Below are 57671 nucleotides of genomic sequence, written 5' to 3' on the forward strand. Positions count from 1 at the left end.
TGGTCAACAGCCGCACCGGCTCGGTGTACATCGTGAAGCCGAAGATGCACGGACCCGCTGAGGTGGCCTACACCTGCGAGCTGTTCAGCCGGGTCGAGGACGTGCTCGGGCTGCCGCAGAACACGCTCAAGGTCGGCATCATGGACGAGGAGCGCCGCACCACCGTCAACCTGAAGGCCTGCATCAAGGCCGCCGCCGACCGCGTGGTGTTCATCAACACCGGCTTCCTGGACCGCACCGGCGACGAGATCCACACCTCGATGGAGGCCGGTCCGATGATCCGCAAGGGTGCGATGAAGAGCACTCAGTGGATCGCGGCCTACGAGGACCAGAACGTCGACATCGGCCTTGCCGCCGGGTTCTCCGGTAAGGCGCAGATCGGCAAGGGCATGTGGGCCATGACAGACCTGATGGCCGACATGGTCGAGCAGAAGATCGGTCAGCCGAAGGCGGGCGCCACCACCGCGTGGGTGCCGTCGCCGACGGCGGCCACCCTGCACGCCATGCACTACCACGAGGTGGACGTGTACGCGGTGCACAAGGAGCTGGCAGGCAAGCGGCGCACCACCATCGACCAACTGCTCACCGTTCCGCTGGCAAAGGAGCTGGCGTGGGCGCCAGAGGAGATCCGCGAAGAGGTCGACAACAACTGCCAGTCGATCCTCGGCTACGTGGTGCGCTGGATCGACGCAGGCGTCGGCTGCTCGAAGGTGCCCGATATCCATGACGTCGCACTCATGGAAGACCGTGCGACGCTGCGTATTTCGAGCCAGCTGCTGGCGAACTGGTTGCGCCACGGGGTGATCACCGAGGACGACGTCAAGGCCAGCCTGCGCAGGATGGCCGCGGTGGTCGACGAGCAGAACGCGAAGGACCCTGAATTCCGGCCGATGGCACCGGATCCCGACGGCAGCATCGCGTTCCAGGCGGCGCAGGAGCTGATCCTGTCCGGCGGCACGCAACCCAACGGCTACACCGAGCCGATCCTGCACCGGCGTCGACGCGAGTACAAGGCAGCGAATCAGTGAGCACAAGGGATTAAGTGGGCAGGCACAGCGCTCCCGATCCCGAGGACTCGCCCGACACCGGCGTGCCCGACGAACCGCCGACGCAGCGGTTCAGTCGTCAGGAGCCCGGCGAACCTGACTATGGGTTCGACCGGCCGCATTACCGCGAACCGTCCTATCCGTCGACGCCGTATCCCGATCACGATTACGACTCCCGATACGACTCGGATTACGAGCAGGCGGAGTACGAATCCGATTTCGAATCCGATTTCGATGACCGCGATTACGACGAAGCCGATTACGGCGAAGCCGGCGGGGACTATTCGGAAACGGAGACTTCGCGGCTGACCGCCTCCGATCCGCGGACCGGCCCGGCGCACAGCGGTGAATGGGAAGGCGGCGAGTGGACCGGTAGCCACCGTGCGGTGACCACCAAGAGGCGCGGCGTCAGCGTCGGCGTGATCGTCGCACTGGTCGCGGTGGTGGTGCTCGTCGGCGCGTTCATCCTATGGCGATTCTTCGGCGATGCGTTGTCGCATCGCACGGACGCGCTCGCGGCACGGTGCGTCAACGGTGAACTCGACGTTGCCGTCGTCGCCGATCCGTCGATCGCGGATCAGGTGCACAAACTCGCCGACACTTTCAACCAGACCGCCGCGCCCGTCGCCGACAAATGCGTGAAGGTCGGTGTCCGGCCCGCCGATCCTGACCAGGTCGTCGACGGCTTCATCGGCAAGTGGCCCGCCGAACTCGGCGCGCAGCCCGCGTTGTGGATTCCCGCGAGTTCGGTGTCGGAGGCCAGGCTGGAGGCCGCGGCCGGTCAACAGACCGTCAGCGACAGCCGGTCTCTGGTCACGACGCCCGTCGTGCTCGCGGTCCGCCCGCAACTCAAAGACGCGTTGGGTCAACAGAACTGGAGTGACCTGCCGGGCCTGCAGACCAACCAGACGGCGCTGGACGCGCTCAATCTGCCCGGTTGGGGTCCGCTGCGGCTGGCGCTGCCGCTGCGCGGTGACAGTGATGCCTCCTATCTGGCCGCCGAGGCGGTGGCCACGGCGGCGGCCCCCGCAGGCCAGCCGGCCACCGCGGGCACCGGCGCGGTGAACACTTTGGTGGGCGGTCAGCCCAAGCTCGCGGACAACAAGCTGTCCACTGCGATGGACGCGCTGTTGAACGCCACGGATCCGGCCAGCGCCCCGGTGCACGCCGTGGTGACCACCGAACAGCAGCTCTTCCAGCTGGCCGCATCGACACCTGACGTCAAAGGCAAGGTGACCTCGTGGCTCCCCGCTGGACCTGCCGCCGTCGCGGATTACCCGACGGTGCTGCTCAGCGGCCAATGGCTGTCGCAGGAGCAGGCCAGTGCGGCAAGCGAATTCGCTCGGTTCATGCGCAAGTCTGAGCAGCTGGCCGAGCTTGCCAAGGCAGGGTTCCGCAGCGAGGGCCACACGCCGCCGAAGAGCGACGTGACGAATTTCGCGCCGCTGTCCGCGCCGGTGTCGGTGGGCGACACGTCGACGCGGGCGACGCTGGCCAACGCGCTGACCGCGCCCGCCGCGAGCCCGGCCGTGACGATCATGCTCGACCAGTCCATGCCGACCGAAGAAGGCGGCAAATCGCGGGTGGCCAACGTGGTCGCCGCGCTCAACGCCCGGTTGCAGGCACTGCCGGGCAACGCCGCAGTGGGCCTGTGGACGTTCGACGGCGTCGAGGGTCGATCGGAAGTCAGCACCGGACCGTTGTCCGATCAGGTCAACGGGCAGCCGCGCTCGGCGGCGTTGACGAGCGCGTTGAACTCACAAACCGCCTCCGGTGGTGGGGCGGTGTCGTTCACCACCTTGCGGCTGATCTACGACCAAGCCAAGTCGAATTTCCGCCAGGGCCAGGACAACTCGATTCTGGTGATCACCGAAGGTCCGCACACCGACCAGTCCTTGGACGGGGCGGGGCTGCAGCAGTACATTCGCGGGGCATTCGACCAGGGCCGCCCCGTCGCGGTCAATGTCATCGACTTCGGCAACGACTCCGACCGCGCCACCTGGGAGGCCGTCGCACAGGCGTCCGGTGGCACCTATCAGAACGTGGCCAACTCGTCGTCGCCCGACCTCACCACCGCGATTACGCAGTTCCTTGGCTAGTGTGATGCCGTCGCCAGCAGGCTCAACGCGGCGCGGGTGAAGACCTCCGGCACCTCCACCTGCGGGTAGTGCCCGACGCCCGGAAGTTCGACAACGTCTGCGGAGCGCCGCAATTCGCGGAGTCCCTCGAGCACGTTCGTGGTGGCCACCGGGTCGTCGAGCGCCCACAGGAAGCTCAGCGGCTTCGGCCAGTCCCTGACCGCGCCGTGCCAGCGGTCGGCGTAGCGCTCACGCTCGTCGAGATACGCGATCAGCAGGTGGGCGATGCGGTGTCCGTCGTTGTTGGCGATCAGCGCCCACTGCGCATCGGCTTCGTCTGCGGCCAACGGGTGCGCGGCACCGAACAACCTGCCGAATTCGTGTGTGAATCTGCCCTTGCTGGACAGCCGCGAGGCAATCGGGCCGAGCGGACTGCGTAGCAGCTTTTGAATGGGCCGCAAACTGGCGCGGTGCAAAATCACACTGCCGTTGCTGAGGACCGCGCGCTGCAAGTCAAAGGGCAACTGGCCCTTGATGTCTCGCGCCAACAGCTCCGTCGTCACCGACGTCCCCATGTCGTGGGCGATCACGTCGACGGGTCCGGACGTCTCGGACGCGACGACGTCCGCCACGATGTCGGCCTGCTCGAGCAGGCTGTATCGGTGTGGCCTCGGCTTGTCCGAGAGGCCGAAGCCGAGGAAGTCCAGCGTCAACCACGCCCGCCCGGCCAGATGCGGCACCACGTTTCGGTAATCGTAGGAACTCGACGGGTAGCCGTGAAGCAGCAGGATCGTCGGGCCCGTCCCCTTGCCCGACCGTACGAACACCCTGCCTGCGGGTGTGGTCAACGACGCGCCGCCGTCGCGCCACTCGGCCACGCTTGGGGGTATCACCCCAGCGACCCTAGTCGCCGAACGTGGGTTACCCGCACGCATTTTGCGTCCCGCGCGTACGTCAAGCCCACACTCGGCGAGATGTTCAGGCGAACGCGTCACGAAGTTGGGTAGTGCACTACTCGTGACCGGCGGCCGCTCCCCCACCAACACTGTGCCCAGCGTCCCGACCGGGGCGACAGAAAACAGGGGGCCAACAATGGGGGCAAAATACCAAGTCCAAAGCGGCGACACACTGTGGGCGCTGGCGCAGCGGTACTACGGCGACGGGCGACTGTGCACCGTGATCTCAGTGGTCAATGACATCGCCGATCCCGACAACATCGTCGTGGGACAGGAGCTGGAGATTCCGTACGTCACGTTCCGCTATCAGGTGCAGAGCGGTGACACGAAAGGGAATCTGGCACAGAAGTTCTACAACGACGTCGCGATGAGCGAGGTCTACGAGATTCCCAACGGCGCCGCCCAGCGCGACCTGGTGGTGGGTGAATGGCTGTTGATCCCCGACCTGGGCAATGTCGGACATCACACCGTTGTTGCCAGCGAGACGCTGCCGACGCTGGCGCAACGCTGGTACGGCGAAGACCACCTCTGGCCGATCATCTCGATCGCCAACCAACTGCCCGACGGCGACCCGGCGCCGGGCACCGTGCTGATCCAGCCCCGGCTGAACCGCAAGCACACCGTGGCCGCGGGTGACACGCTGTGGAAGCTGGCCGAGGACAACTATGGCGACGGCGGTGCCGCTCGCACACTGACCCTGGTGAAGATGGTCGCCGCGGCCAACTTCATCGACGATCCCGACGTCATCACGGTCGGGCAGGTCATTCGCTTCCCGTCGTTCGAACTCAGCGGCTAGGCGAACGCTTCGACCGGCGGGCACGAGCAGACCAGGTTGCGGTCGCCGTAGGCACCGTCGATGCGGCGCACCGGGGGCCACACCTTGGGGCGGAAGTCCTTGCCGAGCGGGTAGGCGGCCTGTTCGCGGCTGTACGGGTGATCCCAGTCGGCGACCAGCAGGCACTCGGCGGTGTGCGGCGCGCCGCGCAGTGGGTTGTCCTCGACCGACCATTCGCCGGCGCCGACCTTGTCGATCTCGGCGCGGATCGCGATCATCGCATCGCAGAACGCGTCGACCTCGGCCAGGCTTTCGCTCTCCGTCGGTTCGACCATCAGTGTGCCCGCGACCGGGAAGCTCATGGTCGGGGCGTGGAAACCGTAGTCCGCCAAGCGCTTTGCCACGTCATCGACGGTGACACCGGTGTCCTTGGTGATCCCGCGCAGATCGAGGATGCACTCGTGGGCCACCATGCCGTTCTCGCCGGTGTACAGCACCGGGTAGTACTCGTCGAGTCGGCGGGCGATGTAATTGGCTGACGCGATCGCGGTCAGCGACGCCGCGCGCAGCCCTGCCGCACCCATCATCCGAATGTAGGCCCAGGTGATCGGCAGGATCGACGCCGAACCGTACGGCGCCGAGGACACCGTGTACCTGTCGCCTAGCTCCTCCGCCATCGGGTGGCCAGGCAGATAGGGGGCCAGGTGCTCGCGCACCGCGACCGGCCCGACACCGGGACCGCCGCCGCCGTGCGGGATGCAGAACGTCTTGTGCAGGTTGAGATGGCTGACATCGCCGCCGAACCGGCCCGGCCTGGCCAAGCCGACGAGCGCGTTCAGGTTGGCACCGTCGACGTAGACCTGGCCGCCGACATCGTGCACCGCAGCGCAGATCTCGGCGATGTCGTGCTCGTATACACCGTGCGTCGACGGGTACGTGATCATCAACGCGGACAACCGATCCGCGTGTTCGGCGACCTTCGCGCGCAGGTCGTCGAGGTCGACGTCCCCGTTGGCGCGGCAGGCCACCACCACCACGCGCATACCGGCAAGCGCCGCCGACGCAGCGTTGGTGCCGTGGGCGCTGGACGGGATCAAGCACACCTTGCGGTCGGTCTGGCCGCGTTCGGCGTGATACGCCTGGATCGCCAGCAGTCCGGCGTACTCCCCCTGCGAACCCGCGTTGGGCTGCAACGACACCGCGTCGTATCCGGTGATCGCGGTCAGCCAGGTCTGAAGGTCGGAGATGAGCTTGTGCAACCCCGGGTTGTCGGAGACCGGCGCGAACGGATGCTGGCGGGAGAACTCCGGCCAGGTGATCGGCTCCATCTCGGCGGCCGCGTTGAGCTTCATGGTGCACGAACCGAGCGGAATCATGCTGCGGTCCAACGCAATATCCTTGTCGGCCAGCGACCGCAGGTAGCGCATCATTTCGGTTTCGGTGCGGTAGCGCGTGAATGCCGGGTGGGTGAGGAAATCCGACGTGCGCGTCTCGATGTCGGCACGCACCGGTTGCCCATGAGCCAACCCGAACGCCTCGACCACCGTCGCGACGTGTGCGTCGGTGGTGGCCTCGTCGCACGACACCGAAACGTGGTCGGCGTCGACGCGCCACAGGTTGATGTCGTTGGCTTTCGCGGCGGCGATCACCTCGTCGGCCCGGCCAGGTACCCGGGCCAGCACGGTGTCGAAGAACTTGTCGTGCACGAGCGCCTCACCCAAGGCACCGGCGATGGCCTCGGCGCGGGCATGCACCCGGCGCGCGATCCCGGTGAGCCCGTCGGCGCCGTGATAGCTGGCGTACATCGCGGCGATCACGGCGAGCAGCACTTGCGCGGTGCAGATGTTGCTGGTGGCCTTGTCGCGGCGGATGTGCTGTTCGCGCGTCTGCAGCGCCAGTCGATACGCGGGCGCGCCATCGGCATCCTGGGAAACGCCAACGAGCCGGCCGGGCAACTGCCTGGCGTGCTTGGCGTGCACGGCCAGGTAGCCGGCGTGCGGACCCCCGAATCCCATTGGCACACCGAAACGTTGGGTGCTGCCGAACGCGATATCGGCGCCGATGTCACCGGGCGGCGCGATCAACGTGAGCGCCAGCAGGTCAGCGCCGACGGCGACGAGGGCCCCGCGCTCGTGTGCGGCCGCGATCAGGTCGGTCCAGTCGACCACCTGGCCGCTGGCGCCGGGCAGCTGGGTGAGCACGCCGAAGAAGTCGCCGTCGGGCAGGCCAGCGCGCAGGTCCGCGGTGACGATCTCGATGCCCAGCGGTTCGGCGCGGGTGGCCAGGATCGCGGCGGTCTGGCGGTACACGTCGGCATCGACGACCAGCCGGTTCGACGGGCCTTTGACGGCGCGGTGCATCAGCGTCATCGCCTCCGCCGCGGCGGTGCCCTCGTCGAGCATCGAGGCGTTGGCGACCTCGAGCCCGGTCAGGTCGGCGACCATGGTCTGGAAGTTCAGCAGCGCCTCGAGTCGGCCCTGGCTGATCTCGGGCTGGTACGGGGTGTAGGCGGTGTACCACGCCGGGTTCTCAAGTATGTTGCGGCGCAACACCGGTGGCGTCAGCGTGTCGAAATAACCCTGCCCGATCATCGACACCGCGACGGTATTGGACTCGGCCATGGCGCGCAGTTCGGCCAACGCCTCCTGCTCGCTGGCGGCGGGCAGCAGCTGATCAAGACCCGGTGCGACACCGTCGGCGGACAGCGCATCGAGGATGCCCGAGGGCAACGCCTTGTCGGCGAGTTCATCGAGCGACCCGACCCCGATGGTCTTGAGCATGGTCGCGACGGCGTCGGCATCCGGTCCGATGTGGCGATCGGCGAAATTGGGCTGATTGTGATCGAACACTTACGTGTACTCCCGACGCATCAGGGCTGAAGAACCGGTTCGGTCCTCCCCCTCAGTCGTCAACCCGCAAGGGTGTCTCCAGAGGCATCGGGGCCTTGCGCGGTCCTGGGTGCCTGAGAGTTTGACGGAGAGGTGCTGCTCCTTCGGCGCCCGTAGCTGGCTGCCACGGAACTCTCCCACACAAGGGCGATGCGCTAACTAGTTTACCGTGACCGCCCGCCCAGCGAGCGGCGGCGGCGCGTCAGCCGATCTTGCGGTCGCGGTGCTTACGCCGCGAGGCCAACTCGTCCTCAGGTGCGGCGATCGACTCGCCACCGTCGGCGCGCTCACCGGGGAAGTCGGCGATCGCGCCTGTCAACTCCCGCATGGCACCGGATACCGCGATGCCGAACACACCCTGCCCGCCCTGCAGCAGGTCGACGACTTCTTCGGCCGAGGTGCACTCGTAAACCGTGGTGCCATCGGAGAACAGCGTGATGTTGGCCAGATCGCGAACACCGCGTTGCCTCAGGTGATCGACCGCGACCCGGATGTTGTGCAGCGAAATACCGGTGTCCAGCAGGCGCTTGACGATCTTGAGCACCAGGATGTCCTTGAACGAGTACAGCCGCTGGCTGCCCGACCCGGCCGCACCGCGGATGGACGGGACGACAAGCGAGGTGCGCGCCCAGTAGTCCAACTGGCGGTAGGTGATTCCGGCGATCTGGCACGCGCTGGGCCCGCGGTAACCGACGAGCTCATCGGGCACCGAGTTGTCAGGGAACAGACCGGCCTGTACGGGTTCGCTGGGCGCTTCGGCCGGAGATTCGGCGGGCCCGCTGCTGGTGGACAGGTCAAGCTGCTCTTGACGTGGCGTGTCTCCCACTCTGCCAATCCTCTCGCCGATCGAACCCGCGTCTGTGACCTGCATGGGCGCACGTTTGCCGAAGCTCGAATGTGTCGAGCATACGCTTTCCGTCGAGCCATTACTGCTCGTCGCAACCAAGTATGGCTGCCCGATTCACGGTTGAGAGAAACTCGCGCCGCGTGTCGAGCGCGCGAGACACATCCGTGACAAATCGCTGTTACGTCGCCTTGAAGTCGTCGGGCGACACGCTGTCGAGGAACTCCTTGAACTTCTCGACCTCGTCCTCGCGGACCGCCCCTGCCGCTTCCTCGTCGTTCTCGTCGGGGATCAGCAGGCCGGCCTCGGCCAGCACCGCTTCCTCCACATAAATCGGCACACCCACACGCAGTGCGATCGCCACGCTGTCCGACGGCCGCGCGGACACCTTGATGTCGCGGTCGAAGATCAGGTCCGCGTAGAACGTGCCCTCCTGCAGGTCGACGATGCGGACCTCTTTGAGCGAATGACCAAGCGCCGCAATGACATCTTTGATCAGATCGTGGGTCAGCGGCCGGGCAGGTTCATGGCCCTGCTGTTCCAGCGCGATCGCGGCCGCCTCGGGTTGGCCGATCCAGATCGGCAAGTAGCGGTCACCGTTGGCCTCACGAAGCAGCAGCACCGGCTGATTCTGGGGCTGCTCCACGCGAATGCCGACCACACGAACTTCACCCATCTGTGTCTGCCCTCCGCACCAAAAGAAGCTCGCCAAGAAGCCTTGAAACCGAGTCTAATCCTCAGCGATCCAGAACGTCGCGTACGGCGGACTTGATGAGCGACGTGTGCAATGTGATCGCCAGTGCGGCCACCTCACGGGCCAGGTCGTCAGCCCGGTCGCGGGCGCCCGCCTTGCCCGCCTTGACCACAGGACCCGCGATCTGCGCGATCAGATCCGACTGCCGGTCGGCGGCCGAGCGGAACGCGCGCAGATGCCGCGGTTCGACGCCGTACTCCGCGAGCGCCTTCGCGCACTGGGCGATCACCACCGAATGCTCGTCGAAGAATCCGGCCTGCCCCGGCTTGATCACGCCGGCCTTGACCAGCTCGCTCAACAGGGATTCGCTGATGCCCGACCGGTTCAGCAGGTCTTCGCGCCGCAGCCGCACCTGGGTGGGGGCGACGCCGGAAACGCCGTCGTGCTTGTCGGTATCGACGGATACCAAACGCGGTACCCCGTAAGCGGATCCGCTGTTCGGCAGCTCGCCGTCGGCCTGCGCGTCCAGTTGCGCCTTGATGACCTTCAGCGGCAGATACTGGTCGCGCTGCGCGGTCAGGATGAACCGCAGCCGCGCACAGTCGTAGGCGGTGAAGCGCCGATATCCCGACGGAGTGCGCTCAGGGGTGACCAGTCCCTCGGCCTCCAGGAATCGAATCTTGGAGATGGTCACGTCCGGGAAGTCCGGTCGCAGCAGATCGAGGACCGCTCCGATCGACATCCCAGCCAGAGCAGGTGTGTCGGGGGCGGTCATCGGTTAGCTTCCCGGCCCGCTGTCGTCGTCGCCCTTCGGCCCGGTCAGGAAGACCAGGCGGAACTTGCCGATCTGCACCTCGTCGCCGTTGGCAAGCACCGCCGAATCGACGGGCTCCCTGTTGACGTAGGTGCCGTTGAGGCTGCCGACGTCGACGACCTGGAACTCGCCGCCCTCCAGGCGGAACTCCGCGTGCCTGCGGCTGACCGTGACGTCGTCGAGGAAGATGTCGCTGTCCGGGTGCCGGCCCGCCGACGTGGTCGGCTGGTCGAGCAGGAACCGCGAGCCCGCGTTGGGGCCGCGCTTGACGACCAGCAGGGCTGAGCCCGCAGGCAGCCCTTCGACACCCGAGACCGCGCCTTCGGCGCCGGCCGCGGCCGGAGCGTCCAGCTCGTTGAGGAAGTCGGCGCGGAAGACCGATGTCGTCTCCACGGTGACATCCTCAGACTGGTCAGCCCCAGAGTTGTGGTCCTTTTCCGTCACCCGCTGCTCCTCACTGGCTGCTGTGGCGATATCAGGCCGGGCCCCCAGCCGTCATTGACACGTCTGGTGTTGACCGTACCGCGCAGTAGACATGATTGGGTCCACCACTGCCGGATCCGCCTGTGTTGGACTTTGGTCGCGAAAACCCTAACAACTCGTCATTCGGTCACGGTGGCGCGGTAGCCATCCGCGTCCAGCAATCCTGACAGCGCGTCGTCCAGCAGTGAATCCTCGATCTGGAGGTCTACCAGCCAGCCTTCGCCGTACGGGTCGGAATTGACCAGTTGCGGGTTTGCTTCGAGATCACCGTTGACGGCAACGACTTTCGCGGTGACGGGCGCGTAGAGGTCCGACACCGACTTCGTCGACTCGACCTCGCCGAACGACTCCCCCGCCGTCACCTCGGTGCCGACGTCCGGAAGCTGGACGAAGACCACGTCGCCGAGCGCCGACTGGGCGTAGTCGGTGATCCCGACCCGCACGGTGTCGTCACCGGTGCGCTGCACCCACTCGTGCTCCTCGGTGTAGGACAGATCGGCTGGGATTTCGCTCACGGCGCTCCTCGTAATCGGCGGCAGACAAGTGCCCTCATTTGACTGGCTGAGCGTATTGGCGTGGTTTCGGTTGCCGCAAGGCGGTCACGTCGACGCGGTCGGACTGTTGTACCACCATCTTGCCGCCGACGCGCTCCACGCTGTCCGTGGCGCCGCCGGGGATGTTCATCGCGGCGGCCAGCGTCGGCGGATCCCCAATGGCCAGAACGGAATACGGCGGGTTCAGAGTGGTGCTGTCGACGACGAGGGCCCCGGGGTTGCCGACCACCCAGGTGTCCACCCCGACCCGGACGGCCCCGGGACCGTTCTGGGTGCCGCCGCGGATCTCCATGGCCTCGGCGCCCGCGGCCCGCAGTTCGTTGATGACGTCGAGCATGGTCTCGGCGGGCACGCCGGGTGCGGTGTCCTCGATGGTCAGCGTGACGCCGGGACCGGTGGCCGCGACCGTCCCGATCATGATCGACAGCGCGGCGAGCCGGGCCCGTGCATTCTCGATCGCCGCCTGGTCGCTGCTTCCCGACGCCTGCAGTTGCGCCAGGTTGCGCTGGAGGTCAGCCACTTCGGTGTTCAGCGCCGCCTCCCGCTGCTGCAGCGAATCCAGCAACACCAGCAGGTCCGCGGGTCTCGCGGTTTCCAGCGAATCGCCGCTTTCCGTCTGCCTGGCCTGTGTGACGATCGCCACGCCGAGCAGCAGGCACAGCACCCCCGCGAGCGCCCCGAAGATCAGCTGTGAGCGGCCCCTGCCCAGCACGCCCGTGACCCCGCCGCCGTGCAGCTTGCCGATCTCGGGCGCGGGTTCATCGGCGGGCAGCTCATGGCGGCCGTGCTGGTCGGGTGCGGAGTGCTCGCTCATGAACTCACGCGCCGAACAATCTGCGCCGCAGCGCGGCGGCGTTGCCGAAGATGCGGATGCCGAGCACAACGATTATCGCGGTGGACAGCTGGGTGCCGACGCCGAGTTGGTCGCCGACATAGACGATGAGCGCGGCCACCAACACGTTGAAGACGAACGAGATCACGAACACCTTCGAGTCGAAGATGCGCTCGAGATAGGCCCGCAGTCCGCCAAACACCGCGTCGAGCGCGGCCACCACCGCGATCGGCAGATACGGCTGGATCACCTCGGGGACGCTGGGATGAAACACCAGGCCCAGCACGATCCCGACAACCAGTGCGGCGATTCCGATCATTATCCGTTAGGGCCCAATCTGTTTGGCGAAGTTGATATCTCGAACCGAACCTGCCGGCAGCGTCAGGCCATCGCCTGCGCTGACACTGACGCCGACACCGTAGCTGCCCTCCAACAACCGCATCCGTTGCAGGCCGGGGCTGCGGTCGAACACGTCCTGCATGGCGTGCGGCGGGCCGACCGCGAGAATCACATACGGACTGCTGATCGGCTGATTGTCGACCAGGATGCCGCCGCCCGCCTGCCGGATCGTCACGTTCGGGCCGACGCGCACTCCGCCCACCGACACGGCCTCCGCGCCGCTGACCCACAGCGAGTTGACGACCAACTGCAGGTCGCGGTCGAGGATCACCTGCTGGCTGCCGGGCAGCCGCTCCTTCGACACGTCGGTGAGGTCTTTGGACATCCCCGGGTCGGTGACGGTGACGGTCAGGCCGGGGCCGATCACCGGCGTCGCGGCCGCGGCGAAGTCGGCCTTGTCGAGGTTGCTCAGCAGTTGCTGGCCGCGCGCGTCGCCTTCGAGGCGGGTTCGCCGCTCGGCGTCCACCTGCGCGGCCAGCGCGTTGCGGCGGGCGGTGGCGTCGTCGGTGGCCGCCTCGGCGGCCTTGACGCTTCCGACCAGAACCCGCTGTGTCTCGCGAACACCGGGCGCCGTCGAACGGGCCTGCGCGACCGCGCCTGCGAACACGGCGGCGATCAGCAGCGCACCGCTGAGTTGCCAGACCCACGCCTGCCACCACGTTCGGCGGGCGCCGGAGCCGGCTTTCGCCTGTGCTGCCGCGGCATAGCCCGGATCGAGATGATCAGTCAGCAGCGAGCGCAACAGTGACGGCACCGGGATCAGCGTCGGCTTGTTGGCCTCGTGGGCGTTGCGGCCGGCCTGCGGGTCGTAGCCGCCGAGCGTGCTCACGGGTCCGAGACCCGCGGTAGTCGCCGCATCACCATCCCCACCTGGGCCAGGTACAGCACCCCCGACCACAGATACATCGCCATGCCCCAGATCAAGAAAGCCCATCCGCAGGCGAGCACGACGCGACTCCACAGCGCATCCCACTGGCCGAGCAGGATCAGCGGGAAGCCCGACATCAGCGCGAAGGTGGCGGCCTTGCCGATGTAGGTGACCGGCAGCGCGGTCAGGCCGCGGGTGCGCAGCAGCGGCAATGTCGCAGCGAGTGCGACGTCACGGCCGAGCAGCGTCAGCACGATCCACCACGGCACCGCACCGTAAAAGGCAAGTGCCACAGGCACTGTCACCATGTAGATGCGGTCGACGGCCGGATCGAGCAACTCCCCCAGCCGCGACGACTGGTTGTCGACCAGCCTGGCGATCTTGCCGTCCGCCCAGTCGGAGAACCCGCTGAACATCAGCACGCCCACGGCCCAGCCCCGGTGGTGGGACACGAACAGTAGATAGAGGAAGACCGGCACCAGCAGCAGGCGCAGCACCGACAGCGCGTTGGGCACGGTCAGCACCCGATCGCGCACACCGCCAGCCTGCTGGCTCATGGGCTAAACCTAGCGGAACACTCCCGGCAGGCTCAGCGCCGACATGGACTCATCTGCCAGCGGATTGTCGTGCACCATGTACGTCCACGTCGACGTGGGCCTGGCCAGCTTGGACAGGTCGACGCCGGGCTCGTCCTCGATCGACGGCGCGGTCTCGAACGTCTGCTGGGCGGCCTCGATCGCATCAGCGGCCAGCGAAGCGAACGCGTCGACCGCCATCCGGTGGAACTCGTCGATCGGGGTCTGATTGCCCAGCGCGCGAAGGTGAATGCTCTCCCGGATGTCGGCCAGGTACGCCAGATGGTCGGCCCACCCGCGGTCCAGGTGGTAGAGCATGATCAACCGGCAGATCTTCTCCAGCTTCTCCTCGCCGAGCTTGTCGACGATCTCCTCGTAGCGTTTGGGAGCACGCTCGGCGAGTTCCTCCCGCGCGGTCGGCGTGCGCAGCAGGGTCTCGCGGCGCTCGACGATGATGGCCCGCTGCTGGGCGATCAGCTGGTTGTAGCGCCAGTTGTTGGCGTGGATGTCGAGCATCCGGCCCTCGGCGACGCGTTGCGCATGGTCCAGCAGTGACGCGGCCTTGTTGCTGACGATCCGGCCGTTCTCGTCGTACTGCATCGGCAGCTTATTGGGATCGAGGTGCGCCACCACCACGTCGTCCTCCCAGCTGGCGAAGAACACCGTCGAGCCGGGGTCACCCTGGCGTCCGGCGCGACCACGCAGCTGGTTGTCGAGCCGCTCGGTGTGGTGGCGGCCGGTGCCGATGACGTGCAGACCGCCGAGTTCGGCGACCTGATCATGATCGGCTTCGTCCGAGCCACCCAGCCTGATGTCGGTGCCGCGGCCCGCCATCTGGGTGGACACCGTGACGCTGCCGAGCTTGCCGGCCTCGGCGATCACCGCGGCTTCCTCGGCGTCGTTCTTGGCGTTCAGCACCACCGCGGGCACGCCGGCCTTGACCAGCCGCTCGTGTAGCTCTTCGGATTCGGCGACGTCGTGGGTGCCGACGAGCACGGGCTGCCCGGTTTCGTGCACCTCCTTGATGTGGTCGACGACGGCGTCGAACTTGGCGGCCGCGGTGATGTACACCCGATCGGTCTCGTCCTCGCGAATGTTGGGAGTATTCGGCGCAATTGGCGACACCCCGAGCTTGTAGAACTGCCGCAGCTGTTCACCCGCGGCCAGCGCGGTGCCGGTCATGCCGCACACCGTCGGGTACCGGTTGATCAACGCCTGCACGGTGATGGTGTCGAGCACCTCACCCGTCTCGGTGGTTTCGATGCCCTCCTTGGCCTCGACGGCCGCCTGCAAGCCGTCGGGCCACCGCTGCAACTGCGCGATGCGGCCACGGGACGAGTTGATCAGGTGTACCGCGTCGTCACGGACGATGTAGTGCACGTCGCGCTGCAGCAGCACGTGTGCGTGCAGAGCGACGTTCACCTCGGTCAGCGTGGTGCCCACGTGTTCTTCCGAGTACAGGTCGATCCCGCCCAGTTTGGCCTCGAGCTTCTGCGCGCCGGACTCGGTGAGGTGGACGTTGCGGTTGTCTGCGTCGGTGTCGTAATCCGTGCCCGCGGTCAGTTCGCCGACCATCCGGATGATCTCCACCTTCGGCGTCTCGCGGTGCGTGGTGCCCGCGAGCACCAGCGGCACGAGCGCCTCGTCGACGAGCACCGAGTCGGCCTCGTCGATGAGTGCGACGTCGGGGTTCGGCGACACCAGATCGTCGACGTCGGTGACCAGTTGGTCGCGCAGCACGTCGAAGCCGATCTCGTTGACCGAGGCGTAGGTGACGTTGCACTGGTAGGCCTCGCGCCGCTCCGCGGCCGTCGAGTCGGCGGTGATCCAGCCGACCGTCAGTCCCAGCGCCTCGAGCAGCGGGCCCATCCATTCGGCGTCGCGGCGAGCCAGGTAGTCGTTGATGGTGATGACGTGGACGCTGCGCCCGCCGAGTGCGTAGCCCGCTGCGGCGATGGCACCTGACAGCGTCTTGCCCTCACCAGTTGCCATCTCGACCACGTCGCCGGCCAGCATTCGCAGCGCGCCCTGCAACTGGACGTCGAACGGCTCAAGCGTGGTGGTCCGCTTCGAGGCTTCGCGGGCGATGGCCAGGAACTGCGGGATATCCGAGGACTCCGCCAGGTCGTCGAGGTTGAGCAGGCCTGCGGCCTTGCTCAGCTGCTCGTCGTCGAGTTCGGCGGCCTTCTCGTCGAACTCCGCCGACTTGCCCACCAGCGACATCGACTGCGCCTGGTCGCGGTCGGTGCTGGCGCCGAGCAGCTTCCAGAAGCGGTTGCTGACACGACCTGAGGTGCGGTTTTTGGTCTTCGCCACACAATTACGGTACCTGCGCGCGTCAGTCGGACGTCGCGAAGTCGATCCGGACGCTGTCGGAGACCGGTTCGAAACCGATCTGCTGGTAGATGCCGTTCGACGTCGGGTTGGCCAGATCGGCGAACAGCACGACGTCCGGCGTGCCGCTGCGGTGGGCCAACTGGACGGCGGCGGCGGTGACGGCCGATCCGTAACCACGGCCGCGCGCGTCGCGCGAGGTGAACACCGGGCCGATCCGCGACACCCCTGACGCGGGCACCCGCAGCATCGCCATGCTGACCGGCGTGCCGTCGACCTCCCACACCACGAAGCGGTGGCCCGCGCGGTCCGCGCCGTCGACGAACTGCTCGGCCCGGTCGTTGGCCTGGCCGAAGGCGTCCTCGAAGAACCGGTTCACCCAGTCGATGAGCAGGCCGCGGTCGTCGTCGCCCGCCGCCCGCGCCGAACCGACAACGCTCACCGGCGGTTTGAGCATTCCCAACCGGTACAGCCGCTCCTCGGCGCTGAGCAATGGTTGTCGTCCGGTGATCGCCTGCCACGCATCGGCGAACGCGACAGCCGAGCCGCGATCACCTCGTGCGCTAGCCAGGTCGGGCCGTACTGCCACCAGCGTGGTGGCGACGGCGTTTATCGCATCATGGGGAATTCCGTTGCAGGCCAAAGGATATGGTGGTGTCTGCAACGCGGCACCGACAGCTGTGCCGCCGTCCCATACGGTGAGCAGCAGGGAATCGCTGGGGAACTCACCGGAGGCCAGCAAGGTCAGTTCGATGGTGCGCCCAATGGGGTCGCGCCGATACAGCGGTTCCGCGATAACGCGGAACTCGGCCACCGAGTCATGCAGCTTGACCTCCACGCCTCCAGCATGGTCGCCAACAACCAAGGCGTCCAACGATTTCTGCGTGGGCGACCTCAGGCCAGGTTCGAGCGGCGCGGGTATGCGACGGCAGGGTCGGTCAGCGCGTTGACCACCGCGGGCAGACCCGCGGAGAACGCCCTCTGGAGCGCGGGCCGCACCTCCGCGGCCGTCGACACCATCTCGCCGTATCCGCCGAGCGCGCTCACCACGTGGTCGTAGCGGGTGCCAGGTCGCAGTTCGGCCACCACCGAATAGCCGTACAGCATGGTCATCGGGTGATGCTCCAGCGCCCAGATGCCGTTGTTGCCGATGACCGATACGACGTGAACGCCGTGTCGAACCAACGTATCCCATTCCATTCCCGAGAACCCGAAAGCGCCGTCGCCCTGCAGCAGCACCACCTGTCGTTCGGGCCTGGCCAGCTTGGCCGCCAGCGCATAACCGGGCCCGGACCCCAGGCAGCCGAACGGCCCGCTGTCCAGCCAGGCGCCGGGCACATAGCTGTCGATCACCCGCCCGGCATACGACCCGAAGTCACCCCCGTCGATCACGACGATCGCATCGCGGTCGAGCAGCGGCTTGAGTTCGGCGTACACCCGCATGGGGTGCAGCGGGCTGCGATCGTCGGACAACTCCGCCTGTTCGGCAGCCCGTGCCGCGTCCTCGACCGTGCGCAGCTCACCGATCCAGCCGCCGCGTTCGCCGCCGGAGGCACTCGCCAGCGCCGTCAGCGTCGTGGTCAGATCGCCGTAGAGTTCGGCGGCGACCTCACGGGGATGCGGCCGCACGGGTTCGGCACGGTCAGCGACGATCAGTTCGGTCAGCGGGCCGAACACCTTGCCGAAGCCGAGCCGGAAGTCCATCGGCACCCCGACGACTAACGCAACATCAGCCTCCCCCAACGCTTTTGACCGCGCCCGCGAGAACGCCAACTCATGATCGGCAGGCACCGTGCCGCGGGCCATGCCGTTCATCAGCACCGGTATCCGCAACGCTTCCGCCAGCGCCAGCAAGGCCTTCTCGCCGTGCCCCCACCACACGTTCGTGCCCGCCATGATCACCGGCCGCTGCGCGCCAGCCAGCAGTCTCACCGCGGTGTCCACCGCGTTGCCGTCGGGCCGGACACCGCCGCTCATCCCGCTCAACGCGCCGGGATTACCCGGGTCCATAGCCTCGCTGAACACGTGGTCCATCGGGAAGTCGACGAACGCCACGCCGGACGGCGCAGCGACTGCAGCGCGCAGCGCATCGTCGATCAGCGGCGCGACCTCGTCGGGCGATTGCGCGGTGGCGGCGAACCGCGTCAACGGCGCCACGAACGGCACGTGGTCGATCTCCTGTAGTGAACCCTGACCCCACCGTCCCGCGGGTGCCCGCCCGCCGAGCACCACCAGCGGTGACTGATTCTGAGCAGCGGCGGCCATCGCGCTCATCCCGTTGGTGACGCCGGGACCGGCGGTCAGCGCGGCCACGCCGGGCATCCTGGTGACCTTCGACCAGCCTTCCGCAGCGAACGCGGCGGTCTGCTCGTGGCGGGTGTCGATCAGCCGGATGTTCTCCGCTCGGCAGCCGTCGTAAATCGAGAACAGGTGTCCGCCGGAAAGAGTGAAGACGGTGTCGATGCCGCTCGCGCGCAGCCGCCGGGCGATCAGATGGCCGGCGTTGACCGTAACCGGAGCCTCGATGCTCATGGCGGCAGCATAATCTCGCCTATGAAAACCATTGGGGTGTCGGGCCGATGAACACCTTCCAGCCGTCGATCGACTGGAGCCGTGAATTCGTCAACTCGACGCTGTGGGTGCTGCAGGTGTGGGCGATCACCGCGTGCGCGTTGCTCGTCGTGTTGATTGCGATCGGGCGGAGCACCGAGTGGGGCAGGCAGTTCTGGCGCATCAGCGGCGACTACTTCAAAGGCAGGCAAAGCGCACCGGTGTGGGCGATGCTCGGGTTGTTGCTGGCCTCGGCCATCCTGGTCGTACGGATCAACGTGCTGCTCAGCTACTACGCCAACGACCTGTTCTCCGCGCTGCAACTCACCTTTCAGCCCGGCACCGGCAGAAGTACTGGCATCCATGGCTTTTGGATGACCATCCTGGTCTTCGCGGTGCTCGCCGTCTGCTACGTCGCGCGTACGCTCGGCGACCTCTATCTGACCCAGACGTTCATCATGCGATGGCGAATCTGGTTGAGCCGCCAGTTCATTGACGACTGGCTCGGCGACTACGCCTACTTCCGCGGCCAGTTCACCCGCCAGCCGATCGACAACCCCGACCAACGCATCCAGCAGGACATCGACATCTTCACCGCGGGCGTGGGCGGTGAGCCGAACAATCCGGCCAACACGTCGGACCACCTGCTGCTGTTCGGTGCGGTCGAGGCGGTGGTGTCCGTGTTCTCCTTCGGCGCCATTCTCTGGCGCCTGTCCGGGCCGCTGACGCTCGGTACGGTGACGCTGCCAAGGGCGCTGTTCTGGGTGGTCATCGGCTACGTGCTCGTCGCCACCGTCGTGGCGTTCGTGATCGGCAGGCCGCTGATCCGGTTGAGCTTCATGAACGAACTGCTCAACGCGGGCTTTCGCTACGCGCTCGTCCGGTTGCGCGATGCCAGCGCTGCGATCGGGTCCTACCGCGGGGAGAAGGCCGAGCGTTCGGTGCTCACCGGCCGACTGTCGGCGGTGATGACCAACTACGGCCACTGGCGCAACCGGATGGTGGTCTTCACGGGCTGGAACCTGTCCATGAGCCAGGCCATCGACCCGCTGCCGTTCATCGTCCAGGCGCCGCGGCTGTTCGCGGGCCGGATCTCGCTCGGCGACATCTTCCAGTCCGCAACCGCGTTTCACACCATCCACAACTCGCTGTCGTTTTTTCGCGACGCCTACGACTCGTTCGCGAGCTACCGGGCGGCGGTCATCCGGCTGGACGGTCTGGCCGACGAGAACGCCGTCGCCCGCCGCTTCGCGAAGGTGACAACGGCCACGTCCGCCGACGGATCCCTCGAGGTGACCGGTGTCGCGGTCCGCACCCCTGGCGGCGATCCGCTGATCCGTCCTCTCGATCTGACGCTGCAGCCCGGGGACGCGCTGCTGATCAGCGGTCCCTCCGGCATCGGCAAGACGGTGTTGCTGCAGAGCCTCGCCGGGCTGTGGCCGTTCGTCTCGGGCAGCGTGCGCCTGCCTGCCGACCGCGACAGGGTGCTGTTCGTGCCGCAGCTGCCCTACATCCCGCTCGGCGACCTGCGCGCGGTCGTGTCCTACCCGTTGGAGTCAGGCGCGGTACCCGACCACGAAGTCCAGCAGGCTCTGGTCAAGGTCGCGCTGTCGCATCTGGCCATCCGGCTGAACGAGGTCAGGGATTGGGCCAAGGTGCTGTCGGTCGGCGAACAGCAGCGGATCGCCTTCGCTCGGCTGCTGCTGGCCAAACCGAGAGCGGTGTTCCTCGACGAGTCGACCTCCGCGATGGACGAGGGCCTCGAACTCATGCTCTACGACCTGATCCGAACGGAGTTTCCCGACGCAATTTTGGTCAGCGTGAGCCATCGCAGCACCGTCGAGCGGTTCCACGGCCGTCACCTGGAACTGGTCGACGACGGCGAGTGGCGCCTCGACGCGCTTCCGAGCAGGAGTTAGACCCTCCAGAACGCCCGCAACAGATCTGCGAGGTACCTTGCCGGAATGAACCCAGACATGTTCATCCCCACGCTCGATTGGGGAAACGAACTGTTGACATCGCTGTGGTGGATCGCCAAGGCGTGGGCGATCGCCGCGGTGGCCACGATGGTCATCCTCGTGCTGATCTATCGGATGACCTCGTGGGGTAGGCAGTTCTGGCGCATCACCGGGGCCTACTTCACAGGCCGGGACAGCGTCCTCGTCTGGGTGTGGTTGGGCGGCCTGCTGTTGTCGGTGGTCGCAGGGGTGCGCATCGACGTGCTGCTGTCTTTCCAGGGCAACGACATGATGAGCAGCTTCCAAGCGATAGCCGCGGGCCTTGGCAACGGTGACGAGGCGGTGAAAGCGTCCGGTAAAGACGGCTTCTGGTTGTCCATGCTCGTATTCGCGGTCCTGGCCACCATCCACGTGGCCCGCGTGATGGTGGACCTGTTTTTGATGCAGCGGTTCATGCTGCGCTGGCGCGCCTGGCTGACCGACCGGTTGACCGACGACTGGCTGGACGGCAAGGCCTACTACCGCGCCCGGTTCATCGACGACACCATCGACAACCCGGATCAGCGCATCCAGACCGACATCGACATCTTCACCGCAGGCGTCGGCCCGCTGCCCAACACGCCCAACAACACCTCGGCGGCCACGTTGTTGTTCGGAGCGATCTCGTCGATCACGTCGATGATCTCGTTCACCGCGATCCTGTGGAACCTGTCCGGCTCGTTGACCCTGCCGATCATCGGCACCGAGATCCCGAGGGCCTTGTTCTGGATCGGGCTGGTCTATGTGCTGTTCGCCAGCGTCATCGCGTTCTGGATCGGTCGGCCGATCATCTGGCTGTCCTTCAACAACGAGAAGTTCAACGCCGCGTTCCGCTACGCGCTGGTGCGTCTGCGCGACGCATCCGAGGCGGTGGCGTTCTACCGCGGCGAACTGGCGGAACGCACCGGGCTGCGGCGACTGTTCGCGCCGGTGGTCGGCAACTACAAGCGCTACGTGAACCGGATGATGGGGTTCTACGGCTGGAACCTGTCGATGAGCCAGATCATCGTGGTCGCGCCGTATCTGCTGCAATTCCCCCGATTCCTGGCTGGCGAGATCAAACTCGGTGCGATGTCGCAGTCGGCCTCGGCGTTCGGCAGCATCCAGGATGGGTTGTCGTTCTTCCGTAACGCCTACGACCAGTTCGCCGGGTATCGGGCCGCGATCATCCGTCTGCACGGACTCGTCGTCGCCAACGAAGAAGGCAGGGCGCTGCCCGAGGTCGTCACCGCACCGTGCAAGGACGGCACCGTCGAACTCTCCGACGTCGAGGTGCGCACCCCCGACGGGAAGCAACTGGTCAAACCCATCGACATGCGCCTCGAGGTCGGCGACACGTTGATGATCACCGGGCCGTCGGGCAGCGGAAAGACCACGCTGCTGCGCAGCCTCGCGGAACTGTGGCCGTTCTGCTCGGGCACGCTGACCCGGCCGTGCGGCCCCAACGAGACGATGTTCCTGTCGCAGATGCCCTACGTGCCGCTCGGCAATCTGCGCGCGGTGATCTCGTATCCGAGCGAAGAGGGCGAGATCGACGACCGCACACTGCGGTACACGCTGCAGAAGGTAGCGCTCCCACACCTCGTCAACCGCCTCGACGAGGTGCTCGACTGGGCCAAGGTGCTCTCCCCCGGTGAGCAGCAACGCATCGCGTTCGCCAGGGTTCTGCTGACCAAACCGAAGGCCGTCTTCCTCGACGAGGCCACCTCGGCGTTGGACGAAGGCCTGGAGTACACCTGCTACCAGTTGGTGCGCAATGAGCTGCCGAACACGATCCTGGTCAGCGTCAGCCACCGCTCCACCGTCGGGCAGCACCACACCCACGAACTCGAACTGCTCGGCAACGGTGAATGGCGACTCGGGCGCGTGGAAGGCGGCGAGCCCGTCCCCGTGTAGCCCGTGCCCGGGTAACTTCCCGGCATGGACACGTTCACGCCGTCCCTGAATTGGGGCGACGAGCTGGTCACCTCCCTGTTGTGGGTCGCGAGAGCCTGGGCCACCGCCGCGGTGTGCACGGTCGCGGCGCTGGCACTGCTGGCGCGGTTCACCTCCTGGGGCCGCCAGTTCTGGCGAGTCACCGGCGGCTACTTCACGGGCAGGCAGAGCGTTCCGGTGTGGCTGTACCTGGGCGCGCTGCTGGCGTCGGTGATGATCGACGTACGCCTCGGCGTGCTGTTCAGTTATCAGTCCAACGACCAGTTCTCGGCGCTGCAGGCCGCCTTCGGCGGTGAAGGGTCGGCGAAAGACGCTGCGATCAGAGGGTTTTGGGCCGCGATGGTGCTCTATGTCGGCTTGGCCGTCGGTGACATCGCCCGCAATCTGCTCGACGTGTACCTGATGCAGCGCTTCATCATCCGGTGGCGCGTCTGGCTCACACACCGGCTCACCGGCGACTGGCTGAGCGGCGACGCGTATTACCGCGGCCGATTCGTCGACGATCCGATCGACAACCCGGACCAACGCATCCAGCAGGACATCGACGCCTTCACCACCGGCACCGGTGAGGGCACCAATTCGCCGACCGTCGGATCGTCGCAGACGCTGGTGTTCGGCACGGTTTTCGCGATCGTGAACGTGGTGTCGTTCACGCCGATCCTGTGGGGACTGGCGGGCCCGCTGACGATCTTCGGCGTGACGGTGCCCAAGGCGCTGTTCTGGATGGCGCTGGTGTACGTGTTCTTCACGACGATCGTCGCGTTTTGGATCGGCAGGCCGCTGATCCGGCTGTCGTTCCGCAACGAATTGACCAACGCCGCATTCCGGTACGCGCTCGTGCGACTACGCGACGCGGCCGAGGCCATCGGACTGTACGGCGGCGAGGACGCCGAACGCGGCCAACTGATGACCAGATTCGCCGCGGTCATCGCCAACTATCGGGCCTTCGTCCGTCGCACTCTGGTCTTCCTCGGCTGGAATCGGTCGATGAACCAGATCGTCAGCCCGCTGCCGACGGTGGTGCAGGCGCCGCGATTGTTCGCAGGCGAAATCCAGCTCGGTGACGTCACCCAATCGTCGAGCGCATTCGTCTCGGTACACGATTCACTGGCGTTCTTCCGCGCCGTCTACGACTCGTTCGCCAACTACCGCGCGGTGATCATCCGCCTCGACGGGCTGGTGATCGCCAACGAAAAGGCAAGGGAACTTCCTACTTTGACGACGCTGCCCAGCGGCGACGATTCGCTCGAACTCGACGGCGTTGAGGTACGCAGACCCGACGGCGTGCGACTGGTCGACCCGCTGGCCGTCAGGCTCGACTCCGGCGAGTCGTTGGTGATCACCGGGGGGTCGGGCACTGGGAAGACCACGCTGCTGCGCAGCCTCGCTCAACTGTGGCCGTTCACCTCGGGGACGGTGCGGCGCCCCGAGCAGGCCACCATGTTCCTGTCGCAGCTGCCGTATATACCGCTCGGGGATCTGCGTACGGTGATCTCCTATCCGGCAGAGGTGAACGAATTCGACGACGCCGCAATCCAATCCGCGCTGGACACCGTGACGCTCGGGCATCTTTCCGGTCGGCTCGACGAGGTGGCCGACTGGGCCAAGGTGCTCTCGCCAGGTGAGCAGCAGCGCATCGCATTCGCGCGGGTGCTGCTCAGCAAGCCCAAGGTGGTGTTCCTCGACGAGGCGACCTCGGCGCTGGACGAGGGCCAGGAGTTCGCGTTGTACCGCGCCCTGCGCACCGCGCTGCCCGACTGCATCGTGGTCAGCGTCAGCCACCGGCCCGCGGTCGAACAGCACCACGACCAGCGCCTTGAGTTGCTCGGCGGCGGGCAGTGGCGGTTGGGCCCCGTTTAGCGGCGCGACGCGTGGGCGCCCGCCCGACGGCCGAAGAACGACCCCTCACCCAACTGCGTTCCGCTGGAGTAGCCCTTGCCGTCCTGCGCGATGTTCGACGCGCACGCGCCAACGGCGTACAACCCGGGGACGGCGGAGCCGTCGGCACGCAGCACCTCGCCGTCGATCGAGACGGCCAGCCCGCCCATCGTGAAGCCGGAGTACATCGCCCGGCCCAATGACAGGTCAAACGCCGCCCACGGTCCGTTGTCCTGTGCGGCAAGGTAATCCGGCTGTTTGTGGAAATCGGGGTCCTCGCCGCGCGCCGCATTGTCGTTGTACCGGTTCAGCGTCGCCACCAGGTTGCCCGCGGGGAGGCCGAGCGCCGCCTCCATCTCCTCGACGGTCTCCCAGCCGTCGATGAACCGGATCAGCGGCATCGCGGGCATTTCAGTATGCGCCTCGTCGACGATCAGGTACGCCACCTGATCGGGTTGCTCGAGCACGAAGGCCGACGTGCGGGAGTGGTAGGAGTCCTCGGCGACGAAACGCTGGCCCCGGTTGTTGACGATGACGCCGGTCAGCAGGATCTCCGGCGGATACGCGGCGGCGGTGATGAACATCTGGTCCAGATTCTTGGCGACGCCGCCCGCCGAGACACCCAACCGGATGCCGAGGCCGTCGTCGTTGGGGTTGCCGAGGATGTAGGGCTCCACCTCACCGTGGTGTTTGGTGCGCCGCTTGCGGCCCAGTTCGGGCGTGTGCTCGGCGACCATCTCCGGGTTCATCGCGAAACCGCCTGCGGCAATGATGACCGCCTTGGCCTTGATCGCGCCGGTCTCGGTGAAATGTCTCCAGTTCACACCGACGACCGCGTCACCGTCGACGATCAGGTTGGTTGCCCCTGTCTCGTAACGGATTTCGACACCAAGCTCGGCGGCCCGCTTGACCAGAAGGTCAATGACCATAGCCGCGCCACCGAGTTCACCCGGCACCGGCACCGAGTGGCCGCGCGGTGCCGGCCTGGCCTGTTCGATGAACGGCCACACCTTCTCGTTGCCGGTGTACGACAGCCCCTCGGTGCCGGGCGGCACCACGATCTTGCCGGGGTAGAAGCTGCGTTCGAATTGAAAACCCAAATCCTCCAACCAGTTGAAGTGTTCGACGCTGCCGTCGCAGTACGCGCGGATCTTGTCGTGCTCGGGTTCGCGCGATACCGCGACCAGATACTTGTACATCTCGTCGGCGCTGTCCGGATGCCCTGTCGCTTCCTGCACCGCCGTCCCGCCGCCGAGATAGAAGTGGCCGCCCGCCATGGCACTGGTTCCCCCTGCGGCGGCGGCCTTTTCCAGCACCAGCACTCGTGCGCCCTCCGCGGCGGCGCTGACGGCCGCGCACCCACCGGAGATGCCGAATCCGATCACCACCACGTCGACCTCGTCGGACCACGACGACACGTCGGCGGCCGCGACCGTTCCCGGAATGTCCGTACTCACTGCTGCTCCTGCTTGATGTAGTCGAAGAACGCGCGGATCTCGGGCGAGATTCGGGCGATCTCGAGGTAGGGCACGCCGGCGTCGGCGGCTGATACATACGCGAATTCCACGCCGCCTGGCATCACCCCGCGCTGGACCACCTCGGCGCCGCGTTCGGCCAGCGCCTGCTCGACGTCGTCGACTTCGATGCACACATGATGAAGCCCGGACCCCGCCGCCTCCAGAAACTCGGTGTAGATGCTCTCGCCCTGTACCGGCGCGATCAGTTCCAGTTGGGTGTCACCGGCGTAGGACAGCGAGATATCGGCGACGAAGTCTGCGGGCTGCCCGCGGTACGTGCAGGCGCCGGGCGCGAAGTGGATGCCGGGCATCCGTATCCATTTTTTAGCGCCCAGCAGGGTGGTCAGCGCCGTTTCGGTGGCGTCGAGGTCACGGCTGACCCATGCGATCTGGACAGGTGTCTGGGCGGGCATCGCCTAGAGGATATCGCCGCGGCGACCCCCTGGCTAGAACGTGTTCTAGTTTTGTTCCTCGCCGAGGTAGGCCGCCAGACACCGGTCCGCCATCGCACGCGCCGTCGACGCCTCCACGCCGAATGCGACGCTTGCGGCGTACCACTCTTCCGACGACATCGCCAGGAAGCGGCGTCCGTCGTCGGTCGCCAGCCACTGCTGGCCGACCGACGGATCGACGTCCGCGCTTCTCGCCGCGTGCAAGGCCAATCCGAGCAGCATGGAATCCCAGCCCATGCCGGCCGCGCCAGGCCCGAACTGGCGCCAGATCTCGTCGTCGGCGACGCCAATGATGTGTTCGAGGATCAACCGGGCGCGGTCGGGGCCGTCAGCCGCGACACTGACGTCGATCCAACTGATGTTGCCGCCGAACTCCCAGGTGGCGGTGAAGTTCTTCGGCGGATCGCAGGTCAGGACCGTGCCTCCCGCGTGGCCCTCGAGCTGGTAGCTGCCGCCGACCGTGAGGTCGCCGCTGATCGGCAGGAACCACCTCGGAATGCGCTCGATGTTCGTGACCGCATCCCACAGGTCCTCGGGGTCGGTGTCGTAGGCCTGGCTGACGGTGACGACGTGTGCCTGCCCGGCATCGATGTCGCGACCGCCGAGGGTGCGCGTCACCGCGGTTATCTGATGGTCGACGTCGATCTCGATCATGTTGTCTTCCTTCGTCGTTGGCCTCTGGCGATCTCCGTGCCCAGCGCGTTCAGATGCGGCGTCCAGAATCCGCGGAAGCCGGCGAGCCAGTCGTCGACATCGCGCAATCCCTTGCCGTCCACCGCATACAGTCGCCGCTGCCCGTCCGGACGCACCGACGCAAACCCGTTGTCGCGCAGCACTTTCAGATGTTGCGACACCGCAGGTTGGCTGATCGCGAACTCGTTCTGGACGGTAGCGCCGATCTCGCCGGCGGACATCTCGCCGTTGGCGATCAGTTCCAGTATCCGCCTGCGAACCGGGTCCCCGAGGACGTCGAACGCGTGCACCGCATCAATCTAAAAGCTAGGACTTATATAAGTCAAGGCTGAATCATAGGTCGGTCAGCGCGGCGACCAGCAGTCGTACCTGGGTGTCGAACACCGCTTCGGGGTCGGTCAGCGTGTCGACGCCGTACTGGCCGAACACCTCGAGGCTGATCGCGCCCACCAGGCCGGCCCAGAGCAGGAAGCACTTCCCTACCGCCGAGTCGTCGCCGACGAAGTCGAATTCGTCTCGAAGCCGGTCGAAATCTGATGACAACGGTTGTGCGACAGCGGCATTGGTCTGCGGGATGTCGCCGGCGGCGACCCCCTCGGCCACCGCGTTGAACAGCGCGCCGACCACCCGGGTGCCCGGTCCGACGGTGCGCTCGCGCGGCGCGTGGTAGCCGGGCACCGGACTGCCGTACAGAAGCGCCCAGCGGGCCGGCTGATCGACCGCCCACGCCCGGGCCGCGCGCATCATGGTCATCAGCCGCTCGCGCCACGAGTCGCGGGACGACGCGGCGGCCTCGTCGACCGCGTCGGCCAACTCCGAGTAGGCGTCCACGAGCAGCAGCGTGAGCAGTTCGTCTCGGTTTGCCACATAGCGGTAGACCGCCGACGACACCATGCCCAGGTCGCGGGCAATGGCCCGCAGCGACAATCCGGCCGCGCCCTCGGTCACCAGATGGCGCCTGCCGAGTTCGATGATCTGCGCTTCGATCCTCTCGCGTGACTCCTGCCGCTTACCCACGCGTTCAGTGTGGCATAAAACGAGATCACTGCTCTTGAATTTGCGCCGACCGCGTGCCAACATGAACAGAGAGCACCGCTCTCACATGGAAAAGGATCTCAGATGACCGTCCGCTATGACGAACCGAACCTGGCCGCCCGCACCGGGAACGCGGTGATCCGCTGGCTGGCCGAGGCCGGCATCAGCATCGCAGGCACCCGCGCGCTGCGGGTGCGGGGGCGCAAGACGGGCAAGCGCCGCAGCGTGGTGATCAACCTGTTGACCGTCGACGGCCGCGACTTCGTGGTGTCCCCGCGCGGCAACACCCAGTGGGCACGCAATGCGCGGGCGGCAGGCGCGGTGGAAATGGGTCCGCGGTGGCGTAGTCGCGAGGTGCGCATCGCGGACGTTGCCGACGACGCCAAGCCGCCGCTGCTCAAGCGGTACCTCGACCGGTGGTACTGGGAGGTGAAAGGTCACATCGGCGGGCTGACCCCGCAGTCGTCCGTCGACGAAATCCGCGCTGCCGCACCGGATATCCCGGTGTTCGAGCTGCTGCGTTAAGGCACCGGCGGTGCGCTACCCGCGGCGGCGGAGATGACGTCTTCGCGCGCCTGCTGGCTGGCCTCCAGCCACGACACCGCGGCCGGGTACTGCCCCCAGGTGCTGTTGAACATGCCGACGATCACCGCCCGGCCGTCGGAGGTGAGGTGGTACACCGGCCCGCCGGAGTCGCCCTTCTGGCTCACCACACCGTTGGCCATAGTGAACCAGCCGTTGTTCACCGCTTCGATGGTTCCGCAGCTCTCCCCCGTGACCACACCGAAATGGCAGACCGGCAGTCCCGGCGCGGGCGCCACGCCCGGGTCGGAGACCAAGGCACGTCCACCCGGCAGGATGTTGTTGACTGCGACGTCGGGGGTGAGGCTGATCGCCTCCCAGTCGGCGATCTGATGGTTGGTGTCGACAGTGGCGCCGTTCGGCGTGTTGTCGCGGAACCCGGCTTGGCTACCGATCACGTTGCCGTCGCGGTCGGTCACTTGACCGCTGCCCCTGCAGTGGCCAGCGGTGAACGCCACCCGCATCTGCGGATCGACGTAGCCCAGCGTGCAGACGTTGGTGCCTTGGCGCACCTCCATACCGGGGAACACCAGCACACCGGGCGTCGCGTGCGCCGGTGCCACTCCCAGGCTGACCGTGAAGATCGCGGCCGCCGCGGTCAGCAATCGCGAACCAGGTAGGCGCACTGCCGCCTCCGATCTTCATGTGTCAAGCGTGTCAAGCGTAGCGGTGAGCTGCGATAACAGCATCGCAATTGGTCATCGGAGTACGACGCTGCGACGTTACACAATTGATATCCGGAACACGGTGACGGCCCGGACCTTTCGGTACGGGCCACCGTGGCGACCTGGCTAAGGGATGGTCAACACCTGACCCGGGTGGATCAGGTCCGGGTTCGATACGCCACTGGCATCGGCGATCTGCTGGTACTTGCTGCCGTCGCCGTAGAAGCGCTCCGAGATCGCCCACAGGGTGTCGCCGGAGACCACCGTGTATGTCCGCGGTTGTGGTGGCGGTGGCGGTGGCGGTGCGGGCGCTGGTTGGCGAGCCGGTTCGGGTGCCGGCTCCGCTACAGCGGCAGGGGCGACCTTCGGCTCGGGCGCCTCAGCGGCAGGCGGCGGCGGTGGAGGGGGTGCAGCCGCAGGCTCTTCGTCGGTCTGGGTGTTCGACGCCCAGGCCGGGCCGTCGAATCCGTACAGCACCAGGTTGCGGTCGTCCTGCAAGAGGAGGCGAACGTCCTTGGCGCCCTTGGTATCCGTGTGCCAGATCGGCTTGTCCGAGGTGTACAGCACGCAGTTGCCGTCCTTTTGCACTTCCAGGCGCTGGGCGTCCTGCCCGTTGGTGCCCGTCGCCCACACCGCCTGGCCGCGCGCGGCCAGCACCAGGTTCCCGTCGTTCTGCAGCGTCAAGGTGTATGCACGTTGCGCGACGTCAACGATTGTCCGCGTTCGAGTTTCTCGCCGTTCATCAGCCTGTCAGTCATTACTCGACTCCTCCTCGCTCGTTCCTCGCTCGTTGTCGTCTTCGGTCATGCGGCTGAGCTTACGGATCACCGCTGTCGCCGCGGGGAATACGAATCAGGAATCGAACCCGAGACCCAACGCATCCAGCGTGCGCAGCAGGACGTTGCGCCGGCCCGCCGAGTGGTCGGCCCGATCCAGCGACCACCGAGTCGCCTGGATGCCGATGCTGGCCAGAGGTTCCGGCGGGAACGGCACCGGCCGCTTGCGCACCATCTCCAATTCGGTGCGCTTCGTCGGAACGCCGTCGAGGAGATCGAGGCACACATCGGCGGCGAACCGTGCCGCGCCGACGCCGAGGCCGGTGAACCCGTTCACGTAGACCACCCGGCCGTCGCGGGCCAGTCCCCAGTGCGCACAGAACCGGGTGTTGGTGTCGATCGCGCCAGCCCATCGGTGGGTGAACCGAACGTCCTCTAGCGCGGGAAAGGTGATGAAGAAGTGCGCGGCAAGTCGTCGATACGTGGCGGTCCGATCCTCGTAGCGAGGGTCGACCCTGCGGCCGTAATGGTAGACCGCGTCGTAACCGCCCCACACGATGCGGTTGTCCATGGTCAGCCGGTAGTAGTGAAATTGGTTGGCGGAGTCGCCGATTCCCTGTCTGCGCCGCCAGCCGATGCGGTCCAATTGCGCATCGCTGAGCGGTTCGGTGGCCAACACGTAGTCGTAGACGGGCACCGTGCGCAGCCGGTTGCGGCGCAGCAGGCTGGGAAAGACATTGGTGGCCAGCACCGCGTTGCGGCAGGTGATGGTGGCGTCGCCGGCCTGAATATGCAGCGCGACGCCCGCCGAATCCAGATGCGTCGCGTTGGTGTGCTCGTAGATGACCACCCCTGCGTCTGCGCATGCGCGGGCGAGTTCGAACGCGAGTTTGGCCGGGTGCACGATCGCACAGCTGTCCGGTTCGTACAGCCCGGCCAGGTACGTCGGGGAATGCACCTCGTCGCGGACTTCACGCAGATCGAGGAATTGCCCCCCGCCTGCGGCGGCCGCGTCGGAAAGCCATTTGACCTGGTGCGGTTCGGTTGCCACCGTCAGCATGCCGGTGCGTTGCCACTCGGCGTCCAGTCCGAGCGACTCGATATCGGCCTGCATGCCGTCGAGGTTCTCTCGGCCCATCGCCTCCATGGTGTCAATCTCGTTGGGCCAGCGCGTCTTTCCGTTCTCCAGGCCGTGGGTCAGACTGGCGTCGACGAAGCCGCCGTTGCGACCGGACGCCGCCCACCCGATCCGGTTTGCCTCGACCAGCACGATCCGACGGTCCGGATACCGCTGCGCGGCATGCAATGCGGTCCACAGTCCGGCGTAGCCGCCGCCGACCACGAGCAGGTCGCAGATCACCGATCCCGTCGCCCGCGGGTACTCCGGCCGCGGGATGTCAAGCCACATCGAGCCGAACGAGGTTGCCGCAAGGGCACGTTCGATCAGCCCCGCATCGACCGGGGCATCAAACACCGTCTCCACATGCCGGAGACTACGGGCTCCGTGCGGATCGTGGTGAAGATCCGCCGGTGAACCGGGCCAGCACCGGCCCGACCATGGCCAGAATGAACACGTACGGCGTCGCGACCGCTTCGACCGCCTCATACGTGGTGCCCACCAGGCCGATGATGACCAACGAGAATTCGCCGCGCGCGATCAGCGCTGTGCCCGCGCGCAACTGGCCCGGCCTGCCGACACCGTCCCGGCGGGCGGCGAACTGACCCGTCAGCACCTTGGTGCCCGCCGTGATGATCGCCAGCACGATGGCGGCGGGCAGCATCGGTAGCAGTTTCGCTGGATCGACGGAAATGCCGATCGACAGGAAGAAGATCGCCGCGAACAGGTCACGCAGCGGGCTGAGCACGGTACGCGCCCGATGCGCCGATTCGCCGGTCAGTGTCAGGCCCACGAGAAACGCTCCGACTGCCGCGGAGGCGTGCACGAATTCGGCCAGCGCCGCGACGATCAACGTCAGACCGAGGATGCGCAGCAGCAACTGCTCGTTGTCCGGATGCGCCACGATCCGGCCCACGTGATGGCCCCAGCGGTACGACGCCACGAAGGCCACGCTGAGCGCCGCGACGGCGATCGCCATGCCCAACAGGGCCTCCAGCCACGTGCCGCCCGCGGCCAACACCGCCAGCAGCGGCAGATAGGCGGCCATCGCGAAGTCCTCGAGCACCAGCACCGACAACACGGCCGGGGTCTCCCTATTGCCCAGCCGGCGCAGGTCGGACAGCAGCCGCGCGATCACTCCCGACGACGAGATGTAGGTGATACCCGCCAACGCCAGAATCCCTACCCCGCCCAGGCCCAGCAACCAGCCCGCGATCGCGCCCGGCGCCGCGTTGAGCACGACGTCCACCCAAGCCGAAGACATATGACGGCGCAGACTGCTTGCGAACTCCCCGATCGTGAACTCCAGACCGAGGGTGAGTAGCAGCAGGACGACCCCGATGGATGCCCCGGTGTTGACGAACCCGGTGGCGGCCGGGATGGGCGCGATGCCGCCCTCCCCGAGCGCGAGACCGGCCACCAGATACAGCGGGATGGGTGATAAAGCGTATCGGCGAGCAACGGAGCCCAGGATGGTGAGCGCGGTGAGGATGACGCCGAGCTCGAGCAGCAGCGTCGCCGATACCTCCATCGCTCAGCCCGAGACGACGATCGCTTCGACTCCGCGGATGCCGTCTTCGGTGCCGATCACCACCAAAACGTCGTTGGCCCGCAGGATTTCGGCGGGGCCTGGCGAAGCGAGGATCTCCTCGTCGCGCACGATCGCGACGATCGATGCGCCGGTGCGGGTGCGTGCCCTGGTGTCGCCGAGGGGCCGGTCCACGAATGGGCTGCCGGGCCGGATTGTCACCTGTCCGGCGTTGAGGCCGGGCACTTCCCGGGTCAGGTCGGCGAAACGTTCGGCGATGCGCGGGGCGCCGAGGATCTGCGCCAGCGCCTCGGCCTCTTCGTCGGTGAGCCGGAAGACTTCCTGCGCTTGGTCCGGATCGTCCTTCGGGTAGACGACGACCTCGAAATCCCCGGTGCGCCTGGCTACCACGCCGAGGCGGTCGCCGTCCCGATTCTCGAACTCGTATCGCAGGCCGACGCCGGGCAGCAGAACCTCTCTGACATCCATGAGTTCATGATTCCCCGTTGCGTGCGCCTTTAGGTGCGAACTTTGGCCGATTCGTCGGCGCGGACAGGCTGCCATCCCGGCGGCCCGAAGATGTAGCCGAGTCGATCGCGCCACCGTGCGGCGCCGCGCACATCACGGGCGATGGCCACGTACTCGAAAGTCTGCAGTCTCCAGATGTTGAAGGTGTTCACCTGTTTGGTCAGGCCGTAACGCGGCCTGCTGGTCTCGGCCTGGAAGCTGCCGAACAGCCGGTCGAACAGGATCAGGATGCCGCCGTAGTTGCGGTCAAGGTACTGCTGATCCATGCCGTGGTGCACCCTGTGGTGGGACGGCGTGTTGAAGATGAATTCGATTGGCCGCCATAGTTTGCCGATGCGTTCGGTGTGAATCCAGAACTGGTAGACCAAGTTGATCGAGAAGGACAGGAACACCAGCCACGGCGGAACGCCGAAGAGCGGCAACAACGCTCGTAGGAACACGTCGCCGCTGATGTTCCACTTCTGCCGCAACGCGGTGGCGAAGTTGAAGTACTGGCTCGAATGGTGCGCCTGGTGGGTGGCCCAGAAGATGCGAACGCGGTGCGCCATCCGGTGATACCAGTAGTAGAGGAAGTCGACCCCCACGATCGCGATCACCCAGGTGTACCACTGCGTCGCGGGGAGGTGCCACGGTGCGACGTACGCGTATAAGGCCGCGTATCCCAGCAGCGCAATCGCATTGAGCACTCCGCTGGTCGCGACCGACACCAGCCCCATCCAGATGCTGGCGAACGCGTCGGGTCGGTAATACGCGCCCGACGGTGCACGCTCTCCCTCGGTGTGCGCGAGCTTGCCCGCCGCGGTCCACTCGATGATCAGCATCAGCAGGAAAAACGGCACCGCATACATCACGGGGTCGTGCATCAGCGGCGGCAGCACATCCGAGAATGCGTTTGCCAAGTCCACGACGACACCTCCGCGACGAGTTTAGCTGGCGCGCCGCTAGCGGAAGCTGAGCACCTCACTGCCCCACGCCGACCGGAGGTGCAGGTCGATGTCGTTGACGATGGAGTCCTGCCGGTCGATCAGCAGGCAGGCGCGGTCGGCCTCGACGTACGGCAGCCATTCCGGTTCGCCGTCGAGCCCGATGGGCTTGGCGTGCGTCGCGAAGTTGCACCAGCGGGCCCGGATGCGGGCCGACACCGCCTTGCCCGTCTTCATGCCGCCGAGCCGGAAGGTCGGATCCTTGGGGCCCGCGATCAGGTTGCCCCACACGAAGGGCAGTTCGGTGGCGTGCGCACCCGACAGTCGCAGCAACCGCAACATCGGTGTAGCCCAATCGAATCGGTACAAATACACCGGCGCCACAGCGCTGTGCCCCTCGGCCAGCCAGACCGTCGGCATCCGGAAACCGATGTCGCGCGCCACGCCCATGCCGCGGGCCTTGCCCTTCAGGCCCGGATACGCCGCCTCGATCTGCTCGTCGGTGGGCAGCACCAGATTCGGCTGCTCCGAGGCGATCTGCGTGAACATCGCGTTGATGGCCTCCGGGGTGATCGGCATCAGCGGGGACTTCATCCAGCGGAACAGCGCCGCCTCGTGTTTGTTGGTGCCGATGATCAGCGGGACCGGATGCGACCGGCCCTGACGGGCCAACTTCACGGGATGGTCGGGCACCAGATCGCCGTCGACGATCGGCGCGAAGGCCAACGTGCCGGGACTCTGCACCGGCACATCGTTGAACAGCGTGCGAGACGCGGCCACCAGTGCTTCGTTCGGCGCGTCAGTGAGCCGGTCGATCTCGTTGGGCCGCAAGCCGAGTGCCGCGACGAACTGCTCGGCGACCCGGCGGGCTCGGCTCGGGTCGTACAGCGACGTCGCCGGTGAACTCTGCGCGATCGCGCCTGCGAAAAGTCCTGCGGCGGCCGGGCTGGTCAGCAGCGTGGTGATGATTCCCGCGCCCGCCGATTCACCGAACACCGTGACGCGGTCGGGGTCGCCGCCAAACGCGGCGATGTTGTCGCGCACCCAGTGCAGCGCCGCCAGCACGTCACGCAGGCCGATGTTGCTTTCGAATTCGCGGCGCGGAGTGCTGAACGACGACAGGTCCAGAAACCCGAACGCGCCGAGGCGGTAGTTCACCGTGACGACGACGACGTCGCCGCCCGCGGCGAGAACGCGGCCGTCGTACAGCGGCTGATTGGCAGAACCCAGGACATAGGCGCCGCCGTGGATCCACACCAGCACCGGCTTGCGGTCGCCGCCTGTAGTCTTCGACGACGCCCAGATGTTCAGCGTGAGACAGTCGTCGCCCTGCGGGGCGCCGAGATCGATCGGGATCCTCGGATCGACCGGCTGCGGACAGACGGGACCGAGGATGCCGCCATCGGCCGCCTCTGTCCACGGCTTCGGCGGCTGCGGCGCACGCCACCGCAGATCGCCGACCGGCGGGGCGGCGTAGCGAACCCCTTTCCACGATGTGACGACGCCGTCGTCTACGCCACGGACAGGGCCGTGTGCGGTATCGACAACGCTGCTCATACTCCGAGGCTACCCATCGATAGCACAGCTAACCGGGAGATTCCCGTCACGTGTCGAGGCGCACAGACGCTGAGCTAGGTTGGCCTGGTGCAAAAGTGGGTGCTGCTGATCGCGGCGATTGCGGTCGAGGTCGCGGCCACCCTGGCTCTGCGGGCGTCTCAAGATCATTCGGCGTGGTTGGTGCTGGTCGGTGCCGGATACATCGGCTCCTTCATCCTGCTGACGGCGGTGTTGAGGGCGGGCATGCCGGTCGGGGTCGCGTACGGCATCTGGGGCGCGTGCGGCACCGCCGCCACGGCGGTGCTCGCGGCGACCATCTTCGGCGATCCGTTCACCTGGCCGATCGCGGCGGGCATCGTACTGATCATCGGCGGCGTGCTGTTGGTCGAGTTCGGTTCGCGTCCTGCGGACCAGTCGTGATGTGGTGGACGCTCGGCGCCGCGATCCTGGTCGAGGTGTTCGCCACGCTGTCGCTGCGCGCTTCCGACGGCTTCCGCAAGAGGGCGTGGATCGTGCCCGTGACGGTCGGTTACCTCGCCTCGTTCTATCTGCTGTGGTTGACGTTGTCGCTGGGCATGCCCGTGGGGATCGCCTACGGCGTGTGGACCGCATGCGGGGTGGCTCTGGTCGCGGTGATCGCCCGCTACCTGTTCGGGGAACCGCTCACCTGGGTGATGGTGGCAGGCATTGCGCTGATCGTGGCGGGGGTGCTCACGATCGAGATGGCAGGCGCCGTGCATTGAGCGCGCCTGCCAGCGCCACCACGGTGATACCCGCGATCGGCACGGAAAGCAGGCCGACGCGCAGGCTGGTGGCGTCGGCGACCACGCCGACGAGCAACGGGGCACCGAAGAAGCCGATCCGCATCAGCCACGTCACCACCGTCAACCCGCTGCCGGGACGCATGCCCGGCAGTTGGTCGGCGCCGTGCATGGCCGCCGGTATCAGCGTCGCGACGCCGAAGCCCGCGGCGGCGAAGCCCGCGATGGTTCCTGGCACGGTGGGAAACGCGAGCGCGGCGCCCATCCCGACGGCGGCGATCAACCCGCCCGCCCGCACCACGAGACGCTCGCCGTAGCGGTCCACCAAGCGGTCGCCGATCAGCCTGCCGAGGAACATGAAGCCGACCAGCGCGACGTAACCGAATACCGCAAGCGCTCCCGGTGCGCCCAAACTGTCGCGCAAATACAGTGTGGCCCAACTACTTCCGGCGTCCTCGACCGTCGCGCCCGCGATGGCGATCAGCACCAGGGCGAGCAGCGTCGCGTACACCGCCAAGCCGGCGTTCCCGCCTGCCGAGTGTGCGGCCGGGTGGTCGTCGTGGTCCGCGCCACGCAACAGGTACGGATACGCGACCAGGACCACCACGCTGAACACCACTGCCGCGATCAACAGATGCGTCGCCCTCGGCATGTGGATCGCGATCGCGCCCGCGCCCATCAGGCCACCGAGGATGGCGCCGACCGCCCACACGGCGTGAAAAGAGTTGATGATCGAGCGGCCGTAATTGCGCTGCACCCGAAGTGCGTGCGCGTTCTGCGCTACGTCGGTGATCGAGTCCGACGCGCCCGCGACGAACAACGCGGCCGCGAACAGCAGCGGTGCGTTGGCCAGGCCGGCAACGACGACGAACGTCGCGAGAATCACCGTGGCGATCACCGCGACCCGCGAGGAGTGGAACCGGCGAATCAGTGCACCGGCCGCCAACCCCGCCACCAGCGCGCCGGCCGAGAACGCGGCGATCGAGGCGCCGTAGACGGCGTTGGACAGGTGCAGGTCGGATTTGATCTCGGGATAGCGCGGCAGCAGATTGGCGAAGATCGCTCCGTTGGTCAGGAACAGGGCCGCGACCGCGACCCGGGCTCTCTGGTCCAGCGTCACTGAGTCGACATTACTTGCACGCGTGGGTCAGCAGCGCGTCGCTGGTCTGGAACAGATCGCACGCCTTGTCGCGGTCATACGACTCCTCCGACGACTTGATCGGCCGTCGTCCCTCGAAGTACCTGCCGCTGACGCCGTCGAAGCGGGCGTCGTTGACGAGGGCCGCCAGACGGCGCCCCGAGGCTCGCGTGCTGTTCACGTTCGGCAACACCCGCAGTGCGGGGAACAGATAGCGCCACGCGAACCGCCCCAGCGGCGAGTAGTCACGGGCCAGCCCGGAGCCCGGCATCAGGCCGGGGTCGAACGCGTTCACCGTCACACCACCGCCGAGCCTGCGGTCGAGTTCGTAGGTGAACAACACGTTGCACAGCTTCGACGTGGTGTAGCGGCGACGGCCGTCGGCGGGCTCCGATTCGTCGGGGTGTGCGAGGCCGGCGGCGGAGGTGTATCGGGGATCGGGCATGCCGGTGAATTTGGCCGGGTCGTGAGTTCCGCTGCTGACCACCAGGATTCGGGCCGGCAGCGTCAGTTCCGCGAGAAGCCCCTGCACCAACGCGAAATGCCCGAGATGGTTGACGCCGAACGTCATCTCGACGCCGTCTTGCGTGTACTCCGTGCCCGACACCACCTGGACACCGGCGTTGCACACGATCGCATGCAGCGGCGGCAGACCCGCCGCGTGGAACGCCTCAGTGAACGCACGCACCGATGCCAACGACGCGAGGTCCATGGGCATCACCGTGCACCGAGCCGGGTCCCCCAGTTCGTCGACGGCCGCGTTGCCACGGCCGATGTCGCGGACCGGTAGCACGACGTGCCACGACGGGTCACTGCGCAGCAACGCGCGCGCGCATTCCAGGCCGAGTCCCGAGCTGGCTCCGGTGATGATCGCTGCCTTCGTATTCATTTCTCCTCCAACAGAATCGGAACGAGTGCCGACACGGCCTGGACCAGCCGGCGGTACATCCGTGCGACATCGGTGCCGTCGGGTTCGAGGTGCTCGGCGAAATAGATGCCGTCTGAGAGCGCGACCGCCACCGTCGTCAGTTCGGCGACCACCCGATCGGCCTTGGACCGCGGTACGCCCGCAGGGAGCAGTTGGGTGATCGCGTCGCGGAACTGGCCGATCGCGGTGTCGCGGACCTGACGGATCACCGCCGCGACGGCGGGATCGTTGTCGCGCTCGAGGGACAGCATGTAGAAGAGCCGCAGGAAATCGGGGTGCTCGGCTTGCAGCGTGGACACCACCGCTAACTGCGCTTGCACATCCTCGGTCGTCGGGATCGCCGCGAAGAATCGGTCGGCGCCGCGTTGCATCACCGCGGCGAGCACGCCTTGTTTCGAGCCGAAATGCCAGTAGATCGAACTCGGCGGCAAACCACACGCCTTGCGGATGTCGTTGATCGACGTCGCGGCATACCCGCGGGTGGCCATCAACCGCTCGGTGGCATCGAGGATCAGCTCGCGGGACTGCTGACCCTGGAGCTGCTTTTTCGTCTGACGCGCTTCTGTAGGGATCATTACAGACAGAGGATAGCAGAGAATTTCGTGCCGGTCTGGTGGGAGGCTCTACCGATGACGACCAGAGCCGAGCTTGTCGGTCTGTTTCCGCCGGGAACCGCCGTGGCCGACGACGGCACCCTCACCGTCGGAGGTTGTCGACTCGACGAGGTCGTCGAGCAGTTCGGCACGCCGGCCATCGTCGTTTCGGAGGACGCCCTGCGGCAGCGGGCCCGCGACTACCTGGCAGCGTTCCGTGGCCGGTGGTCGCGCTCGGATGTGGCTTTCGCGTCAAAGTCGTTCCCCTGCACCGCCGTTCAGCGGGTGATGGTCGAAGAGGGGCTACATCTCGACGTGGCCGGCGGCGGCGAGATCTTGACCGCCCTCAAGGCGGGCGCAGATCCGGGCAGGCTGGTGCTGCACGGCAACGCCAAGAGCGACGAGGAACTGACGCTGGCGGTCCAACACGGCGTCGGCCTGGTCGTGGTCGACAACTTCGACGACATCGACAGGCTCGAACGCATCGTGGCAGTCGGCCGTCCACAGCCGTGCCTGGTCCGGGTCATCCCGGGTGTCGAGGCCGCCACCCACGCCTCGCAGGCGACAGGACACGCCGGATCGAAGTTCGGCTTGCTGCCCGCCGACGCGCGCGACGCGATCATGCGGATCGAACGCAGCGCCAAGTTGCGCCTCGACGGCGTGCACACCCACGTCGGCTCGCAACTGCTCGACGTCGACCAACTTGCTCAGGCGGTCGCGCCGATCGCGGCGCTCGGCACGTTCGATGTCTACGACCTCGGCGGCGGACTCGGGGTCCGGTACACCTACGACGAGCACCCACCCACCCTCGACGACTACGCCGACGCGATGATCGGCCAGGCCAAGGCCCTGCTTCCGACGGGCGCGCGCATCATCGTCGAGCCCGGCCGCAGCATGGTCGCCACCAGCGCGTGCACGGTCTACCGGATCACCACGATCAAGCGCGGCGTCGTCACCCACGTGGCGGTGGACGGCGGCATGGGCGACAACCTCGAAGTCTCGCTCACCGGACAGCGCTTCGAGGCGACGATCGTCGACAGGGTCGGCGGAGGCGAGGTGGTCAGCGTGGTCGGGCGGCACTGCGAATCCGGCGATCAGCTCGTCGACGGCGTGCCGCTGCGCGAGCCTGCCGTCGGTGACCTGCTTGCCGTACCGGTCACCGGCGCGTACTGCTACACGATGTCGAATCAGTACAACGGCGCTCGCCGCGTCCCGGTTATCTTCGCGCACAACGGGTATGCCCGGCTCGTGGTGCGACGGGATACCTGGGACGATTTGTTGATGCGCGATGTCGACTGACACCGGGCAGGATGTAGGCATGTTCCAGCCGCCCGCCTCGCTGGTTGAACTGGCGCACCGCTACGGCGTGTCCACCGAATACCAGGACTGGACCGGTAAGCAGTCGGTGGTTGCCGACTCGACACTGATCGCGGTGCTCGACGCCCTCGGCGTTCCCGCCGCGACCGAAGCCGAGCGCGCCGCCGCATTGACTGCTCACGACCGCGACTACTGGGCGCAGTCCCTACCGCCGACGATCATCGGCCGCTCAGGGGTGGCGTCGCCGTTCTGGGTGCACGTCACCCACGGTGACCCGGCCCGGCTGTGGCTGCGACTCGAGGACGGCAGTGTGCGGACCCGGCTGCGTCAACTCGAAAACAACAGGGCCCCTTACGATCTGGACGGCAGACTGGTCGGTGAGGCCACCTTCGAGCTGCCCGCCGACCTGCCGCTCGGCTACCACCAGCTGCACCTGCAGGTCGGCGCGTCCGACGTCAGCACCCTGGTCATCGTCTCCCCCGCCTCACTCGAACTACCCGCCAGGCTGGGTCCGCGGCGGGCGTGGGGGCTGGCCACCCAGCTGTACAGCGTGCGCTCGCAAAGGTCTTGGGGCATCGGCGATTTGACCGATCTGACCGACCTAGCGGTGTGGTCGGCGTCGCGGCACGGCGCAGGCTTCGTTCTGGTCAACCCGCTGCATGCCGCGGCGCCCACCCCGCCGATGGAGCCGTCGCCGTACCTGCCGACGTCGCGCCGGTTCGTCAACCCGCTGTATCTACGGGTGGAGGCCATCGATGAATTCGCCTATGTGCGGCAGCGCGGCAGCGCCCGCAGGGCGCGCGCCGAGGCGCAGGCACGGGCCAAGAAATCCAAACTCATCGACCGGGACGCCGCGTGGAAGGCCAAGCGCTCCGCACTCGCAAGCGTGTACCGAGTCGAACGGTCGGCGGGACGCGAACTGGCGTACGCCGCGTATCGCCGACGTGAAGGCGGCAGCCTCGACGACTTCGCGACCTGGTGTGCGCTGGCCGAGAAGTACGGCAACGACTGGCATCAGTGGCCGGAGGAACTCCAGCATCCGGCCGCACCGGCGGTGGCCGACTTCGTCGCCGACCATGCCGAGGCCGTCGACTTCCACCGATGGCTGCAATGGCAACTCGACGACCAACTGACCGCCGCGCAGGCCACCGCCGTCCAGGCCGGGATGGAACTCGGCATCATGCACGATCTCGCCGTCGGGGTGGACCCCAACGGCGCCGACGCGTGGGCCCTGCAGGATGTGCTGGCGCTCGGCGTCACGGCCGGCGCGCCGCCGGATGAGTTCAACCAACTCGGCCAGGACTGGTCTCAGCCGCCGTGGCGGCCCGACCAGCTGGTGAGACAGTCCTACGAGCCGTTCCGCGCCCTGGTCAACGCGGTGCTTCGGCACGCGGGTGGCGTACGCATCGACCACATCATCGGGCTGTTCCGGTTGTGGTGGATCCCGAAAGGCGCTCCGCCGACCGACGGCACCTATGTGCGCTACGACCACGAGGCGATGATCGGCATCGTCGCGCTAGAGGCGCACCGCGCCGGCGCGGTGGTGGTCGGCGAGGATCTCGGCACGGTCGAGCCGTGGGTGCGCGACTACCTGCGTGAACGCGGGCTGTTCGGGACCTCGATCCTGTGGTTCGAAGCCGACCGCGACGGGGACGGCGGACCACTGCCGGCGGAGAGGTGGCGCGAATACTGCCTGTCGGCGGTGACGACGCACGATCTGCCGCCGACCGCCGGCTACCTGGCCGGGGAGCACGTGCGACTACGCGAAGAGCTCGGCCTGCTGACCCGTCCGGCCAGCGAGGAGTTGGCCGCCGACCAGGCTCAACAGGCCGCGTGGCTGGCTGAGCTGCGCCGCGTCGGGTTGCTCGGCGAGACCAGCGGCACCGACGAGGTGGTGCTGGCGCTGTACCGGTATCTGGGCCGGACACCGTCCAAGCTGCTGGCGTTGTCGCTCGCGGACGCCGTCGGTGACCTGCGCACTCAGAATCAACCCGGCACCACCGACGAATATCCGAACTGGCGGGTCCCGCTGACCGGGCCCGACGGCCGCAAACTCCTCCTCGAGGACGTGTTCGCCGACGCCAGGGCGGCCACGCTCGGGGACGCGATGAAGCAGATCGTACACCCGCCGGTGTAACGCTCGGCCGCTTGCCAGCGGTTTCACTTTTGTCACCGCTGCGATATGTTCGCACGGCACCGACATAGGGAGAGATCACGTGAAGAAGATCGTTGCGCTCAGCGGTGGCCTTGTCGCCGCCGGCTCGGTGGCATTGATCGGCGCCGGTGTCGCGCTCTCGCAACCGGGACCGGACATGAGTTCGTTCAACGTGGTGGGCGAGCCGTACAACAAGGCATTGCAGATCCTGAAGAGTCAGGGTGTGAAGGCGTACTTTGGCGGGTCGTTCGGCAGTGTGCTGCCGCAGGCGCAGTGTCTGGTCGACCAGCAGAAGATCACGGGCGGCGGCCGGATGCTGCTGATGCTGGACTGCAGCCAGAAGGCCGCCGATGAACTCGCGTCGATGGGGCCCTCGGGTGGCCCGACCGTCGGCGCCAACGGTGTCACCACCGTCACCCCGACCCCCGTGGTGCCGATTCAGGGTGCGCCGGGCGCCGGGACACCGCCGCCAGGCTAGGTCTCCACCAGCTGCTTGAGGTTCTTCAACGTCACCGACATGTTGCGGCCGACCTGCCGCGCGGCGACACGGTCGGCGATCAGGCCGAGCAGGTTGCCCGCCGACTCGTAGGACAGCCGGAAGATCACTTTGGTGCGCCCGTCGCCGTGGTCGCGGATGCGAAACCGGCCGCGCAGCGACACGCCTGACACGGCGATCCACGCCAGGTCGTGGGACGGGTCGAACTCGGACACCTCGACCACTCCACCGATCGGCACCGAGCCGATCTTCCAGTGCACGGTGTAGCGGGCGCCCTTCTTCGCGGGCCCCTCGGTCACCTGTTCCCAGCGCTCGAGGCTGGCCATGAACCGCGGATAGCAGTCGGGGTCGCTGACCACCTTCCACACGGTGTCGGGGTCGACGTCGATGACGCAGCGCCTCTGGACCCTCATCAGTGCACTCTCTTCTTCGCGCAAGCAGCCATCAGCCGATCACCGGGAATCGACGCGCCGCCGCCAGCCTGTCCACACCGGCCTGCAGACTCTCCAACACCTGCTTGTCCACCATCTCGTCGTCACCATCGACATCGATGGGCTCCTGCACCTCGATCGCGATCTTCGTCGGCAGCGGAAGCCGCGGCACCATATCGCTGACGGTCAGCCCCCACGGCGGCGCCAGTAGGATGGGCACGCTCTTGAGCCGCGCCAATTTGTCGACCATCAGTAGCTTGGCGAGCCACTGCCCGCGGTCGACGAACAGGGCCGCTTCCTGACCGCCGACCGAGGCGACCGGCACGATCGGCACCCCGGCCTCCCTCGCGAGTTTCACGTAGCCCTTACGACCGCCGAAGTCGACCCGGTGGCGCTCCCACGACGGCCGGAACACCTCGTAGTCACCGCCCGGATAGACCAACAGTGCGGCGCCGGATTCCAGTGCCACTCGGGCGTTTTCGTGGTTGGCGGCCACGGTGCCGAACTTGCGCAGTGAGCCAAGTCCCGGCATCGACACCACCAGATTGTGTGCGAGTTGGTAGAAGGGTCGCTCAACCCCGAAGTACGAGCAGAACGCCAGCGTGAACACGAAGGTGTCGGGCGGCAGGTTGCCTCCGCTGTGATTGCCGACCAGCAAAATCGGTCCCTCGCGCGGAATGCGGTCCAGGCCGCGGACGTCCGCGCGGAAATACAGCGACGCCAGCAGCCAGAGGCCGGGCAACTGCTCCCGGATGTAGTCCGGGTCGCGCTGGTCCAGGTCCGCCTTCGGCACCCGGGACGAGACCTGTCCCTTGGCCCATTCGAGAACATCACTCAGCCCCGCCATGTCGCAGACCTATACCCATTAGGGCGGATCGCCACGCTACCTGCTACCCGCGTTCCCACATACTTCGCTAAACTCCCCGGCATGCTGCGACCGCATCGTTTCGCCGAGGAAATCGATCCGGGCCCGGTTCAGATTCAGGCGCGCAAGGTGGCTTTCGACCTCAGCGGGATCCCGCTCGAGTGGATTCCCGGCCACCCCGTCGCGTCCACCATGATCAACCTGTTCAACGTCGTGCTTCCGCCTGCCGAACACTGGTTCGTCAAGTCGTTCAACGAGGCGCTGCCATTTGTGAAGGATCCCCGCCTCGCCGACGACATGCGTGGCTTCATCGGACAGGAGGCCATGCACGCGGCGGCCCACGACGAGGTCATCAAACAGTTCCTCGTCGGCAACGGAGCGGACCCGGCGCCGATACTCGCGCTCGTCGACCACATGTTCGAAAACACTTTGGCGCCAACGACTTCCGCCGACGCCACCCAGCGGCTCAACAACCTGTGTGAACGGCTGTGGCTGATCGCGGCGATCGAACACTACACGGCGGTGCTCGGCGACTTCGCGCTCAACTCCACCTGGGACGAGCACGGCGCGCATCCCACGATGGTCGACCTGTTCCGGTGGCACGGCAGCGAAGAGGTCGAGCACCGAAACGTGGCGCACGACGTCGCGGTGTACTTCCACGACAGCTATCCCGATCGGATCAGGGCCATGGGCGTCGCGGCGACGGCGATGTTCGCGTTCTTCCAGCGCGGCACGTGGTATCTGCTCAAAACCGATCCGGATCTCGACATCGGATGGTGGCAGATGCAGCGAATGCGCATGCGCGACTCGAAACTCGGGTTGCTGCCCCACTTCCGGACGCTGTTCGGCGTCAACACGCTGACCTATTTTCGGCCCGGATACTCACCCGGACAGATGGGCTCCACCGCCCAGGCCGTCGCGTATCTGGCCACCTCCCCCCCCGCCCGCGCCGCGCACCTTTGATGGGCCTTCGCGAGCGCTACCGGCAACTGCCGCCGAACCCGCTGAACCGCAAGCGCCGTTCCCTGATGATCGGCGCCGCCGACGCGGTGATCACCGGGATGGAGGCGCTCGCCCGCGCCACCCGGCGAATGACGCTTCCCGGTGAGACCGACCGCACCATCGCGTTGACGGTCGCCGAGCGCCAGGTCGTCGCCCGCGATCAGGACGTCGTCGCGCTGACCCTCGTCGGTGCGGACCTGCCCCGGTGGCATCCCGGCTCGCACCTCGACATTCACCTGCCAAGTGGGCTGGTGCGGCAGTATTCACTGTGCGGCGACCCCGGGCGCCGCGGCGCCTACCGCATCGCCGTGCGTCGGATAGCCGACGGCGGTGGCGGCTCGATCGAAATGCATGAACTGACCGTCGGCGCGACGGTCACGACGCACGGCCCGCGCAACGCGTTTCCGCTCACCGTGCCCGGCTTCGGGTCGCCTGCGCGCAGAATCCGTTATCGGCATCACACCGATCCTGCCGATGCTCGGCCTGGCGCAGCGTCTCGGCGTCGACTGGTCCATGGTCTACGCCGGTCGCAGCCGCGACAGTCTGCCCTTCGCCGACGAGATCCAACGGTTCGGCGGGCGGGTGACGATCCGCACCGATGACGTCGACGGGCTGCCCACCGCCGACGATCTGCTGGGCGACTGCCCGCACGGCACCGCCGTCTACGCATGCGGGCCAGCGCCGATGCTCACCGCGATCCGCTCCGCCCTGGTCGGCCGTGACGACGTGGAGTTGCACTTCGAACGGTTCGCCGCGCCGCCGGTCGTCGACGGCAGGGAGTTCACCGTCTCGCTTGCCTCGACGGGTGAGACGGTGCACGTCGGCGCCGGCGAGACGCTGCTGTCGGCGCTGAACCGGGCGAAGGTGCACGCGCCGTACTCCTGCAGGCAGGGCTTCTGCGGCACCTGCCGGACAACGGTGCTGGACGGCGTCGTCGATCACCGCGACACCCTGCTCACCGATTCGGAGCGGTCCGCAGGCATGATGCTGATCTGCATATCGCGGGCCGCCGAGGGGTCGCATTTGACCCTGAATTTGTAGTCGCCTCTGTACTATTCGCCCATGCCGCTGGCCGAGGGTGCGACGTTCGCCGGCTACTCCATCGTGCGGTTGCTCGGCTCGGGCGGCATGGGCGAGGTCTACCTCGCCCAACATCCGCGACTGCCGCGCCGCGATGCGCTCAATCGTCGGTGTGCACGATCGTGGCGAAGCCGACGGCCAACTGTGGATCTCGCTGGAGCGCCACCCCGCCGGGATGTCCAAAGCCGGGGTTGCCAGGATCGTGACTGCCGTCGCCGAAGCGCGCGACTACGCGCACGAGCGCGGCCTGCTGCACCGCGACGGCAAACCCGTCAACATCTTGCTGTCCCACCCGAAGTCGAGCGATCAGCGGATTCTGTTGGCCGACTTCGGGATCGCCCGCTGGGTGAACGACATCAGCGGTGCAACCCAGCGGAACCTCGGTATGGTCGCCGCAGCCCGGGAACGTCGAAAGCTCAACGGTGACAACTAAGCCTAACGATACGCCGTTACCCACCGAAGACGAGTCACCGATCCGCATGTGCATGCAGCAGACCGGCAAGACGCGGTTCAGTTGCTGGGAGGACATCCGGCGCGGCAATGGTCGTCGAGTCCCATGAACCTCGACGCATCGGACCGGCTGGCGCTGACCGACCTGGTGCACCTGTACGCGTCCGCCGTCGACGACCGGCGATTCGATGACGTCGTCGAGTTGTTCACCGCCACAGCGGAATTACGCTTACCCGATCCGCCCCGGTCGTTGGACCCGGTGCGACGCCAGCATGGCCATGACGGCGTACGCGCCGCGATGCGGGCGCTGGCCTCGGTCACCCGCACGGAACACGCGATCGTCGGCGAGGTGTATGCACCCGGCGACGACTCGAATTACGCGCTGGGTCGGATCACCTGCATCGCGCACCACTGGACCGCCGACGCCGACCAGATCAGCGACGTGGTGTGGCATCTGCGCTACGACGACGAGTACATGCGCACCCGCGCCGGGTGGCGCATCCATGGACGCGCGCTGAGCATCAACGCGATCGAAACTCGCCCTGTTCGCCGTCTTCGAGGGCGGCCGTGAGCCGGTCGAGCAGCGGCCGCTGACCCTTCAACAGTCTGGTGGCCGCTTCCGGGACGGAAAACCAGCCCACACGGTCGATTTCGGGGAATTGCCGAATCTTGCCGGACCCCTTCGGCCACTCGAGGTCGAAGGTGTTGCTGAACGTGCCTTCCAGGTCGAGGTCGCCACGGACGGCGAATGCGGTGATCATCTTCCCGCTGGGCTGCTTGATCGGTGCGAACTCGATGCGGGGGCCGTCGGGCGGCTTCTTACCGAGTTCCTCTTCGAACTCGCGTTGGGCAACCGTCCACGGGTCCTCGCCCTCGACATACTCCCCCTTCGGAATCGACCAGGCGCCTTCGTCTTTGCGTGCCCAGAACGGGCCACCCGGATGGCCGATCAGCACCTCGACACCCGCGTCGGTGATGCGGTACAGCAGTATTCCCGCACTCAGTTTCGGCATCAGGCCGCGGTGGGTTCGCTGAGTTTGACCAACGTCTTGCCGATGTTGGCGCCGGTGAACAACCCGTTCAGCGCGTCGACGCACGACTCGATGCCGTCGAAGATGGTCTGCCGGTGCACGAGCCGACCCTCGGCCTCCCATTGGCGCAGCGACGCGAACGCCTCGTCGAAGCGGCCCCACTGGTCGAGCGCGTTGAAGCCCTGCATCGTCGCCGTCTTCGACAACAGGTTGACGTAGTTGGCAGGACCCGGGTGCTCCCCGCTGAGGTAGCTGGAGATGACGCCGCAGAGCACCACACGTGCCTTCGGCGCCAGCCTGCCCAGTACCGCGTCCAGAATCGGGCCGCCGACGTTGTCGAAGTAGACGTTCACGCCCTTAGGGCAGTGCTCTTTGAGGGCGGCGCGAAGGTCGTCGGCTTTGTAGTCGATGCAGGCGTCGAAGCCGAAATCCTCGACCACCGCATTGCACTTGTGCGGCCCGCCTGCGATGCCGACCACCCGCGCGCCAGCGATCTTGGCGATCTGTCCCGCCACCGACCCGGTGGCGCCGGCCGCGGCGGAGACCACGACGGTCTCGCCTGCCTGCGGCTTGCCGATGTCGGTCATCCCGAAGTAGGCGGTCGCGCCCGTCGGTCCGTAGACACTCATGATCGCGAGTTGATCCGTCTCACCGGGGATCGGTGTGGTGAAGATGTCATCGCGGACGAGCACGTACTCCTGGAATCCGGTCAAGGTGGTGACGACGTCGCCGACGGCGTAGGCGTCACACCGGGTCGCCACCACCTCACCGATGCCTGCAGCCCTGATGACGTCGCCCAGCTGCAGCGCGGGCAGGTAGCCCGGTTGACCGTCGAGCCAGGTGCGTGCCGCGGCGTCGATCCCGACATAGGTGGTGCGCACCAACGCTTCGCCGTCGCCGGGTTCGGGCGCGGGCCGGGTGACCAGTTCTGTGTCGTCGGGTGCCACCAGCCCATTCGGGCGGCGGCGCAACAGGATCTGGCGGTTCGTCAGCTCAGCCACATGGGCGAACCTACCGAAGGTCAGGCCCGCTTCTGCAGCGCTTCTTGGCCAAACTGTCCGACGGCCAGTGAACCATCGGGCAGTATCAGCTCACCCGACTCGACCCGGTTGCGCAGATAGGCGAACGTCTGCGCGGTCTGCGCGAACAGGTGCTCGCCCGCGCGCAGCGCGGGTCGCTGCTTGCCTTCCCGCGAGGCGAACTGCGGCAGGGGCTTCACCTCGGTGTGGTAGTCGACATTGAAGAACAGCGGGAACGAATAGCGTTCCTCCTTCACCTTGCGGACCCGGTGGCTGGTGGCCACATAGGCGCCGTTGGTCCACAGTTCCAGCATGTCGCCGATGTTGACGACGAATGTGTCCGGCAGCGGTGGCACGTCGATCCAGTCGCCCGCCCCGTTGAGCACCTCGAGGCCGGGTGCGGTCGGCCGCAGCAGCGTGAAGCACTCGTAGTCGGTGTGGGCGCCGATGCCCTCGGCGTCGACGGCGTCGGGGTTGTAGGGGTAATGGATGAGCCGCAGCTGGCTCGGCGTCTTGGTGGCGTGCTTCGAGAACGTGTCCGGGTCTTCGCCAAGCCCCACCGCGAACGCCGACAGCAGCCGGTGACCGACGTCGAGCACCGCTTGGTAGTACGCGGTCACCGCGTCGGCGAAGCCGGGGAGATCCGGCCAGGTGTTCGGGCCCAGCATCGGATTGCCCGCAAGGTAGTCGGGGTCGTCCGCGGGCAGATCCAGTGCCGTGTCGTAGGCCTCCTTCATCTCCGGAACGCCGGTGCCAAGTCCCTCTTCCCCACGGGGCACGTAGCCGCGGTGGCATCTGGAAAGGCCGATGTAGTAGCGCATCTTCTGCTCGAGCGGAAGCGCGAAGAACTGCTTGGTCGCAGTCAGCATGCGCTGGAACACCGCGTCGTCGACGCCGGCACCGCTGATGTAGAGGAACCCCACTTCGGCCGCGGCCTTACCCAGTTCGGCTGCCACCTGTTCGCGCTCGGCTCGGTCCTGCGAGCGCAGGCCGCTGATGTCGACCACCGGCACCGATGTGAATGACGTTGCGCCACTCATAGCTTCACATCTCCTTCGCTGTCCTCGATGTGCCGCCGGACACCGTTGGCCACCAGCTCACCATCTGATATGCGCGGATTCATGGCCGCCCACTGCGAGTCGCCGACCGCGCCGAGCACCACACCGCGACGGTCCGCCCATCCGAACATGTCACCGGCGCACACCAAGATGGCGTCGGTCGCGAACACCGCCCAATTCGGCGTGGTTTCGCCGTCTTGCCGGACCCAGTGTTCGACGTAGGGTTCGTGCACTCCCTCTTCGATCAATATGTCGTTGTCCCAACGCATCCGGCCCGCATCGGGATACGGGCCTGGTGGTTCGACGTCGATCAGCCGCTGCCACTCGAAAACGTCGTCGCGCTGACTGAGCCTGCCGGCGAAACCCCTGGTGTCCACGTACCCGGTGCTGCCCTGCAGCCACGCGACACCCGCGCTGGTGTCACGCGCCCCGTCGCGGTCGATCAGCAGGGTGCGCCGCCACAGTCCGCTGCAATTCGCCATCAGGACGGTCACGCTGAGTCCTCCCACATCGTCTTCAACAATTCGACGCCGCGGCCGGTGGGTCTGCCGAACGCGCGTACCCGCGCAAGGCCGCCGTCCGGATACGCCTGCACGCGCAGCGCCGTGATGTCGGTGGCGTCGGTGACGAAGATCTGGCGGGCGTCGGCCGCGATGCGGGTGCGAGCCAGCACCTCGACGTCGAAAGGCACCAGCGTCCACCCGGTTTCGCCGCACGGCTGGGCGGTGCTGCCCAGCACCGACACTTCAGGTGAGGCGTTGAACACGAACCGGCTGGTGTCGATCTCGATGCGCTGCAGATCGGCGGGCACCGCGAACGAGATCATCACGGCGTCGTGGGTGTCGGGGCCGACATCGCGGCGCCGCCTGGTCTCCCAGCCGTCACCCATCGTCCGCGGGCGGTCCGGTGCGATCAGCGATGCCGCGTCGGAATAGAAGCTGTCAGAGGACCATTCGACGCGCCCGCCCTGTTCGAGGCCAGACACTTCGACGGTGACGTCCGACCACAGCGCCGGATCGGGGATCACGGTGCCGAAGGCCCGCAACCGCGCGACTCCGCCGTCGGAATCCAGGTGCAACCGCAGGTGTGTGTAGCGCCGTCGGTCGTCGACGGCGAACAGGTTGCGCGAATCCGGTTTGAGCGCGGCCCGCTCGACGACGGTGGTCCACCGCACGTCCCCGGCGGTGGGATCGCTGACCGTGTCCAGGATGCACGCCTCGATGCGGCATCCGGTCGGGTGATTGCCTGAGAAGAACCGGGTGTCGACGTCGATTGCGCGCAGTCGTCCCCCGACGCCGAGACGCACGATCACCCAGTCGCCGTCGCTGTGCCTGCGCGTCTCCCACCCGTCGACCACTTCACCGCGCAGATCGAAAGTGCCTGGTACGAAAGCGGGTTCGGTCGGCTCGATCAGCCGTTCCTTGAACCCGAACGATTCGTCGCTGGCGGCGACGACGCTGCCGCCGAGGGCACGCGAGGCCAAATCCACGTTCATCCTGGCAATCCCAGGGCCGTCGACAACGGCCAGTGGCTACGCGGGTTGTCCGGCCCGGCCGCGTGCGCGCCGACCTTACTGGTGCTCAGTCCGAGTCCGGCCAGCGCCTGTGCCAATGCCACCGCCGCAGCCACCCCGTCGACCGCGGGCACGCCGAGCTTGGCGGTGATCGCCGCCGTGACACCCGCCATCCCGGCGCACCCGAGACACACCACGTCCGCGCCGTCTTCGCTGATCGCCTTGGCCGCCTCGTCGACGATCGCCGCAACGGCGGCAGCGGGGTCCGCATCCACCTCTGCGATGCCCAGCCCGCATGCCCGCACCGACGCGCAGTGCGCATCCAGTCCGGCGAGCTTCAACCTGTCCTCGATCGGCGGGATCGATCGGGCCAGCGTCGTCACCACCGAGAAGCGCCTGCCGATCAGATGGGCGACGTGCGCGGCCGCCTCGGCGATGTCGAGCACCGGCACGGACAGCATTTCCTGCAAGGCGTCCTTGCCGTGCTCGCCGAACCCGGCGAGAATCACCGCCTGATAATCGAATTCGCCCGCGGCCAGCATGGTGGCCACCAGGTCCATCACTGCGACCGCGGACAGATAACTCTCGGCCGCCGAGTCGATCGCCGCGGCGCCGAAGCGCGGATGGCGGGTGACGATCTCGGTGTCGACGGCGGCGACGGCGGCCGCGGCCGCGGCGATCTCGGCTGTCATCGTGTCCGACGTGTTGGGGTTGAGCAGCAGGATCTTCACGCCGGCTGGCCCACCCTTTCGTAGATGAGCTGGCCCGCGAGCCAGGTCTGCAGCGCGGCGCCGCGGAGCACGGCGCCGTCGTAGGGCGTCACGGCGTGCCGGTGCCGCAGTGATCCGGCGTCCACGGTCTGTTCGGCATCGGGGTCAAACACGCAGAGATCAGCCCGCTGCCCGACGGCGATCCGTCCCCTGTCCTCGAAACCGGCGAGGGTCGCGGGTGTTTGGGACATCCACCGGCTCAGGTCAGCGAGGCCGAATCCGCGTCTCGCGGCCTGCGTCCATACGGCGCGCGGGCCGACCTCCAGCGAGCTGATGCCACCGAACGCCGCGCCGAAGTCACCGTCGGCCTTCATCGACGGCGCGCACGGCGAGTGGTCGGACACGATCATGTCCAGCACCCCATCGGCAACGCCCTGCCACAGCAGTTCGCGGTTGTCCGAGTCGCGGATCGGTGGACAGGCCGCGAACTGCGTTGCGCCGTCGGGGATGTCCTCGGCGGCGAACGTCAGGTAGTGCGGGCAGGTTTCGGCGGTGACGGGCAACCCGGACCTCTTGGCGTCGGCCAACACCGGCAGCGAACGTGCGCTCGACACGTGCACCACATGCATCAGGGCGCCGGTGCGCCTGGCGGTGTCGACAACCAGTTCGACCGCCTCCTGTTCGCATGTGTCCGGCCGCGACGACAGGAACGACGCATAACGGCGGCCACCCGGTGCCGGGCTGTGCGCGACGAGGTGTCCGCTTTCGGCATGCACCAGCAGCACCGAGTCCAAGGCCGCGACGTGTGCGGCGGCGCTACGGAACTCGTCGGTGTTCAGAGGCGGAAAGTCTGGGTTACCCGAATCGGCGAGAAAGCACTTGAAGCCGCGCACACCGGCGTCGAGAAGACCGGCGAGATCGTCCGCGTTGCCAGGCACCACACCGCCCCAGAACGCGACGTCGACCTCGCAGTTGCCCTGTGCGGCTTGACGTTTGCGATCCAGCGCCGTGACCGTGGTGGTCACCGGATCACTGTCGAGGGGCATGTCGACGACTGTGGTGATGCCTGCGGCCGCGGCGGCCGACGTCGCCGTGTCGAAACCTTCCCAGTCCGTGCCGGGATCGTTGATGTGCACATGGGTGTCGACGAAGCCCGCCATCAGCACCGTCGACTCGGCCAACCGGATCTGCTTGGCCGCCGGGAATTCGGCGTCGATCGCCTCGATTGCCGCGATCACGCCGTCGGAAACCGCGACCGCCGCCGCGCGGATCTGCCCGTCGACCACCGCCCTCTGCGCGCGGAAGACCTGGTCCACTAGGCGAATCTGTCGTGGAAGTGGCGGGTCAGCTCGGGCCACACGTGCGGGTCGTGACCGGGAATCAGCTGATAACCCTTTTCCTGGGCCAACTTCTTGAGCCTGCGGATCGGTTCGATGGTCTCCTCCGGTTCCACTCCGATGTAACCGCCGATCGCCAGTTCGTGTTCGATGTTCTCGGTCAGATCGGCGGCGTCGAAGGCGAACACGAAGCCGTCGCCGCCCACCGATTCGTCGAGTTCGACCACGAAGCTCTGATGCCCCGGCGTGTGCCCGTAGGTGGGCACCGCGGTGATGCCCGGTGCGATCTCGGCTTCGCCGTCAGCCAGTTGCCATTCGATCCGCGGGTCGTCGAAGTCGATCCTTGCAATGGCGTTGTGCTCGGGCTCCGGATGGTTCGAGAGCCCGTATTCCAGTTCGCGCCGCTGGGCGTGCACTGGAACCTTGCCTGCGAACAATTTCAGTCCGCCCGCATGGTCGTGGTGAAGGTGGCTCACCGCGACCGTGTGGATGTCGTCGAAGTCGATACCGATGTCGTGCAGTGACTGTTCGATCGGCTCACCGGGACCCGGCAGCACCGGGATGTACTCGACCGACGGATAGAACCGCCGGTACAGCGCCGGATCCCGGATCAGCGCGGTGTTGAAACCGGTGTCGAGCAGTACCCAGCCGCCGTCGGTCTGCAGCAGCACACCAGGCACCGGTTCGCGCAACCTCTCCCCGGCAGGAGTGCCGTATACCGAGACGGCTTTGGGCAACTCCTCCCAGCCGAGTGTCAGCAGGACGATCCGATGTACTTTTCCCATCGGATCACCCTACGGACAGCGCAGCGATCCGCAGCGAGTTCGGGTTCGACAGCGCATGCGCCTGCTCGACGCCCTTCAACCACGGCTGGGCGACGACGAAGTCGTCGGTGTCGGCGATGTTCAGCCAGCATCCGGTTTCCTCGGCCGCCGCGCCCGCATCGGAGAAGGGCTGCGGTGCACCGGTCGGCAACCCTTGGGCCAGAGCGGCACTCACCCGCGGCGACGAGCAACCCAGGTAGTTGATCCCACCGTCCTTGTCCCAGGAGATGTGGCCCCACGTGTAGGGCGTCGGTGAATCGGGCCACACCGGGTTGACCATGATCTCCGGCGCTGCCTGCATGTCGGTGCCGATCCAGCCGTAGATCTCCGAGGTCGGGTAGCCCTGCACCTTGACGGTCAGACCCGCCGCCGCGAGTTGCGTCTGGATCAAGTTACTAATCAGCTGCATGTCGGGGTTGCTGGTGTCGTAGCCGACGGTGATCGCCTTCTGGTCCGGCGGCAGTCCGGCTGCGATCTTGGTCAACGCCGAGGGGTCGTGATGCAGGTTCTGCTTGGCGAAGTCGGCGGCGAGCACGTACGGCGGGTACATCTGGGCGCCGATCTTGCCGCGACCGAAGTACGTCTGCTTGACCAACTGGTCGACGTCGATGGTGTCCAGCGTTGCGGTTCTGGTGGCCTGGTCCTTCATGATGCCCTTGTTCGGGTTGACGTAGAGGAAGCTGGCCATCATCGTCGGCAGCGAGTAGTGCGAGAACTTCGGATTGTTGATGTACTGCTCGACCGCCGAGGACGGCAGGTCATGCAGTATCGCGGCCAATTGCCCGTTGTTGAATTGCAATTGCTGCGCGGAGCTGTCGGTGATCACCGGCATCTCCACCTTCTCGAAGTACGGCTTGGGTCCCCAGTAGTCAGGGAAAGACGCCATCGAATAGTGCGAACCCACCTGCGCGTCGGTCAGCGTGTACGGCCCGGTGCCGAGGTCATGGGTGGTCAGGTAGTTCTGCGCGAAGTCGCTGCCGCCGAACTTCTGCAAACCGGTCGGGCTCAACATCCGGGGGCCGTACGCCGAGGCGAGGTAGTCGAGGAACTCGAAATTGGGTGACTTCAACGTGATCGTGACGCCGTAATCGCCTTGTGTGGTAACCGATTCGATGTTCTTGACCATATATGCGGGTCCGCCGTTGACGGCCAGCCTACGGTCGAACGACGCCTTCACCGCGTCCGCTTTGAACGGTGTCCCGTCGTGGAATTTCACGCCCTCGCGCAGCTTGAGGGTGAACACCTTGTTGTCGGGCGACGTTTTCCACTCGGTGGCCAGCAGCGGTTCCAATTCCCGCTTGTCGGTGCCCCCCTTGTACTGCAGCAGACCCTCGTACAGGTTGGTCGTCAGCAGCAGGCCCTGACCCGCGTAGTAGACGTCGGGGTCCGGCGGCTGGCCGGGGTCCTGGAGGAAGGACAGGTGCAGCACCTTGTCGGTGGGTGCGGCGTTGGGTGTGGTCGAGCCGGAATCCGAACCACCACAGGCGGACAGGGCCAACACCGCGGCGGCACCGGCCGCGGCGAAAGCCAGTAGTCGCTTCTTCATTGGGTTGCTCCTTCGAGGACAGGTTGTGCGAGTTGGTGGGCGGCAAAGGCCGCGAGGATTTCTTCGGTGGTGCGGCAGGCACCGGTCTGCAGGTACTCCATGGCGGCCAGCGCCGCGTCGTGCAGGTATTGAGACGACCCGCCGACACAGTCGGTCACCACTCGCACGTAGTAGTCGCGCTGGTGGGCGTCGGCGAACGTGTAGTGCACGCAGACATCGGTCAACCCGCCGATCAGGATCAGCGTCGAGGCCCGCAGGCCGCGCAGCACGATCTCGAAATCCGTTCCGATGAAACCGGAATAGCGCCGCTTGACGATGTGGAATTCGTCAGGTTGCGGTTGCAGTTCGAGGTCGGTGCCGGGTTGGCCTTCGACGCAGTGCACACCTTCGGTGCCGTCGAGTTCGCGACCGAAGTCGACCCCGCTGGGGCGGTGCACCTCCTGGAAGAACACGACGGGGATGCCGGCGGTGCGCGCCGCGGCGACCAGTTTCTCGGCACGCGCTACCCGCTCGGCATGTCCGGGCATGTGCGGTATGCCCACTTCCGACACGGGCATGGCGCCGCTTCGCTGGATGTCGACGACTACCAGCACGGGGTTGCCGACGATCAGTGGCTGTGTTGGCACCTAACCTCCTCCTACCGCGATTCGTGGGTCGGCCGCCGCCTGCAAGAGGTCGACCGCCGTGTTGATGGCGACGTAGAGCACGCCCAACGTCAAGGTGACGCCCGCGATCGCGGGGAAGTCGGCGACGGGGATGCTTTGCGCGATGTATTGCCCGATGCCGGGCCAGCCGAAGACCTGCTCGACCACCAGCACACCCGAGAACATCAGCCCCACCTGGAGCCCCGTCATCGCCAGTGCGCCGCCGACGCAGTTGCGCAGCACATGGCCGAACATGATGCGGCCCTCCGAAAGGCCCTTGGCGCGAGCGGTTCTCGCGTAGTCACTGTCGATGTCGGTGAGCAGACTGGACCGCAGGACACGACCGATCGCCACCGCCGGGCCGAGGGCGATCACCACGGCGGGTAGGATGAGGTGGTGCAGCGCGTCGCTCACCACGTCGAACCGCCCTGCGAGTAGCCCGTCGACCGTGAGCAACCCGGTCGGTCCCGTCGGCGGATTCGGCACGCTGATGCGTCCGTTGGCGGGCACCCATCCGAGCTTCTGGTAGAAGACGATCAACCCGAGGATGCCGAGCAGGAACATCGGTGCGGATGCTCCGGTGAACAACACGGCCCGCAATACGGAGGCGCCGGGCCACTTCAACGTCGTGCCGAAGGCCAGCAGCGCTGCCAAAAACAGCGCGAGGCCGAGACCGCAGAGCGCCAATTCCAGTGTGGCGGGGAAGAAGTCGCCCAGATCGCTGCTTACCGCGTGCCGGGTGCGGTAGGACTGCCCGAGGTTGCCTTGCACCGCGCTGGTCAGGTAGTGCCAGAACTGGTTGATCATCGGCTGGTCGAGGCCGAGCGCATGTCGGCGGGCAGCCACGGCATCGGCCGAGGCGTTCGCCCCCAGCTGGGCCTTCACCGGATCCAGCGGTGA

General features: G+C 66.8%; 55 protein-coding genes, 3 pseudogenes and 1 riboswitch (2 of these 59 running past the window's edge). Of the genes and pseudogenes, 16 read left to right on the forward strand and 42 right to left on the reverse strand.

The window, feature by feature from the left end:
• Together A5724_RS11145 and A5724_RS11150 are read left to right on the forward strand one after the other, a co-directional pair.
• On the forward strand, positions 1-1028 hold the end of the coding sequence (locus A5724_RS11145) for a malate synthase G (protein WP_067800810.1). Its footprint begins 1174 nt before the window's first position; 1028 of the gene's 2202 nt are visible here — the last part of the coding sequence; the start codon falls outside the window, past its left edge; its stop codon occupies positions 1026-1028.
• A gap of 14 nt (positions 1029-1042) precedes the next feature.
• A complete protein-coding gene (locus A5724_RS11150; RefSeq protein WP_067800812.1) occupies positions 1043-3145 on the forward strand; it encodes a hypothetical protein in 2103 nt (700 codons plus the stop codon).
• Here the strand turns inward: A5724_RS11150 and A5724_RS11155 are convergent.
• Positions 3142-4017 (reverse strand): alpha/beta fold hydrolase, encoded by an 876-nt coding sequence (locus tag A5724_RS11155; RefSeq protein ID WP_156752230.1) that lies wholly within the window; start codon positions 4015-4017, stop codon positions 3142-3144. The genes A5724_RS11150 and A5724_RS11155 overlap by 4 nt on opposite strands.
• A gap of 199 nt (positions 4018-4216) precedes the next feature.
• Here A5724_RS11155 and A5724_RS11160 point away from each other — a divergent pair, with 199 nt between their 5' ends.
• Complete coding sequence (locus tag A5724_RS11160) at positions 4217-4876, forward strand: LysM peptidoglycan-binding domain-containing protein (protein WP_067800815.1); 660 nt, start codon at positions 4217-4219, stop codon at positions 4874-4876.
• Here the strand turns inward: A5724_RS11160 and gcvP are convergent.
• The 13 genes from gcvP to A5724_RS11225 form a co-directional block, all read right to left on the reverse strand.
• Positions 4873-7704, reverse strand: a complete 2832-nt coding sequence (gcvP, locus tag A5724_RS11165; protein ID WP_067800818.1) for an aminomethyl-transferring glycine dehydrogenase — start codon at positions 7702-7704, stop codon at positions 4873-4875. The two genes, A5724_RS11160 and gcvP, sit on opposite strands and share 4 nt — an antisense overlap.
• 90 nt (positions 7705-7794) lie before the next feature.
• Positions 7795-7893: riboswitch (glycine riboswitch) on the reverse strand.
• A 52-nt stretch (positions 7894-7945) separates the two neighbouring features.
• Complete coding sequence (locus A5724_RS11170) at positions 7946-8569, reverse strand: MerR family transcriptional regulator (protein WP_067801230.1); 624 nt, start codon at positions 8567-8569, stop codon at positions 7946-7948.
• A gap of 199 nt (positions 8570-8768) precedes the next feature.
• On the reverse strand, positions 8769-9263 hold the full coding sequence (locus tag A5724_RS11175) for a bifunctional nuclease family protein (RefSeq protein ID WP_067800820.1): 495 nt from the start codon (positions 9261-9263) through the stop codon (positions 8769-8771).
• A 61-nt stretch (positions 9264-9324) separates the two neighbouring features.
• Positions 9325-10056 carry a MerR family transcriptional regulator gene (locus A5724_RS11180; RefSeq protein ID WP_082964969.1) on the reverse strand — a complete coding sequence of 244 codons (732 nt, stop codon included), beginning with the start codon at positions 10054-10056 and terminating at the stop codon, positions 9325-9327.
• Between the two features lie 3 nt (positions 10057-10059).
• A complete protein-coding gene (gene garA / locus A5724_RS11185; RefSeq protein WP_067800825.1) occupies positions 10060-10539 on the reverse strand; it encodes a glycogen accumulation regulator GarA in 480 nt (159 codons plus the stop codon).
• A gap of 158 nt (positions 10540-10697) precedes the next feature.
• Positions 10698-11093, reverse strand: a complete 396-nt coding sequence (gene gcvH, locus A5724_RS11190; RefSeq protein WP_067800828.1) for a glycine cleavage system protein GcvH — start codon at positions 11091-11093, stop codon at positions 10698-10700.
• A gap of 34 nt (positions 11094-11127) precedes the next feature.
• The gene (locus tag A5724_RS11195; protein ID WP_067800831.1) at positions 11128-11946 is read right to left on the reverse strand and encodes a DUF881 domain-containing protein; all 819 of its coding nucleotides are present in this window, start codon (positions 11944-11946) and stop codon (positions 11128-11130) included.
• Between the two features lie 4 nt (positions 11947-11950).
• The gene (locus tag A5724_RS11200; protein ID WP_067800834.1) at positions 11951-12283 is read right to left on the reverse strand and encodes a small basic family protein; all 333 of its coding nucleotides are present in this window, start codon (positions 12281-12283) and stop codon (positions 11951-11953) included.
• Positions 12284-12289: 6 nt separating this feature from the next.
• Positions 12290-13192 carry a DUF881 domain-containing protein gene (locus A5724_RS11205; RefSeq protein ID WP_067800837.1) on the reverse strand — a complete coding sequence of 301 codons (903 nt, stop codon included), beginning with the start codon at positions 13190-13192 and terminating at the stop codon, positions 12290-12292.
• Entirely contained in the window at positions 13189-13788 is a 600-nt protein-coding gene (locus A5724_RS11210; protein ID WP_067800840.1) for a CDP-alcohol phosphatidyltransferase family protein, read from the reverse strand. The genes A5724_RS11205 and A5724_RS11210 overlap by 4 nt, the downstream gene beginning before the upstream one ends.
• 9 nt (positions 13789-13797) lie before the next feature.
• Positions 13798-16122 carry an accessory Sec system translocase SecA2 gene (secA2, locus tag A5724_RS11215; protein WP_067800843.1) on the reverse strand — a complete coding sequence of 775 codons (2325 nt, stop codon included), beginning with the start codon at positions 16120-16122 and terminating at the stop codon, positions 13798-13800.
• Positions 16123-16144: 22 nt separating this feature from the next.
• The gene (locus A5724_RS11220) at positions 16145-16978 is read right to left on the reverse strand and encodes a GNAT family N-acetyltransferase (RefSeq protein ID WP_067800846.1); all 834 of its coding nucleotides are present in this window, start codon (positions 16976-16978) and stop codon (positions 16145-16147) included.
• A 56-nt stretch (positions 16979-17034) separates the two neighbouring features.
• Complete coding sequence (locus A5724_RS11225) at positions 17035-18672, reverse strand: acetolactate synthase (RefSeq protein ID WP_067800850.1); 1638 nt, start codon at positions 18670-18672, stop codon at positions 17035-17037.
• Between the two features lie 47 nt (positions 18673-18719).
• On the opposite strand from A5724_RS11225, the gene A5724_RS11230 reads away from it, so the two are divergent.
• The 3 genes from A5724_RS11230 to A5724_RS11240 are packed head-to-tail and all read left to right on the forward strand — an operon-like array spanning position 18720 to position 24482.
• Complete coding sequence (locus tag A5724_RS11230) at positions 18720-20609, forward strand: ABC transporter ATP-binding protein/permease (RefSeq protein WP_067800852.1); 1890 nt, start codon at positions 18720-18722, stop codon at positions 20607-20609.
• A gap of 45 nt (positions 20610-20654) precedes the next feature.
• The gene (locus tag A5724_RS11235) at positions 20655-22583 is read left to right on the forward strand and encodes an ABC transporter ATP-binding protein/permease (protein WP_067800855.1); all 1929 of its coding nucleotides are present in this window, start codon (positions 20655-20657) and stop codon (positions 22581-22583) included.
• A 24-nt stretch (positions 22584-22607) separates the two neighbouring features.
• Entirely contained in the window at positions 22608-24482 is a 1875-nt protein-coding gene (locus tag A5724_RS11240; protein ID WP_067800860.1) for an ABC transporter ATP-binding protein/permease, read from the forward strand.
• Here A5724_RS11240 and A5724_RS11245 read toward each other — a convergent pair.
• From A5724_RS11245 to A5724_RS11265, 5 genes are read right to left on the reverse strand one after another with little or no spacing between them, the layout of a single operon-like run.
• Complete coding sequence (locus tag A5724_RS11245; RefSeq protein WP_067800863.1) at positions 24479-25957, reverse strand: FAD-binding protein; 1479 nt, start codon at positions 25955-25957, stop codon at positions 24479-24481. The two genes, A5724_RS11240 and A5724_RS11245, sit on opposite strands and share 4 nt — an antisense overlap.
• Positions 25954-26430 carry a VOC family protein gene (locus A5724_RS11250; protein ID WP_067800867.1) on the reverse strand — a complete coding sequence of 159 codons (477 nt, stop codon included), beginning with the start codon at positions 26428-26430 and terminating at the stop codon, positions 25954-25956. Before A5724_RS11250 ends, A5724_RS11245 begins: the two co-directional genes overlap by 4 nt.
• Before the next feature lie 45 nt (positions 26431-26475).
• The gene (locus tag A5724_RS11255; protein WP_067800870.1) at positions 26476-27123 is read right to left on the reverse strand and encodes an SRPBCC family protein; all 648 of its coding nucleotides are present in this window, start codon (positions 27121-27123) and stop codon (positions 26476-26478) included.
• On the reverse strand, positions 27120-27452 hold the full coding sequence (locus tag A5724_RS11260) for a helix-turn-helix transcriptional regulator (protein WP_067800873.1): 333 nt from the start codon (positions 27450-27452) through the stop codon (positions 27120-27122). The genes A5724_RS11255 and A5724_RS11260 overlap by 4 nt, the downstream gene beginning before the upstream one ends.
• A gap of 43 nt (positions 27453-27495) precedes the next feature.
• A complete protein-coding gene (locus A5724_RS11265) occupies positions 27496-28179 on the reverse strand; it encodes a TetR/AcrR family transcriptional regulator (RefSeq protein ID WP_067800876.1) in 684 nt (227 codons plus the stop codon).
• 102 nt (positions 28180-28281) lie between these two features.
• Here A5724_RS11265 and A5724_RS11270 point away from each other — a divergent pair, with 102 nt between their 5' ends.
• Complete coding sequence (locus tag A5724_RS11270; protein WP_067800879.1) at positions 28282-28722, forward strand: nitroreductase/quinone reductase family protein; 441 nt, start codon at positions 28282-28284, stop codon at positions 28720-28722.
• Here A5724_RS11270 and A5724_RS11275 read toward each other — a convergent pair.
• From A5724_RS11275 to A5724_RS11305, 7 genes and pseudogenes are all read right to left on the reverse strand, one after another.
• Positions 28719-29384 carry a hypothetical protein gene (locus tag A5724_RS11275; protein ID WP_082964970.1) on the reverse strand — a complete coding sequence of 222 codons (666 nt, stop codon included), beginning with the start codon at positions 29382-29384 and terminating at the stop codon, positions 28719-28721. The genes A5724_RS11270 and A5724_RS11275 overlap by 4 nt on opposite strands.
• Positions 29385-29570: 186 nt before the next feature.
• Positions 29571-30202, reverse strand: a pseudogene (locus A5724_RS11280) (LysM peptidoglycan-binding domain-containing protein).
• A gap of 94 nt (positions 30203-30296) precedes the next feature.
• Positions 30297-31703: an FAD-binding oxidoreductase gene (locus tag A5724_RS11285; protein WP_067800886.1), complete on the reverse strand. Its 1407-nt coding sequence runs from the start codon at positions 31701-31703 to the stop codon at positions 30297-30299.
• Positions 31704-31713: 10 nt separating this feature from the next.
• The gene (locus A5724_RS11290; protein WP_067800890.1) at positions 31714-32868 is read right to left on the reverse strand and encodes a cation:proton antiporter; all 1155 of its coding nucleotides are present in this window, start codon (positions 32866-32868) and stop codon (positions 31714-31716) included.
• A 3-nt stretch (positions 32869-32871) separates the two neighbouring features.
• On the reverse strand, positions 32872-33354 hold the full coding sequence (locus tag A5724_RS11295; protein WP_067800893.1) for a cation:proton antiporter regulatory subunit: 483 nt from the start codon (positions 33352-33354) through the stop codon (positions 32872-32874).
• 29 nt (positions 33355-33383) lie between these two features.
• Positions 33384-34298, reverse strand: a complete 915-nt coding sequence (locus A5724_RS11300; RefSeq protein WP_369830621.1) for a sterol desaturase family protein — start codon at positions 34296-34298, stop codon at positions 33384-33386.
• Positions 34299-34334: 36 nt separating this feature from the next.
• The gene (locus A5724_RS11305) at positions 34335-35873 is read right to left on the reverse strand and encodes a carboxylesterase/lipase family protein (protein WP_067800896.1); all 1539 of its coding nucleotides are present in this window, start codon (positions 35871-35873) and stop codon (positions 34335-34337) included.
• 87 nt (positions 35874-35960) lie between these two features.
• Between A5724_RS11305 and A5724_RS11310 the strand changes: the two genes are divergently transcribed.
• Together A5724_RS11310 and A5724_RS11315 are read left to right on the forward strand one after the other, a co-directional pair.
• Positions 35961-36293, forward strand: coding sequence for a multidrug efflux SMR transporter (locus tag A5724_RS11310; protein WP_067800899.1), 333 nt, complete (start codon positions 35961-35963; stop codon positions 36291-36293).
• Positions 36293-36616 (forward strand): multidrug efflux SMR transporter, encoded by a 324-nt coding sequence (locus A5724_RS11315; protein WP_067800903.1) that lies wholly within the window; start codon positions 36293-36295, stop codon positions 36614-36616. The genes A5724_RS11310 and A5724_RS11315 overlap by 1 nt, the downstream gene beginning before the upstream one ends.
• Here A5724_RS11315 and A5724_RS11320 read toward each other — a convergent pair.
• From A5724_RS11320 to A5724_RS11330, 3 genes are read right to left on the reverse strand one after another with little or no spacing between them, the layout of a single operon-like run.
• Entirely contained in the window at positions 36585-37754 is a 1170-nt protein-coding gene (locus A5724_RS11320; protein WP_067800906.1) for an MFS transporter, read from the reverse strand. The two genes, A5724_RS11315 and A5724_RS11320, sit on opposite strands and share 32 nt — an antisense overlap.
• A 10-nt stretch (positions 37755-37764) precedes the next feature.
• Positions 37765-38661, reverse strand: coding sequence for an SDR family NAD(P)-dependent oxidoreductase (locus A5724_RS11325; protein ID WP_067800909.1), 897 nt, complete (start codon positions 38659-38661; stop codon positions 37765-37767).
• Positions 38658-39275, reverse strand: a complete 618-nt coding sequence (locus A5724_RS11330) for a TetR/AcrR family transcriptional regulator (protein ID WP_067800911.1) — start codon at positions 39273-39275, stop codon at positions 38658-38660. The genes A5724_RS11325 and A5724_RS11330 overlap by 4 nt, the downstream gene beginning before the upstream one ends.
• 54 nt (positions 39276-39329) lie before the next feature.
• Between A5724_RS11330 and lysA the strand changes: the two genes are divergently transcribed.
• The 3 genes from lysA to A5724_RS11345 all read left to right on the forward strand — a co-directional run bounded on the left by lysA (position 39330) and on the right by A5724_RS11345 (position 43243).
• The gene (lysA, locus tag A5724_RS11335) at positions 39330-40592 is read left to right on the forward strand and encodes a diaminopimelate decarboxylase (protein WP_067800914.1); all 1263 of its coding nucleotides are present in this window, start codon (positions 39330-39332) and stop codon (positions 40590-40592) included.
• Positions 40593-40611: 19 nt separating this feature from the next.
• The gene (gene malQ / locus A5724_RS11340; protein ID WP_067800915.1) at positions 40612-42747 is read left to right on the forward strand and encodes a 4-alpha-glucanotransferase; all 2136 of its coding nucleotides are present in this window, start codon (positions 40612-40614) and stop codon (positions 42745-42747) included.
• Between the two features lie 79 nt (positions 42748-42826).
• Positions 42827-43243: a hypothetical protein gene (locus A5724_RS11345; protein ID WP_067800918.1), complete on the forward strand. Its 417-nt coding sequence runs from the start codon at positions 42827-42829 to the stop codon at positions 43241-43243.
• Here A5724_RS11345 and A5724_RS11350 read toward each other — a convergent pair.
• A complete protein-coding gene (locus A5724_RS11350) occupies positions 43240-43674 on the reverse strand; it encodes an SRPBCC family protein (RefSeq protein WP_067800921.1) in 435 nt (144 codons plus the stop codon). The two genes, A5724_RS11345 and A5724_RS11350, sit on opposite strands and share 4 nt — an antisense overlap.
• Positions 43675-43705: 31 nt before the next feature.
• The gene (locus A5724_RS11355) at positions 43706-44539 is read right to left on the reverse strand and encodes a lysophospholipid acyltransferase family protein (protein ID WP_067800924.1); all 834 of its coding nucleotides are present in this window, start codon (positions 44537-44539) and stop codon (positions 43706-43708) included.
• Between the two features lie 81 nt (positions 44540-44620).
• On the opposite strand from A5724_RS11355, the gene A5724_RS11360 reads away from it, so the two are divergent.
• From A5724_RS11360 to A5724_RS35110, 4 genes and pseudogenes are all read left to right on the forward strand, one after another.
• Positions 44621-45520 (forward strand): metal-dependent hydrolase, encoded by a 900-nt coding sequence (locus A5724_RS11360; RefSeq protein WP_067800927.1) that lies wholly within the window; start codon positions 44621-44623, stop codon positions 45518-45520.
• Positions 45520-46600, forward strand: a pseudogene (locus tag A5724_RS11365) (2Fe-2S iron-sulfur cluster-binding protein). The gene A5724_RS11360 and the pseudogene A5724_RS11365 overlap by 1 nt, the downstream one beginning before the upstream one ends.
• 21 nt (positions 46601-46621) lie before the next feature.
• Positions 46622-47021, forward strand: a pseudogene (locus tag A5724_RS35105) (protein kinase); the annotation flags it as partial.
• 174 nt (positions 47022-47195) lie between these two features.
• Complete coding sequence (locus A5724_RS35110; protein ID WP_067800932.1) at positions 47196-47660, forward strand: nuclear transport factor 2 family protein; 465 nt, start codon at positions 47196-47198, stop codon at positions 47658-47660.
• Here the strand turns inward: A5724_RS35110 and A5724_RS11380 are convergent.
• The 11 genes in view from A5724_RS11380 to A5724_RS11430 are tightly spaced (at most 20 nt apart) and all read right to left on the reverse strand, a layout consistent with a single transcriptional unit that may run on beyond the window.
• Entirely contained in the window at positions 47611-48102 is a 492-nt protein-coding gene (locus A5724_RS11380) for an NUDIX domain-containing protein (RefSeq protein ID WP_067800935.1), read from the reverse strand. The two genes, A5724_RS35110 and A5724_RS11380, sit on opposite strands and share 50 nt — an antisense overlap.
• Positions 48102-49121: an NADP-dependent oxidoreductase gene (locus tag A5724_RS11385; RefSeq protein ID WP_067800938.1), complete on the reverse strand. Its 1020-nt coding sequence runs from the start codon at positions 49119-49121 to the stop codon at positions 48102-48104. The genes A5724_RS11380 and A5724_RS11385 overlap by 1 nt, the downstream gene beginning before the upstream one ends.
• A 20-nt stretch (positions 49122-49141) precedes the next feature.
• Positions 49142-50179 carry an isopenicillin N synthase family oxygenase gene (locus tag A5724_RS11390; protein WP_067800942.1) on the reverse strand — a complete coding sequence of 346 codons (1038 nt, stop codon included), beginning with the start codon at positions 50177-50179 and terminating at the stop codon, positions 49142-49144.
• Entirely contained in the window at positions 50176-50691 is a 516-nt protein-coding gene (locus tag A5724_RS11395) for a hypothetical protein (protein WP_197518616.1), read from the reverse strand. Before A5724_RS11395 ends, A5724_RS11390 begins: the two co-directional genes overlap by 4 nt.
• Entirely contained in the window at positions 50688-51692 is a 1005-nt protein-coding gene (gene alc, locus A5724_RS11400) for an allantoicase (RefSeq protein ID WP_067800945.1), read from the reverse strand. Before alc ends, A5724_RS11395 begins: the two co-directional genes overlap by 4 nt.
• The gene (locus A5724_RS11405; protein ID WP_067800947.1) at positions 51689-52441 is read right to left on the reverse strand and encodes an aspartate/glutamate racemase family protein; all 753 of its coding nucleotides are present in this window, start codon (positions 52439-52441) and stop codon (positions 51689-51691) included. Before A5724_RS11405 ends, alc begins: the two co-directional genes overlap by 4 nt.
• Complete coding sequence (allB, locus tag A5724_RS11410; RefSeq protein ID WP_067800949.1) at positions 52438-53736, reverse strand: allantoinase AllB; 1299 nt, start codon at positions 53734-53736, stop codon at positions 52438-52440. The genes A5724_RS11405 and allB overlap by 4 nt, the downstream gene beginning before the upstream one ends.
• Positions 53736-54542 carry an N-acyl homoserine lactonase family protein gene (locus A5724_RS11415; RefSeq protein WP_067800952.1) on the reverse strand — a complete coding sequence of 269 codons (807 nt, stop codon included), beginning with the start codon at positions 54540-54542 and terminating at the stop codon, positions 53736-53738. Before A5724_RS11415 ends, allB begins: the two co-directional genes overlap by 1 nt.
• A gap of 4 nt (positions 54543-54546) precedes the next feature.
• A complete protein-coding gene (locus tag A5724_RS11420) occupies positions 54547-56127 on the reverse strand; it encodes an ABC transporter substrate-binding protein (protein WP_067800956.1) in 1581 nt (526 codons plus the stop codon).
• Positions 56124-56753: a cysteine hydrolase family protein gene (locus tag A5724_RS11425; protein WP_067800959.1), complete on the reverse strand. Its 630-nt coding sequence runs from the start codon at positions 56751-56753 to the stop codon at positions 56124-56126. Before A5724_RS11425 ends, A5724_RS11420 begins: the two co-directional genes overlap by 4 nt.
• Positions 56754-57671, reverse strand: the 3' portion of a protein-coding gene (locus A5724_RS11430) for an ABC transporter permease (RefSeq protein ID WP_067801238.1). Its footprint extends 87 nt past the window's final position; only the last 918 of its 1005 coding nucleotides appear in the window; its start codon lies beyond the right edge, outside the window; its stop codon occupies positions 56754-56756. It abuts the gene before it with no gap.

The sequence above is a fragment of the Mycobacterium sp. ACS1612 genome (assembly GCF_001667505.1).
Lineage (GTDB): Bacteria > Actinomycetota > Actinomycetes > Mycobacteriales > Mycobacteriaceae > Mycobacterium.

Bases quoted from the DNA above. Each gene is read 5' to 3' on its own strand.
- A5724_RS11160 (WP_067800815.1), top strand. From the start codon at position 4,217: ATGGGGGCAAAATACCAAGTCCAAAGCGGCGACACACTGTGGGCGCTG.
- A5724_RS11175 (WP_067800820.1), bottom strand. From the start codon at position 9,263: ATGGGTGAAGTTCGTGTGGTCGGCATTCGCGTGGAGCAGCCCCAGAAT.
- A5724_RS11180 (WP_082964969.1), bottom strand. From the start codon at position 10,056: ATGACCGCCCCCGACACACCTGCTCTGGCTGGGATGTCGATCGGAGCG.
- A5724_RS11195 (WP_067800831.1), bottom strand. From the start codon at position 11,946: ATGAGCGAGCACTCCGCACCCGACCAGCACGGCCGCCATGAGCTGCCC.
- A5724_RS11200 (WP_067800834.1), bottom strand. From the start codon at position 12,283: ATGATCGGAATCGCCGCACTGGTTGTCGGGATCGTGCTGGGCCTGGTG.
- A5724_RS11210 (WP_067800840.1), bottom strand. From the start codon at position 13,788: ATGAGCCAGCAGGCTGGCGGTGTGCGCGATCGGGTGCTGACCGTGCCC.
- A5724_RS11225 (WP_067800850.1), bottom strand. From the start codon at position 18,672: ATGAGCATCGAGGCTCCGGTTACGGTCAACGCCGGCCATCTGATCGCC.
- A5724_RS11230 (WP_067800852.1), top strand. From the start codon at position 18,720: ATGAACACCTTCCAGCCGTCGATCGACTGGAGCCGTGAATTCGTCAAC.
- A5724_RS11235 (WP_067800855.1), top strand. From the start codon at position 20,655: ATGAACCCAGACATGTTCATCCCCACGCTCGATTGGGGAAACGAACTG.
- A5724_RS11240 (WP_067800860.1), top strand. From the start codon at position 22,608: ATGGACACGTTCACGCCGTCCCTGAATTGGGGCGACGAGCTGGTCACC.
- A5724_RS11250 (WP_067800867.1), bottom strand. From the start codon at position 26,430: ATGCCCGCCCAGACACCTGTCCAGATCGCATGGGTCAGCCGTGACCTC.
- A5724_RS11255 (WP_067800870.1), bottom strand. From the start codon at position 27,123: ATGATCGAGATCGACGTCGACCATCAGATAACCGCGGTGACGCGCACC.
- A5724_RS11270 (WP_067800879.1), top strand. From the start codon at position 28,282: ATGACCGTCCGCTATGACGAACCGAACCTGGCCGCCCGCACCGGGAAC.
- A5724_RS11290 (WP_067800890.1), bottom strand. From the start codon at position 32,868: ATGGAGGTATCGGCGACGCTGCTGCTCGAGCTCGGCGTCATCCTCACC.
- A5724_RS11295 (WP_067800893.1), bottom strand. From the start codon at position 33,354: ATGGATGTCAGAGAGGTTCTGCTGCCCGGCGTCGGCCTGCGATACGAG.
- A5724_RS11305 (WP_067800896.1), bottom strand. From the start codon at position 35,873: ATGAGCAGCGTTGTCGATACCGCACACGGCCCTGTCCGTGGCGTAGAC.
- A5724_RS11315 (WP_067800903.1), top strand. From the start codon at position 36,293: ATGTGGTGGACGCTCGGCGCCGCGATCCTGGTCGAGGTGTTCGCCACG.
- A5724_RS11325 (WP_067800909.1), bottom strand. From the start codon at position 38,661: ATGAATACGAAGGCAGCGATCATCACCGGAGCCAGCTCGGGACTCGGC.
- A5724_RS11330 (WP_067800911.1), bottom strand. From the start codon at position 39,275: ATGATCCCTACAGAAGCGCGTCAGACGAAAAAGCAGCTCCAGGGTCAG.
- lysA (WP_067800914.1), top strand. From the start codon at position 39,330: ATGACGACCAGAGCCGAGCTTGTCGGTCTGTTTCCGCCGGGAACCGCC.
- malQ (WP_067800915.1), top strand. From the start codon at position 40,612: ATGTTCCAGCCGCCCGCCTCGCTGGTTGAACTGGCGCACCGCTACGGC.
- A5724_RS11350 (WP_067800921.1), bottom strand. From the start codon at position 43,674: ATGAGGGTCCAGAGGCGCTGCGTCATCGACGTCGACCCCGACACCGTG.
- A5724_RS11355 (WP_067800924.1), bottom strand. From the start codon at position 44,539: ATGGCGGGGCTGAGTGATGTTCTCGAATGGGCCAAGGGACAGGTCTCG.
- A5724_RS11360 (WP_067800927.1), top strand. From the start codon at position 44,621: ATGCTGCGACCGCATCGTTTCGCCGAGGAAATCGATCCGGGCCCGGTT.
- A5724_RS35110 (WP_067800932.1), top strand. From the start codon at position 47,196: ATGAACCTCGACGCATCGGACCGGCTGGCGCTGACCGACCTGGTGCAC.
- A5724_RS11380 (WP_067800935.1), bottom strand. From the start codon at position 48,102: ATGCCGAAACTGAGTGCGGGAATACTGCTGTACCGCATCACCGACGCG.
- A5724_RS11390 (WP_067800942.1), bottom strand. From the start codon at position 50,179: ATGAGTGGCGCAACGTCATTCACATCGGTGCCGGTGGTCGACATCAGC.
- alc (WP_067800945.1), bottom strand. From the start codon at position 51,692: ATGAACGTGGATTTGGCCTCGCGTGCCCTCGGCGGCAGCGTCGTCGCC.
- A5724_RS11415 (WP_067800952.1), bottom strand. From the start codon at position 54,542: ATGGGAAAAGTACATCGGATCGTCCTGCTGACACTCGGCTGGGAGGAG.
- A5724_RS11420 (WP_067800956.1), bottom strand. From the start codon at position 56,127: ATGAAGAAGCGACTACTGGCTTTCGCCGCGGCCGGTGCCGCCGCGGTG.